General features: G+C 60.7%; 45 protein-coding genes (1 of these 45 cut by a window edge). 15 read left to right on the top strand and 30 right to left on the bottom strand.

Going from position 1 to position 57,671, the window contains the following annotated elements:
* Window positions 1-216 precede the first annotated feature (216 nt).
* The 4 genes from JV551A3_RS18925 to JV551A3_RS18910 form a co-directional block, all read right to left on the bottom strand.
* Window positions 217-951: a hypothetical protein gene (locus JV551A3_RS18925; protein ID WP_133971364.1), complete on the bottom strand. Its 735-nt coding sequence runs from the start codon at window positions 949-951 to the stop codon at window positions 217-219.
* Window positions 944-1,765, bottom strand: a complete 822-nt coding sequence (locus JV551A3_RS18920) for a hypothetical protein (RefSeq protein ID WP_061302523.1) — start codon at window positions 1,763-1,765, stop codon at window positions 944-946. The genes JV551A3_RS18925 and JV551A3_RS18920 overlap by 8 nt, the downstream gene beginning before the upstream one ends.
* A 1,120-nt stretch (window positions 1,766-2,885) precedes the next feature.
* On the bottom strand, window positions 2,886-4,796 hold the full coding sequence (locus JV551A3_RS18915) for a DUF2075 domain-containing protein (protein WP_133971366.1): 1,911 nt from the start codon (window positions 4,794-4,796) through the stop codon (window positions 2,886-2,888).
* A gap of 29 nt (window positions 4,797-4,825) precedes the next feature.
* A complete protein-coding gene (locus tag JV551A3_RS18910; protein ID WP_133971419.1) occupies window positions 4,826-5,206 on the bottom strand; it encodes a nucleotide pyrophosphohydrolase in 381 nt (126 codons plus the stop codon).
* Between the two features lie 258 nt (window positions 5,207-5,464).
* Here JV551A3_RS18910 and JV551A3_RS18905 point away from each other — a divergent pair, with 258 nt between their 5' ends.
* Together JV551A3_RS18905 and JV551A3_RS18900 are read left to right on the top strand one after the other, a co-directional pair.
* Window positions 5,465-6,607, top strand: a complete 1,143-nt coding sequence (locus tag JV551A3_RS18905) for a protein NO VEIN domain-containing protein (protein WP_166674242.1) — start codon at window positions 5,465-5,467, stop codon at window positions 6,605-6,607.
* Window positions 6,608-6,660: 53 nt separating this feature from the next.
* The gene (locus tag JV551A3_RS18900; protein WP_133971368.1) at window positions 6,661-7,356 is read left to right on the top strand and encodes a hypothetical protein; all 696 of its coding nucleotides are present in this window, start codon (window positions 6,661-6,663) and stop codon (window positions 7,354-7,356) included.
* A 185-nt stretch (window positions 7,357-7,541) separates the two neighbouring features.
* Here the strand turns inward: JV551A3_RS18900 and JV551A3_RS18895 are convergent, their stop codons facing one another.
* The gene (locus tag JV551A3_RS18895) at window positions 7,542-7,811 is read right to left on the bottom strand and encodes a DUF3077 domain-containing protein (protein ID WP_133971369.1); all 270 of its coding nucleotides are present in this window, start codon (window positions 7,809-7,811) and stop codon (window positions 7,542-7,544) included.
* Window positions 7,812-7,976: 165 nt separating this feature from the next.
* On the bottom strand, window positions 7,977-8,219 hold the full coding sequence (locus tag JV551A3_RS31050) for a hypothetical protein (RefSeq protein WP_133971371.1): 243 nt from the start codon (window positions 8,217-8,219) through the stop codon (window positions 7,977-7,979).
* Window positions 8,220-8,750: 531 nt separating this feature from the next.
* Here JV551A3_RS31050 and JV551A3_RS18885 point away from each other — a divergent pair.
* The 3 genes from JV551A3_RS18885 (at window position 8,751) to JV551A3_RS18875 (ending at window position 11,244) form a co-directional block, all read left to right on the top strand.
* Window positions 8,751-9,422: an HD domain-containing protein gene (locus tag JV551A3_RS18885; protein WP_133971373.1), complete on the top strand. Its 672-nt coding sequence runs from the start codon at window positions 8,751-8,753 to the stop codon at window positions 9,420-9,422.
* Window positions 9,423-10,051: 629 nt separating this feature from the next.
* Window positions 10,052-10,534 (top strand): Hcp family type VI secretion system effector, encoded by a 483-nt coding sequence (locus JV551A3_RS18880; protein WP_133971375.1) that lies wholly within the window; start codon window positions 10,052-10,054, stop codon window positions 10,532-10,534.
* Window positions 10,531-11,244: a DUF4225 domain-containing protein gene (locus tag JV551A3_RS18875; protein ID WP_133971377.1), complete on the top strand. Its 714-nt coding sequence runs from the start codon at window positions 10,531-10,533 to the stop codon at window positions 11,242-11,244. The genes JV551A3_RS18880 and JV551A3_RS18875 overlap by 4 nt, the downstream gene beginning before the upstream one ends.
* A 392-nt stretch (window positions 11,245-11,636) precedes the next feature.
* On the opposite strand, the gene JV551A3_RS18870 is transcribed toward JV551A3_RS18875, so the two are convergent.
* Window positions 11,637-12,674 (bottom strand): sensor domain-containing diguanylate cyclase, encoded by a 1,038-nt coding sequence (locus JV551A3_RS18870; RefSeq protein WP_133971379.1) that lies wholly within the window; start codon window positions 12,672-12,674, stop codon window positions 11,637-11,639.
* A 203-nt stretch (window positions 12,675-12,877) separates the two neighbouring features.
* Between JV551A3_RS18870 and glsB the strand changes: the two genes are divergently transcribed.
* Window positions 12,878-13,786, top strand: coding sequence for a glutaminase B (gene glsB, locus JV551A3_RS18865; protein WP_015269909.1), 909 nt, complete (start codon window positions 12,878-12,880; stop codon window positions 13,784-13,786).
* 48 nt (window positions 13,787-13,834) lie between these two features.
* On the opposite strand, the gene JV551A3_RS18860 is transcribed toward glsB, so the two are convergent.
* Both JV551A3_RS18860 and JV551A3_RS18850 read right to left on the bottom strand, forming a co-directional pair.
* Window positions 13,835-14,557 carry a FadR/GntR family transcriptional regulator gene (locus JV551A3_RS18860; protein WP_133971381.1) on the bottom strand — a complete coding sequence of 241 codons (723 nt, stop codon included), beginning with the start codon at window positions 14,555-14,557 and terminating at the stop codon, window positions 13,835-13,837.
* 904 nt (window positions 14,558-15,461) lie between these two features.
* A complete protein-coding gene (locus JV551A3_RS18850) occupies window positions 15,462-17,195 on the bottom strand; it encodes an IlvD/Edd family dehydratase (protein ID WP_133971385.1) in 1,734 nt (577 codons plus the stop codon).
* 185 nt (window positions 17,196-17,380) lie between these two features.
* Here JV551A3_RS18850 and JV551A3_RS18845 point away from each other — a divergent pair, with 185 nt between their 5' ends.
* The 3 genes from JV551A3_RS18845 (at window position 17,381) to JV551A3_RS18835 (ending at window position 21,485) form a co-directional block, all read left to right on the top strand.
* Entirely contained in the window at window positions 17,381-18,688 is a 1,308-nt protein-coding gene (locus tag JV551A3_RS18845) for an MFS transporter (RefSeq protein WP_133971387.1), read from the top strand.
* 28 nt (window positions 18,689-18,716) lie between these two features.
* A complete protein-coding gene (gene araD1, locus JV551A3_RS18840; RefSeq protein ID WP_133971389.1) occupies window positions 18,717-19,706 on the top strand; it encodes an AraD1 family protein in 990 nt (329 codons plus the stop codon).
* Between the two features lie 204 nt (window positions 19,707-19,910).
* Window positions 19,911-21,485: an aldehyde dehydrogenase (NADP(+)) gene (locus JV551A3_RS18835; RefSeq protein WP_133971391.1), complete on the top strand. Its 1,575-nt coding sequence runs from the start codon at window positions 19,911-19,913 to the stop codon at window positions 21,483-21,485.
* 450 nt (window positions 21,486-21,935) lie between these two features.
* Here JV551A3_RS18835 and JV551A3_RS18825 read toward each other — a convergent pair whose 3' ends face one another.
* Window positions 21,936-22,844, bottom strand: coding sequence for a LysR family transcriptional regulator (locus tag JV551A3_RS18825; protein ID WP_133971395.1), 909 nt, complete (start codon window positions 22,842-22,844; stop codon window positions 21,936-21,938).
* 137 nt (window positions 22,845-22,981) lie between these two features.
* Between JV551A3_RS18825 and JV551A3_RS18820 the strand changes: the two genes are divergently transcribed.
* Together JV551A3_RS18820 and JV551A3_RS18815 are read left to right on the top strand one after the other, a co-directional pair.
* The gene (locus JV551A3_RS18820; RefSeq protein ID WP_133971397.1) at window positions 22,982-23,806 is read left to right on the top strand and encodes a phytanoyl-CoA dioxygenase family protein; all 825 of its coding nucleotides are present in this window, start codon (window positions 22,982-22,984) and stop codon (window positions 23,804-23,806) included.
* A gap of 80 nt (window positions 23,807-23,886) precedes the next feature.
* On the top strand, window positions 23,887-25,278 hold the full coding sequence (locus JV551A3_RS18815) for an amino acid permease (protein ID WP_133971398.1): 1,392 nt from the start codon (window positions 23,887-23,889) through the stop codon (window positions 25,276-25,278).
* A gap of 166 nt (window positions 25,279-25,444) precedes the next feature.
* Here the strand turns inward: JV551A3_RS18815 and JV551A3_RS18805 are convergent, their stop codons facing one another.
* From JV551A3_RS18805 to JV551A3_RS18760, 10 genes are all read right to left on the bottom strand, one after another.
* Complete coding sequence (locus tag JV551A3_RS18805; RefSeq protein ID WP_328592111.1) at window positions 25,445-25,936, bottom strand: DUF6708 domain-containing protein; 492 nt, start codon at window positions 25,934-25,936, stop codon at window positions 25,445-25,447.
* Between the two features lie 541 nt (window positions 25,937-26,477).
* Window positions 26,478-27,302: a DUF6708 domain-containing protein gene (locus JV551A3_RS18800; RefSeq protein WP_235874608.1), complete on the bottom strand. Its 825-nt coding sequence runs from the start codon at window positions 27,300-27,302 to the stop codon at window positions 26,478-26,480.
* Window positions 27,303-27,480: 178 nt separating this feature from the next.
* On the bottom strand, window positions 27,481-28,281 hold the full coding sequence (locus JV551A3_RS31045) for a DUF6708 domain-containing protein (protein ID WP_235874607.1): 801 nt from the start codon (window positions 28,279-28,281) through the stop codon (window positions 27,481-27,483).
* Window positions 28,278-31,496, bottom strand: a complete 3,219-nt coding sequence (locus JV551A3_RS18790; RefSeq protein WP_133979041.1) for a T6SS effector BTH_I2691 family protein — start codon at window positions 31,494-31,496, stop codon at window positions 28,278-28,280. The genes JV551A3_RS31045 and JV551A3_RS18790 overlap by 4 nt, the downstream gene beginning before the upstream one ends.
* Window positions 31,493-32,416, bottom strand: a complete 924-nt coding sequence (locus JV551A3_RS18785; protein ID WP_133971685.1) for a hypothetical protein — start codon at window positions 32,414-32,416, stop codon at window positions 31,493-31,495. Before JV551A3_RS18785 ends, JV551A3_RS18790 begins: the two co-directional genes overlap by 4 nt.
* Window positions 32,416-34,494, bottom strand: a complete 2,079-nt coding sequence (locus tag JV551A3_RS18780; RefSeq protein ID WP_133971683.1) for a type VI secretion system Vgr family protein — start codon at window positions 34,492-34,494, stop codon at window positions 32,416-32,418. The genes JV551A3_RS18785 and JV551A3_RS18780 overlap by 1 nt, the downstream gene beginning before the upstream one ends.
* Window positions 34,495-34,508: 14 nt before the next feature.
* The gene (gene icmH, locus JV551A3_RS18775; RefSeq protein WP_133971681.1) at window positions 34,509-35,381 is read right to left on the bottom strand and encodes a type IVB secretion system protein IcmH/DotU; all 873 of its coding nucleotides are present in this window, start codon (window positions 35,379-35,381) and stop codon (window positions 34,509-34,511) included.
* Window positions 35,382-35,613: 232 nt separating this feature from the next.
* Complete coding sequence (locus JV551A3_RS18770) at window positions 35,614-36,585, bottom strand: 5-oxoprolinase subunit C family protein (RefSeq protein ID WP_133971679.1); 972 nt, start codon at window positions 36,583-36,585, stop codon at window positions 35,614-35,616.
* The gene (locus tag JV551A3_RS18765) at window positions 36,582-37,466 is read right to left on the bottom strand and encodes a 5-oxoprolinase subunit B family protein (protein ID WP_133971677.1); all 885 of its coding nucleotides are present in this window, start codon (window positions 37,464-37,466) and stop codon (window positions 36,582-36,584) included. The genes JV551A3_RS18770 and JV551A3_RS18765 overlap by 4 nt, the downstream gene beginning before the upstream one ends.
* Window positions 37,467-37,556: 90 nt before the next feature.
* Window positions 37,557-38,315, bottom strand: a complete 759-nt coding sequence (locus JV551A3_RS18760; protein ID WP_112254263.1) for a 5-oxoprolinase subunit PxpA — start codon at window positions 38,313-38,315, stop codon at window positions 37,557-37,559.
* A 120-nt stretch (window positions 38,316-38,435) separates the two neighbouring features.
* On the opposite strand from JV551A3_RS18760, the gene JV551A3_RS18755 reads away from it, so the two are divergent.
* On the top strand, window positions 38,436-39,353 hold the full coding sequence (locus JV551A3_RS18755; RefSeq protein ID WP_112254264.1) for a LysR family transcriptional regulator: 918 nt from the start codon (window positions 38,436-38,438) through the stop codon (window positions 39,351-39,353).
* Between the two features lie 61 nt (window positions 39,354-39,414).
* Here the strand turns inward: JV551A3_RS18755 and bcsC are convergent, their stop codons facing one another.
* The 9 genes from bcsC to JV551A3_RS18710 are packed head-to-tail and all read right to left on the bottom strand — an operon-like array spanning window position 39,415 to window position 53,097.
* Window positions 39,415-42,909: a cellulose synthase complex outer membrane protein BcsC gene (gene bcsC, locus JV551A3_RS18750; RefSeq protein WP_133971675.1), complete on the bottom strand. Its 3,495-nt coding sequence runs from the start codon at window positions 42,907-42,909 to the stop codon at window positions 39,415-39,417.
* A complete protein-coding gene (bcsZ, locus tag JV551A3_RS18745) occupies window positions 42,897-44,012 on the bottom strand; it encodes a cellulose synthase complex periplasmic endoglucanase BcsZ (RefSeq protein WP_133971673.1) in 1,116 nt (371 codons plus the stop codon). Before bcsZ ends, bcsC begins: the two co-directional genes overlap by 13 nt.
* Entirely contained in the window at window positions 44,012-46,294 is a 2,283-nt protein-coding gene (gene bcsB / locus JV551A3_RS18740) for a cellulose biosynthesis cyclic di-GMP-binding regulatory protein BcsB (protein ID WP_133971671.1), read from the bottom strand. Before bcsB ends, bcsZ begins: the two co-directional genes overlap by 1 nt.
* A complete protein-coding gene (gene bcsA, locus JV551A3_RS18735; RefSeq protein ID WP_133971669.1) occupies window positions 46,291-48,900 on the bottom strand; it encodes a UDP-forming cellulose synthase catalytic subunit in 2,610 nt (869 codons plus the stop codon). Before bcsA ends, bcsB begins: the two co-directional genes overlap by 4 nt.
* Window positions 48,897-49,604 (bottom strand): cellulose biosynthesis protein BcsQ, encoded by a 708-nt coding sequence (gene bcsQ, locus JV551A3_RS18730; RefSeq protein ID WP_133971667.1) that lies wholly within the window; start codon window positions 49,602-49,604, stop codon window positions 48,897-48,899. Before bcsQ ends, bcsA begins: the two co-directional genes overlap by 4 nt.
* Window positions 49,601-49,819, bottom strand: coding sequence for a cellulose biosynthesis protein BcsR (bcsR, locus tag JV551A3_RS18725; protein WP_133971665.1), 219 nt, complete (start codon window positions 49,817-49,819; stop codon window positions 49,601-49,603). The genes bcsQ and bcsR overlap by 4 nt, the downstream gene beginning before the upstream one ends.
* Window positions 49,816-51,432: a cellulose biosynthesis protein BcsG gene (gene bcsG, locus JV551A3_RS18720; RefSeq protein ID WP_133971663.1), complete on the bottom strand. Its 1,617-nt coding sequence runs from the start codon at window positions 51,430-51,432 to the stop codon at window positions 49,816-49,818. Before bcsG ends, bcsR begins: the two co-directional genes overlap by 4 nt.
* Window positions 51,425-51,610 (bottom strand): cellulose biosynthesis protein BcsF, encoded by a 186-nt coding sequence (bcsF, locus tag JV551A3_RS18715; RefSeq protein ID WP_133971661.1) that lies wholly within the window; start codon window positions 51,608-51,610, stop codon window positions 51,425-51,427. Before bcsF ends, bcsG begins: the two co-directional genes overlap by 8 nt.
* A complete protein-coding gene (locus JV551A3_RS18710) occupies window positions 51,607-53,097 on the bottom strand; it encodes a BcsE family c-di-GMP-binding protein (RefSeq protein WP_133971659.1) in 1,491 nt (496 codons plus the stop codon). The genes bcsF and JV551A3_RS18710 overlap by 4 nt, the downstream gene beginning before the upstream one ends.
* A 346-nt stretch (window positions 53,098-53,443) precedes the next feature.
* On the opposite strand from JV551A3_RS18710, the gene JV551A3_RS18705 reads away from it, so the two are divergent.
* Window positions 53,444-55,297 carry an ABC transporter ATP-binding protein gene (locus JV551A3_RS18705; protein ID WP_133971657.1) on the top strand — a complete coding sequence of 618 codons (1,854 nt, stop codon included), beginning with the start codon at window positions 53,444-53,446 and terminating at the stop codon, window positions 55,295-55,297.
* 232 nt (window positions 55,298-55,529) lie between these two features.
* Here JV551A3_RS18705 and JV551A3_RS18700 read toward each other — a convergent pair whose 3' ends face one another.
* Window positions 55,530-56,357 (bottom strand): IclR family transcriptional regulator, encoded by an 828-nt coding sequence (locus JV551A3_RS18700; protein WP_133971655.1) that lies wholly within the window; start codon window positions 56,355-56,357, stop codon window positions 55,530-55,532.
* A gap of 248 nt (window positions 56,358-56,605) precedes the next feature.
* Between JV551A3_RS18700 and JV551A3_RS18695 the strand changes: the two genes are divergently transcribed.
* Together JV551A3_RS18695 and JV551A3_RS18690 are read left to right on the top strand one after the other, a co-directional pair.
* Window positions 56,606-57,625 carry an ABC transporter ATP-binding protein gene (locus JV551A3_RS18695; protein ID WP_133971653.1) on the top strand — a complete coding sequence of 340 codons (1,020 nt, stop codon included), beginning with the start codon at window positions 56,606-56,608 and terminating at the stop codon, window positions 57,623-57,625.
* Window positions 57,622-57,671, top strand: partial view of an ABC transporter permease gene (locus JV551A3_RS18690; RefSeq protein ID WP_013972117.1) — the beginning only. Its footprint extends 820 nt past the window's final position; only the first 50 of its 870 coding nucleotides appear in the window; its start codon is at window positions 57,622-57,624; the stop codon falls past the right edge of the window. The genes JV551A3_RS18695 and JV551A3_RS18690 overlap by 4 nt, the downstream gene beginning before the upstream one ends.

The raw sequence follows: 57,671 nt of genomic DNA, 5'->3' as shown, positions 1-57,671 counted from the left end.
GGTAAGGGAGATAAAATTCATCTATGCGAACGCTAGGAGCAAGGCTATATGTCCCTTTGCACACTTGGCAACTGAAAGGACAGTTATCGGGTGATGCTATATCAAATTGGTGCTGACTGCTGATAGAGTATATCTATACCCCCGGATTAATGAGTTGCGTTAGCATTGGAATGGGATGGCGGAGAGATTTCTCCGCTACGATTTTAGCTGACTTTGTTAGTACATATCGTATGACATCCCCATTTCAGAGATTGCTTCATAGAATTCGCTATTATTTCTAATATATTTGCATGATTCATAATCCTGGAACTGGATTGTCATCATTATCAACCGCAAAAGAGCGAAGTCGGTAAAGTTAATTATGGTGAGGTAATGACTGTTCCTGTCTTCTCTGGAAAAGCCATTCGAGTCACTTAATTTTTCCGATACTAGCTTCACCATATGGTAAAACATTCGACACAGCCCAAAAACTTGATCACTAGAATCGGTTTCATTTAAAAATTCGACAATTTCGGTGTTTTCCCTAGACGTTTCTCTCATGTTTTCGATTTTTGTTTCTATCCAGATCACCGCACCTGAAGCATGTTCATCTATTATATTTTCAGGATCTTCGCTTTTTATTCTGAATTTATCAAATGATTCTCTTAGTGAGTTTACCATGTGAAAAAGTTGTGATTCAAAGGATCGAAGTTTTTCTGTCTTACGAGTGTTTTCAATCTCGCGTCTGATATCACTATTGGCCTGATTCTGAATTGTTAGTGATTTTATGAGCAAGACAATAGATATAAAGCTTAAAGAAGGGTTTAATAATCCTCCTATGTAGTCCCCGAGCTGGCCCCACTGTTCAGGATTGTCCGATATAGAATAATGCTCGGCGAGTCCAAATTTGAAAATGTAAGATCCACATACTACTGCGGCTAAAAAGCTCGCAACCCATAAGTATCTATTCATAAATGCCTTTTACAATGTACTTAATGATGCGGTCTCCATGTATGCGGACTGGAAGTACTTCAAGGGTAAGGTAGGTCCAATCCTCTTCCGGTATGCCGTTGTTGTGATGCAAATTGGTTGAAAACTTTCTTTTTGTTGGGAGTTGGACGTATTGGTAGATCATAGAGAACCCAAAAGGAATCGTATTGTCTCCATCCCTTAATTGAAGTCTTCCATTGCCAGTGTTGGCATTAAGTCGTCTAATGCTGGCTTCAATAAAGATCGGCTTTTTATCGGTTTCTGCTTCTAGTGCGGATGATGTGTCTTCGTTAAATTTTGCGATTTCTATTTTTTCGGTGGAGTTTTTTCTGAAGTTAAGTTGGATGTTGTGGCCGAATTTTCTTGCGATGTCGTGGATGTTTATCATAATTGATTGGCGTAGCTGTGCAGTTAGATGCTCTGCGGTATCGCCCAGCGAATCCAACTGCTGTTGAGCCTTCTCCGAAAGGTCATCGGGCTCAAGATAAAGAGACTCCATTAAGAAATAATTCATCAGCTCGGAAAATGCAGGGCCACCGATTTTTCTAAACTTCTTTTTTGCTTCTTCATCATGCATTTCTAAGCTGAAGATCTGTCCATATGATCCTTTGAAATTTTTCTTTAATAGAGTTCTTACGTTGCTTTTAGATGTTAGGCGTTCGGGCACTTTCTCAGTAAGTAGGGTTTCTGCAATAGTGCGGGTCGCATCTGAAATGCCTTGTAGTGTAGTTAGGCCGGACTTCATGTCGACTTCGAAGGCAGGTGTGTCAATAATTAATTCAAAATTTACGGACATTCTTGTCTCACTGGTATTTTAATTCGTAAGGTGGTCATACAGCAGAGCTATGCTATTCTGTCGGCCGATTTTGCAGGTACTGTGTATGTTTGGGGTTACACGATAGTGTCTCATTGCCATTATCTGGCTTCCAGCGAGGAAGAACAAGTGCTCGAGTGAAATCGCAGCCATCCATATGGAGTGCTACTGTAGGTTTTCTATTCAAACGGTGGCTTTTCGGTCGCAGGGTTTTGGTGGATTTTGATTGCTTTGTGACGGATTTGGTTTGCCTTGCCTTGTTAATTCACGCCTAGGAGCCGTAGGAAAACTTTTGAAGTATGCCGCCTCTGGAAGGCCTGATTTACCGTAGAGTTATCTTTTTAGATAAAGGATTTTGTCATTGTCTAAGCGATACGAGATTTCTGGTGCGGCAGCTGGCGATTCCGCTGCGCGACAGGAAGCATGAACCAAAATTCGGTTTGCGGCTTGGTTGACCGACCAAGTATTGGAAGTTGACCCCGTCGAACGGCTATTTGGTTGACTAATGGAGCATTGCTGTCACGGTGCGTGCTATTCAAACTGGCGGAAATCTTCGTTGCAATAGTTACGCTGACTTGCTGAAGGCGGTGTCTATGATGTTACTTTTCGTACAGTGCCTATGTCGAGCCATTCCGACGCGAAAACCCGTTCGATTTTGTATTTGGCGGCCAGAGTAGGGCGGGGCTAGTACAAGAGGATTTCATGTGTGGCGCTCGTACAAGTCCTACCGACTCTAACCTCAATTAAAAATGTTCAGTACTTTATTTTTTGATGCGAAGTCATGAATGTCCATGCTCATGCCAATTTTCCCGACCGCTCAACCTGCCAGCATTTGCAGCAGCTTCTAGGCATGACGAGACAATTCTGGATACAGGCTAACAAGCCGTTCACTAAGCAATTTCCGGTACCTCATTAGCTTTTCAGATGGGCATTGGGAATGCTGGCACGTAATCTGCGTGGTCAGCGGGAACCGCTGCTTTGTTGAAATTGGGTTTGACTTAAGAGTGAGGAGGCAGCCGCTCGTATATTAAGCGGCCGTTTCTCACGATTCTGGCTCTTGATGCTGGCTTGAGAGGCACCTCAAACCAGCCCCCCTATTCACTCAAAATGCGGACGCTACCAGTTCAGATGTTGTGGCAGGTGTACTCAGATCGACCAAACTCGCCCGTTTGCGGAAATACTGCGCAGTCTCTTCGTCACTGCAGTAGATGTAGCAACCCTTCATCCCGCGTGTCATCAAGGTCCGGTAGGTGTTTTTGATGATCAGATCCACCAACTCACTAGTCTTTTCCGGTGCTGTTTTCATCCGAGTTTTGTACCCTCGAATTGAACGGTCCTGCTTATCCCGCATCTTGGGGGAAGTCTGCACTTGACCATTGCGTATCACCAGGTCCGGACCAATGATCACGCCGATGTAGTCAACCTCCAGCCCTTGGCAGGTATGAATGCAGCCGACCTGTTCGATGGATTTCTCCGCAATGATCCATAGGCTCCCGTCTTGGTCGAGGTTCCATTTACGACGGTAGTTTTCTCCAATGACGATGTCGTAGGCAGAAGGCTGTTTCTTGCTGGTCCAAGGCCAGCAATAGCCTGCCACGACTCGGGCCTTGTTATGGTCATTCTTCTTTTCGATCGCTGCGTGCAGTGCTTCGGGGGTATCGAAAACTTTAAACTCGTAAAGGTTACTGTCCAGGTGCCGGTTGGCAGTCGGGCGCACTTGCAGAACGTCGTCCAGCCAGGCCAGGTAGCCATCCGAGCCATTGCAACGGAACTGGGAGGCGAGGGTGTACTCCTCAACCTGTGCTCCTTTAGCCTCAGCGAAAGCTCGGATCGCATCTCGGCTGCCGATATCACTCAGGGTGACGCGCTGATCTTCGTCGATGAAGAAGATGGTGCAGGCCGAGGCGTTGATCAGTTCTTTGATCTGGTTTTCGCCGAGGTTTCCGTAAAGACCGCTCTTTTCGTTGAGGCGGTGGGCCTCATCGACCACCAAAAAGTCATTGGTATTCGCGTTGGTATCTACAAACGCCCCTGAACCCACGAACAGATGGGAAAAGCGGCTTCGAGTAATAGAACCAGCCAATTTGCTTTCATACACTTTTCGCGGTGCGGCATTTTTTGATACGTACCGGCCGTTCAGGCCTTGTCCGGTGAGCTTAACTAGAAGGTTCAGCGCTACCACCGTCTTGCCTGTGCCCGGTCCGCCTTGAATGATTACCACCCTTGGTTTTTCGGCGGACGCAGCTGTACCGGCGGCTATGGCTGCTTCGAAGATCTCTTTCTGATCGTCGATCAGAATGAATTCCGGATGGGCCTTCAGTAAGCCCTTCAGCGAATCCGCCAATGCCTTGGATGGGCGGATAGGACTATCCATAAGCTCATGCAGCACAGTTCTATTATCACCACTGGCGATGTGCTGTTTGATGAACGAGCGCAGTTGTTCCAGCTGATCCTTACCCTTCATGAATAGCGGGGCGCGGGTGGTGTAGTCCTCATACTGCTTAGCATCGAGCACGCCGTCGGGGACGTAGTTGTGTAAATAGGCGCAGGCTTGAACCTGAATACCACCCGAGTGAACGGCCTCGTTGAAGCCCTCTAGCAAGCAGGCGTAAGACCAAGCCTGGTACGACGGGTGTACGGTCTCCCGAACGTTGCCGCCAAGTGCTGTGCGCACAATCGCATCTTTGTTGGTGACCTTCGCTTGACTCCACTGTTTGAGTTCAACCAACAGAACGCTGCGCTGGCCCTGGGCATTGAAGCCGGTCAGGGTTACATCGACTCGCTTTGAGGTCTGTGGTATGTGCAATTCGATCGCTACGCACATATCCTCGGCCAAATCAGATGCCCGCAGCACCTTGGCCATGGCGCCAAGGGAGTTCTTCCAGGCATTCATTTCTGCTGCGGCCACCAGCTTGCCGGTCGCAGTTTTGAAACTCTGCAGAATTACATCTTCGATGTCGTCGTTATCGCTGTCGTGCAGGAACTGCGATTTGGTCGCTTCGTAAACGATCAAGGTCCTTCTTCCTTACTGAAGCTGGGTAATCAGAGTTGGTCGTACTTCTTCGCGGTATTGCGGGCTTTTTCGACTGGGTACTTTTCGCCGTTAAGGCGCAGCTTGCGCTGGGCTGCGGCGTCAAGGTCCACGCCCAGTACCGAGGCAAGGCGCACCAGATACATCAGCACGTCGGCGAGCTCATCCTCGACGGCTTGCGCTGTTTCCGGGTTGCGGGCTGCGGACTTGGAGGCGTCTTCGCTGAGCCATTGGAAGACCTCAGTTAACTCACCGACTTCACCGCTCAGAGCCATGACTAGGTTCTTTGGTGAATGGAACTGAGCCCAGTTGCGGTCGCTGGCGAACTGCTCAAGGGCCTGGGCCAGACGGGTGATATCGACGAGTTGGGTTGAAGTGGTGAGGGTTGTCACGAGCGCATCCTGTGGCGGCGGGCGAACTGTGCTGTTTTGAGGCACCGTTTCGCCTTCGTTGCAGATGCTGGACACCATACTTCCTACAGACGAAATGAGAAAGAGCGTAGGAATATTCTGGTGCGTCTGACGGCATGGGACTAGCGCGTGATAGGTAAACACGCCGTTGTTAGCCGGTTGTGCGGCCTTGTGCGGCTTGATTTTGCGTAGGAAAAAGCTGAGAGTGGCGACGAAAATCACCGCAAGGATGCTTAGCCAGTGCCCCAGCTTTCCCTCCTGAAAAGCCCCGCCGCCGTACAGGCTGCAATGGATGAGTTTTCGCATCTGGGACGGGTGGCGTTCCTCAAACGCTATGGTTTCGGTAAGTCCAGAGACTACATGGTTCGCAACCCTCGAACCGGGGAGCCATGCGACTCGAAGGCGATCGTGGGTGTTGCCTTTGGTAAGCAGTTTCCTAATCAAGGCGTGCTTACGGCCGAGGATTTCTCTGGCGGTGAAATGACCGTGGTTCCGCTGCTCCAGGCTTTGGGTTTTGAAGTTATACGGATCGGGGAGGACTGGACGGAAAATGAGGTCCAGGCCACTGTCGCTGACTATTTCGAAATGCTCCGTTTGGAAGCTGATGGCGTGGCGTTCAACAAGTCCGGGCACAACGAACTCTTGCGCAAGCAGTTGAGAGGGCGAAGCAAAGCGTCCGTAGAGCTTAAGCACCAGAACATCAGTGCTGTACTCGCAGGCATGGGCTTGCCTTTTATCCAAGGCTACAAACCGCGCGGCAACAGCCAATTATTATTGCGGAAGGCTGTTCAGGATTACGTGCGTCGACATTCGGCAGAGGTGGGCAAGATTGTCGATGGGTTGGAGGAGGTCAAGACTCCGGCACAGAAGTCTTACTCGGCAGCGCTGGTCGATGCTCCGGTTATAGAAGAGCGGCGCAAACTGGTCGCACCGACACGTAATCGACAACGTCTACCGCGCAAGCTTGACTACGCCGCTCGGGACGAAGCGAATCGAAAACTTGGACGATTGGGCGAGGATTGGGTGATTGGTTATGAGCAGCATCGCCTGACTGAGATGGGGTATCCTGAGTTGTTCCAAAAGCTGGAGTGGATCTCGGATACGCAAGGTGATGGTGCTGGCTACGACATCCTCTCGTTTGAGAGCGATGTTCTCCATCGCTATATCGAGGTAAAGGCGACAAATGGAGGGATCTCGTCTCCATTTATTGTGAGTCATAATGAATTGGAGTTCTCTGCAGAAGCAGGGAGTCAGTTTTACCTTTATCGAGTTTTCCAGCTTGGCGGCGAGCCGAAGCTATTTATCTTGCAAGGCGATCTATCGAGTCAGCTTTACCTAAAACCATTGGATTTTAGGGCAAGCTTCCGTGAGTATTTTCAATAATGTCCTCATTCTGATTCTCGGCTCTGAATTCTAAGAGGGAATATTGCGGGCTTATGGAAAAGATATCAGAGTTTTTGTTCCTTAGGGTGTGGCCATTGATTTGCGCCACTGCCTCAGATGTTCGAATACTTTTAAGTTCAAACAAAACATTTATGTATCGAATGAAAGCCAGGGCTGACATCTGCCCTCGTGCTTGGCTTTTCGGGCTATTTGCCGCCGCACTACTTGGTCTACTAGGTTTGCCCTCATTGCGGTTAGCTGGAGTCAGACTGAGCCTGGAGATGGCGGTAGTGATGACCACGATAAATTGGATTTTAATAGTAATTTATGGTGCATGCTTCGGGATCGGAGCTGCTATGTTCAGGACGCGACAGCATGTGATGGTGAGCATAAACACCTTTTTTTATCTCTCGATTTGGATCGTGATATTGAAGGTGTTTGAGCTCCCTGCACTCGGCGCGCGCTTCGGTGCCTTGGCGCAAAACTGCGCGTCGCTGGATTACAGTAGTGCTGTCACGGAGGCCATTCAGAAGAGCCACCTGACACGCGTATCAGATGCGGTGGTAGGTGTAGGATATCTCTTCTTCACGCTTCATATGGTCCGGGTTACAAAAGAGTTGCATGATTTCGGATGGATGCGGGCTGTAGCGAATACGCTCTTAGCGATGGTTCTTCTGAGCGCGGTAGTCGCCTTTGTACAAGGGCCGATCATAGCGCAGCTAGTTTGTAGCTACTCCGGAAAATACTAGTAATTCAATTCGTATTTGATTTTTGATGGTGGGTGCGTTTCGAACGCCTCTAAAAACCTGATGTCTGCTGTAGTGACTATTTACCGAGTTACGCTGTGGTATTAGGTGCTGGGGCCGCTTTGCGGCCCTTTCGCAATACAAGCCTGCTACCAGAGGGCTTTTTTAGACCTATAACCGTGCGTGCTTCAATGATTATTCATCATGCCTAGCTCGGCATCATCCATCAGCGCCTTGGCCAAAGCGCAGAGGTAATGCGAAGCCCAGATCAGCTGGGGTTTGTCTTCCATCAAGCCGTCCAGGGTCATATCCCGTGCGTAGCCCATTAGCTCCGACGCCTGTTCGCGGGCGCTCTGGCAGGGGATGCCTGCTTCGATGCGGAACAGCGGATGGGTCTGGTTTTCACCTTGGTAGAAGGTGGTTTTGCCGACGGTGAATTTGGTTTCTTCTGTGGACATTGTTCTATCTCCCCGAAATCTCTAGTGCCTGGTCTGGCCTCATCGCCGGCAAGCCAGCTCCCACAGGTACTGCACAGGTCTCGAGATCTGTGGTGCAGCTCAGATCTATGTGGGAGCCCGGCTTGCCGGCGATAGGGGCAGCCCAGGCGACACATCAATGAAGCCTTAGTGCAAGGTCCTAGGCTCGGTGGGCATCTGTACCTGGACTATTGCGGACTCAAGCAAAGCCCGCAGGGTCTCCAGCTCATGCATCGAGGCCATCATCAGAATCGACGCGGGCGATTTGGGCTGCAGCAGTATTGCCTGATGCACAACGGTCGCCGCGCATAGCGCGTAATCCGTGGCTTGGATCAGGGTGTCTTCGAGGGTTTGGAGTGTATGGGGTGGATCAGGGACTATTTTTAGCATCGTACTGTGTTCTCGGTGGGGCCACCGCCAGCCCGCTGTCAAACGGAAAGGTGGCAGCTGTGCATGGGTTGACAGACCGGCGAACACAGAAACCGGCGCACGCGAGCGTGCCCCATGCACAACCGCCATAAACGGGTATGCACTGTGTATCGTCGCGGCCTGTCAAAGCCGGTCGTTGATATGCAACGACGGACCGAGACTAGAACGGTGAAAAAACGACCGCAACGAAAAACACGGTTGGGGAGTATCTTTGGGAAATGGCCTACAAGGAAGGGGTTAATTCTGACTTTTTTCGCCCATCCACCTTCACAGCATGCAACGCCGGCTGCTCTGTTAACGGTTTGTGACCTCAAATAGCTTTCCACTCACGTGTCCCTGTTTCCAGTTATGTCGCAATGACAACAAACGGTCCAGCATGGACTTTCACCACTCAAGCCTTGAAACTGACCCGCTCGCATCTGGACCTAGGCAGGTCATGGGCCTGCCCCCTGACAACGGACGCCAAGTGACAGCCAATGGAATGCACCAACGATGACTATCGAAGCTTTTGCCCCTTTCCCGCGCTTTGCCGCTGACCTACTGAAGTACTTGCCAGCCGACCAGCAGGACGGCTCTCACGACCTGTCCCACATCCATCGCGTCTGGGTCAACGCACAACGAATACAGCGCGTAGAAGGCGGCGACCTGGAAGTGCTGCTTGCATCGACTGTGCTGCACGATTGTGTCGCAGTAGAAAAGAACTCGCCCTTGCGTGGGCAGGCGTCAACGCTGTCCGCACAAAGGGCGGCGTCAATCCTGGCTGATATGGGCTGGCCCTTGCAGCGCATCGAGCAGGTGGCGCATGCAGTCAAAACCCACAGCTACTCGGCTGGCTTCGAACCACTCACCCTTGAGGCCAGGATTCTTCAGGACAGTGATCGCCTGGACGCCATAGGTGCAGTAGGTATCGCCCGGTGTTTTTACGTTTCCGGGCGAATGGGGTCGGCGCTGTACGATTTCGAGAACCCTGCTGCTCTGGGGAGGGAATATCAGGACAAGGCGTATACGGTCGAGCATTTTCATACCAAGCTGCTCAAGCTTGCGTCAGGGTTTAAAACTGCTGAAGGGGCTCGGCTGGCTGCTGAGCGTCATGCTCGGCTTGAGGTGTTTCTTGCGGGTTTCATGGATGAGATCGGGGCGGGTGGGGCAGGGGCAAATGAGTAGGTTCCGAGATCTTCGGCAGTTTGTACGCGTTAAACCGGTCTCATGGAATAGCATATGACTAATTGGTGTAGCAGGGTCTCTGTGGGAGCGGGCGTGCCCGCGAACACCGGCGCAGCCGGTGCCAGCCACCGCATTGATTCTTCGCGGGCATGCCCGCTCCCACAGGCGCCGCGTCGCGCTTGCGAGTTGAGCTCTATGCGCCATAGCGCAAACCTAAGGGCCGGGCAATCTCTTACAGGTCGTGGACTTGCCTCGAAAACGAAGCTGGCCAAGTGGTCGATATCTTGGGCGCAACCAGTCGATTTACTAGAGGGATGCGGCCGGGGCGCAAAGTTGTCACATGCTTTAAGTGCGATGCCTAGGGATAGATAATGGCTTGGCTGTTTGTCGTGTGTTTATGTGGCCAGGTGCTTGTCCAGACTGTCGTCTAGTTTTTCGCCACTAGGATCCAGCAGTAGGCCTGAATGGTTTGGTGGTGCGTTAGAGTAGGCACACTGCGGGTGGTTCAGAAACTGGCGCTAATGCAATATTCTCTAACAAAGTGAGGCATGGGTTTCGGAACGGTCCTACATACTGAACGAGAATTTTTTTATAGCCTCCAAGCCTTTCCCCTACAAGGAGTTGGAGAAATGGCTTACCACGGTTATATGTCAATAAAAGGCCGTAGTCGCGGGCTGATTTCCGCAGGTTGCTCCACCATTGACTCGATTGGCAATCGTTGCCAGTCTGCTCATGTCGACGAAATTATGGTGCTCTCGTTTAGCCATAACCTGTCCAATATGGGTAATGTGGAGCGAGCTACGCATCGTCCAGTGTTGATAACCAAATATATTGATAAGGCAACTCCGTTACTGGCTGAGGCATTGACCAGTCGGGAGATTCTTGATTGTCGAATAAACCTGTATCGCATCAACGCTGGTAAGCATGAATGCTTCCTCCGAATAGACTTGCAAGATGCCATATTAGTGGATCAGCGTATGGAGGTGCCTCACTCGGTCTTGCTGAATGCGCAAGATCCCCAAGAATACCTCGCCATTCGCTATGGTTTTATCGGCTGGCATCATTTGATTGCTAATACTAGTGGCTACGCAACCTGGAGTGACATTCCATGAGCCGAAGCGATGCAGGCGGCGGTATGGATGACGATTTCTGGGAGGTAAGTAGCCAGGCGGCTCGGCTGACTCAATATGCATGCGAGGTAGGTGCGCATTACTTAGGGGATGACATCCTTAGAGCCCGGTTTGTCCAGGAGATTGCCTACGTAGGCAAAGCAATTGTTGATGATGTAAGCGCGGGTAGGGTCTCAGCCAAAGAAGGGCAAGAGGCACTTGAACAAGAATACCTTGAACTGCTCACCCAGGTATGGGAGTACTCAAAATTGGTGGCGGGTGTAACCGCGGGAGTCTTGCAAGTAAGCACAGGTGCCGCGGTGTGCGGTTTTACTCTTGGTGTCGGTTGCTTTATTGGCGGGGTTCCAATGATGCTGCATGGCGCGAACAATATTTACGAAAATGGGTTAAATATCTTCTTGGGGTATGGAGGTACTGTTGGGCCTATACGAAAGGCCTACCAAAGAGCGGCTGTGGCGGCAGGCGGTACAGTGTCCGACGGAAGCGTGGCTTATGGAACTTTAGATCTCGGATTGTCTGCCTATAATCTGGGGCGGTTGGTTTTGAGGCCGGGGGCCTGGAGGCTGTTTCGCTACGTAAGGGCAGATAAAACCCAGGCATTGAAAACAATGAGCACTCATTCTATTGTCTTCGAGGTTGGTATAGACATGTTGACAGGTGAACAGGTAAGAGTCGAACTGAGGGATAGGTGATGGCATGGTTATTCATTTTGTGCACCGTGTTCAGTGTGTGCGGTGCATTCATTTTGCGTGCCAAGTGTTCGGGGCCTCATCTCGGTTATGGGCTATTCTGTCTGTGCTTGCTATACAATATCTTCTTTGTTGTTACATACATGAGGATATTGGAGTTTCAGCACTTTTTGTTTTTGGGGTATCAGCCTGAATTCCTCAAGAAAAATATAATGGTGGGTTGGGTTGCTCTGGTAGGTGTGTTCTTACACTGTGGGGCAATGCCTACTAGGGGAACTACGTAGAGCTACTGGGTTGCGAATGACCAGTAGGCTCAGTCCAGGTTGAACGCTTCGCGGCACACCTGCTCTCACAGGGTGCCGGATAATAGGTTTAAAGCTCGGACCATGCCCGTCTCAGAATGGCGGCGCTACATAGACAACCCGGTCACGCCCGTTCTGTTTGGCGGTATAGAGCCCCTTGTCGGCGCGCTCCAGTGCGTCATCCAGCGTTTCACCTTTGGCGAACAGGGTGCACCCTATGCTCAAGGTTACGTTCAACTGCCCACAGGGCAACTGCATCGGGCTGGCACCCACCTGTTCGCGAATCCGCTCAGCAATCCGTGTCAGCTCTTCGCTGTCTTTAACATGCAAAACAGCGACAAACTCCTCACCCCCATGGCGCACCAGCAGGTCATCGGGGCGCAGTGCAGCGCGCAGGCGACGGGCAGATTCGCAAAGCACTTTGTCACCGCCGCCATGGCCGTACTTGTCGTTGATGGCTTTGAAGTGATCCAGGTCGGCATACACCGCACCCAGTTGTAAGCCGTTCACCTCCGCCAACCGCCGTTCATGGTCTTCAAACGCCGACAACGCGCCGCGGTTCCACAGTTGCGTCAAAGGGTCGAGCAGGGCTTTGCGCTGCTCGCGATCCATTTCAAGCCGCAGATCGCGGTTTACCTGCGCCAGGGTGCGCAGCTGCAAGTATCCCTCGGCGAGCGTGGCAAGGTCGCGGAAGTTCGCTTGCTGAGCCTCGCTGAGCACGCGTGGGCGCGGGTCGAACATGCACAGCGTACCGATGGCTTTGCCGTTGCCTGCACGCAGGGGGTGGCCTGCGTAAAAGCGGATGTAGGGCGGGTTGAGCACCAGCGGGTTATCGACGAATCGCCCGTCGCACTTGGCGTCGGGCACCATCAGGGTACCCTCGCCGAGAATGGCGTAGCCGCAGAAGGAAACACTGCGCGTCGTTTCGCTTGCCTCAATCCCTATGCGGGCCTTGAACCACTGTCGGTCCTGGTCGATCAGGCTGATAAGCACGGTATCCACGTGGGCCAGGTCCTGGGTCAGCCGCACCAGGGTATCGAGGTAATGCTCGGCGGGCGTGTCTACCAGGTTCATGTCATCGAGCGTGCGCTGGCGCAGCGCTTCGTCAGCGGGTAAGGGGCAAGCTGGCATCGTTGGTCCTCTATTCCTTGGTTGGCGGCTTCTGCACCTGGCGGGGGCACGTTTGCTGTGTCGTCGAAACAAGCACAGCATAGGATATGGCGTGGTACACGGTCGGCCGGTCATTTCTTGCCAAGAGTGTGATTTCTTTCGCTCGATCTTCGTCAAGAATGCTACCCCTTAGCCGTCGTCTGGGGACTGATACAGGGCCTTCCATGCAAACGCTGTTGAACGAGATTCTCGAAGAAGTACGTCCCTTGATCGGCAAGGGCAAAGTGGCTGACTACATTCCCGCGCTGGCCGATGTGCCAGCGAACCAGCTGGGCATCGCCGTCTATGGCAACGATGGCAGCTATTACTGCGCAGGCGATGCCCTGGTGCCGTTCTCGGTGCAGAGTATTTCCAAGGTGTTCAGCCTGGTGCAGGCGATTGGCCATTCGGGGGAAGCCATTTGGCAGCGGCTTGGCCATGAGCCTTCCGGCCAACCGTTCAACTCGCTGGTGCAGCTGGAGTTCGAGCGCGGGCGGCCGCGTAATCCTTTTATCAATGCGGGTGCGTTGGTGATTTGCGATATCAACCAGTCGCGCTTTGCTGCGCCCACGTTGTCGATGCGGGATTTCGTTCGGCGGCTTTCGGGCAACCCCCACATCGCGATCGATGCCCGTGTTGCGGATTCGGAGTATCAATTCCGTGCGCGTAACGCGGCCATGGCTTACCTGATGCAGTCGTTCGGCAACTTCCATAACGAGGTGGAGACGGTGCTGCGCAGCTATTTCAGCTATTGCGCGCTGCAAATGAACTGCCTGGACTTGGCTCGGGCGTTCTGTTTCCTGGCTAATGATGGGTTCTGCAAGCACAGTGGTGAGCAGATTCTGACCCGACGGCAGACCCAGCAGGTGAACTCGATCATGGCCACCAGTGGGCTGTATGACGAGGCAGGGAACTTCGCTTATCGGGTGGGGTTGCCGGGGAAGAGTGGTGTGGGGGGCGGGATTGTGGCCATCGTGCCGGGGCAGTTCACGGTGTGTGTGTGGTCGCCGGAGTTGAATGCGGCGGGTAACTCCCTGGCGGGGATGGCGGCGCTTGAGTTGCTGAGTTCGCGGATTGGCTGGTCGGTGTTCTGATCGGAAGGCTCACGGGGCGCAGTGGCTGAGGTGGGCCCGGATGAGTCCTCAGCTTGTTGGGTCCTGGCCCAGCACCTTGGCCAGGGCAACCCGGGCATCTTCCAGCTGTACCAGTGAGGCATGCCGCGCGCCCAGTGCGTCACCGTTCTGGATGGCGGTCAGAATCGCCTTGTGCCGGGGCAGGGCGAGTTCGTCGAAATTGGCGCGCTGGTTGGAATAGCGCACCGACTCGCGCAGTGCCATCGACAACATGTTGCACAGGTAGGCCAGCAGGTCGTTGTGGGTGGCGTCGGCGATGCGGGCGTGGAAGTCCAGGTCCGGTTGCAGGCGTTCTTCATGGTTGCGTGCGGCTTCCATGCGCTGGTAGGCCTCGGCGATCGAATCGACATCCTCGGCGCTGGCGTTGGTGGCGGCCAGCGCGGCGGCAGCGGGCTCGATGACCCAGCGTACGCTGCTCAGCATGTTGAAGAATTCCTGCTGTGGTGTGGCCTGCATCAGCCAATGCAGTACGTCGGGGTCGAGCATGTGCCAGTCGTGGCGCGGCCGGACCAGGGTACCTACCCGTGGGCGGGCCTCGATCAGGCCCTTGGCGGTAAGGGCGCGCATGGCCTCGCGGAACACCGGCCGGCTGATCGCGTAGGCTTCGCACAGGCTGGCCTCGGAAGGCAGCTTCTGCCCGGGTGCGAGTTGGCCGGAGACGATCTGGACGCCAAGGTCTTGGACCAGGGTGGCGTGCATGCTCTTGCGCGTGGTGGGCTGGCGGTAGTTCATGTGGGGCGGGGCGGATCCTTCTGGCGGGGGCAGCATCATAGCATTAGCGCGTCAACGCGGGGCATGGCACCGGCTGCGCCGGTGTGCGCGGCCGCGGCCGCTCCCACAGGTGTAGTGTCAACGCGAAGCCAGCGCAGTACCTGTGGGAGCGGGTTTACCCGCGAAGCAGGCGACGCGGAGGATGGCACCGGCTTTGCCGGTGTTCGCGGCTAAAGCCGCTCCCACAGGTGTAGTGTCAACGCGAAGCCAGCGCAGTACCTGTGGGAGCGGGTTTACCCGCGAAGCAGGCTACGCGGAGGATGGCACCGGCTTTGCCGGTGTTCGCGGCCGCGGCCGCTCCCACAGGTGTAGCGTCAACGCCAAGCCAGCGCAGTACCTGTGGGAGCGGGCGTGCCCGCGAAGCAGGCTACGCGGAGGATGGCACCGGCTTTGCCGGTGTTCGCGGCCGCGGCCGCTCCCACAGGTGTAGTGTCAACGCGAAGCCAGCGCAGTACCTGTGGGAGCGGGCGTGCCGCGAAGCAGGCGACGCGGTGGATGGCACCGGCTGCGCCGGTGTTCGCGGCCGCGGCCGCTCCCACAGGTGTAATGTCAACGCGAAGCCAGCGTAGTACCTGTGGGAGCGGGTTTACCCGCGAAGCAGGCGACGCGGAGGATGGCACCGGCTACGCCGGTGTTCGCGGCCGCGGCCGCTCCCACAGGTGTAGCGTCAACTTGAAGCCAGCGCAGTACCTGTGGGAGCGGGTTTACCCGCGAAGCAGGCGACGCGGTGGATGGCACCGGCTGCGCCGGTGTTCGCGGCCGCGGCCGCTCCCACAGGTGTAGCGTCAACTTGAAGCCAGCGCAGTACCTGTGGGAGCCCGGCTTGCCGGCGATGGGCTGCGCAGCAGCCCCATGACATCAGGCCTCAGTGCGAGTGCTTGGGCACCGCCGCGCCGCGGCATCCGACCAGGAAGTCGAAGTCGCAACCTTCATCGGCCTGCATCACGTGGTCCAGGTACAGCCTGGCGTAACCACCGCTGATCAACTGCGGTGGGGCTTGCAGGTCGGCCAGGCGGCCAGCCAGCTCCTCGGCGGAAATGTCCAGGTGCAGGCGGCCTTCCTTGCAATCCAGTTCGATCCAGTCACCCTCACGCACGGCGGCCAATGGCCCACCTGCGGCCGCTTCCGGCGCCACGTGCAGCACCACGGTGCCGTAGGCGGTGCCGCTCATGCGGGCATCGGAAATGCGCACCATGTCGGTCACCCCTTGGGCCAGCAGCTTGGCCGGCAGGCCCATGTTGCCGACCTCGGCCATGCCCGGATAGCCCTTGGGCCCACAGTGCTTCATCACCAGCACGGAACTTGCGTCCACATCCAGCTCGGGGTCGTTGATGCGTGCCTTGTAGTCGTCGAAGTTTTCGAACACCACGGCGCGGCCACGGTGCTGCATCAGCGCCGGGGTGGCGGCCGATGGCTTGAGCACCGCACCCTTGGGCGCCAGGTTGCCGCGCAGGATGCAGATGCCGCCATCGGCCACCAGCGGCTTGTCGATCGGGCGGATCACCTCTTCGTCATACAGCGGCGCGGCCTGGCAGTTGTCCCACAGGCTCTTGCCGTTGGCAGTCAGCGCGGCAGGGTTGGGCAGCAGGCCGTTTTCGCCCAGGCGGCGGATGACCGCAGGCAGGCCGCCGGCGTAGTAGAACTCTTCCATCAGAAAGCGGCCCGAGGGCTGCAGGTCGACCAGGGTCGGCGTGCCGCGGCCGATGCGGGTCCAGTCCTCCAGTTGCAAGTCCACGCCGATGCGCCCGGCAATGGCCTTAAGGTGGATCACCGCGTTGGTCGAGCCGCCGATGGCGGCGTTGACGCGGATGGCGTTCTCGAAGGCTTCGCGGGTGAGGATTTTCGACAGGCGCAGGTCTTCGCGCACCATGTCGACAATGCGCATGCCCGACAGGTGGGCAAGCACGTAGCGGCGCGCATCCACCGCCGGGATGGCAGCGTTGTGCGGCAGCGAGGTGCCCAGCGCTTCGGCCATGCAGGCCATGGTAGAGGCGGTGCCCATGGTGTTGCAGGTACCCGCCGAGCGCGACATGCCGGCCTCGGCCGAGAGGAACTCGTTGAGGTCGATCTGGCCGGCCTTATAGGCCTCGTGCATCTGCCAGACGATGGTGCCGGCGCCAATGTCCTTGCCTTTGTGCTTGCCGTTGAGCATCGGCCCACCGGTAACCACGATCGCCGGTACGTCACAGCTGGCCGCGCCCATCAGCAGCGCCGGTGTGGTCTTGTCACAGCCGGTCAGCAGCACCACGGCGTCCACCGGGTTGCCACGGATCGCTTCCTCCACATCCATACTGGCCAGGTTGCGGGTGAGCATGGCGGTGGGGCGCAGGTTGGACTCGCCGCTGGAAAACACCGGGAACTCCACCGGGAAGCCGCCAGCCTCCAGCACACCCTTCTTGACGTGCTCGGCAATCTTGCGGAAGTGCGCGTTGCACGGGGTCAGTTCCGACCAGGTGTTGCAGATGCCGATGATCGGCTTGCCCTGGAATTCATGGTCCGGGATGCCCTGGTTCTTCATCCAGCTGCGGTACATGAAACCGTTCTTGTCAGCGGTTCCGAACCATTGGGCGGAGCGCAGCGGGCGTTTGGGATCAGACATGGGAGACACCTAATTAGTATTACTATTTGTCGTTGTGTTGATGAATGTACTGATAAAAATGGTGTCTGTGAAGGCTTGTTGATGCAATTAGTAATACTATAAGATCGTTCACCCAGGTCAGAGGTCTGCCAAAAAGTCCCCGGCCAGGTGTTGTACCCATTACAAGAACAATTGGAGACATCGCCATGATTCAGGAGCAGCGGCTCGTCCGCCTGATCACACTGAAACTCATCCCTTTTCTGGTCTTGCTGTACCTGGTGGCCTATGTCGACCGTTCCGCGGTGGGCTTCGCCAAGCTGCACATGGGCGCCGACATCGGCCTGGGTGACGCGGCTTATGGCCTTGGTGCCGGGCTCTTCTTCATCGGTTATTTCCTGTTCGAGGTGCCGAGCAACCTGCTGCTCGACCGCTTTGGCGCCCGCCGCTGGTTCGCCCGCATCCTGGTCACCTGGGGCGCGATCACCATCGGCATGGCCTTCGTCAGCGGGCCCAACGGTTTCTACGTGATGCGCTTTTTGCTGGGGGCGGCCGAAGCGGGCTTCTTCCCGGGCGTGCTGTACTACATCACCCAGTGGTACCCGGTGCGCCATCGCGGCAAGATCCTCGGCTTCTTCATCCTTTCCCAGCCGCTGGCAATGCTGATTACCGGGCCGCTTTCCGGCGCGCTGCTTGGGCTTGATGGCATCTACGGCCTGCATGGCTGGCAATGGCTGTTCATCTGCATCGGTACACCGGCGGTGCTGCTGGCCTGGCCTACCTTGCGCCTGCTGCCGGACAGCCCGGCCAAGGTGCGCTGGCTCAGCGACGAGCAACGCAGCTGGCTGCAGGAACAACTGGCCAACGACCTGCGCGAGTTCGGCCAGACCCGCCACGGCAACCCCCTGCATGCGTTGAAGGACGGGCGGGTGCTGCTGCTGGCGCTGTTCTACCTGCCGGTCACGCTGAGCATCTACGGCTTGGGCCTGTGGCTGCCGACGCTGATCCACCAGTTTGGCGGCAGTGACCTGGTGACCGGTTTCGTATCGGCCGTGCCTTACCTGTTCGGCATCATCGGCCTGCTGATCGTGCCGCGCAGCTCCGACCGCCTGAACGACCGCTACGGCCACCTCGGCCTGTTGTACGCCCTCGGGGCGATCGGCCTGTTCCTCAGTGCCTGGCTGAGCGTGCCCGGCCTGCAGCTGGCGGCGCTGTGCCTGGTGGCCTTCGCGCTGTTCTCCTGCACTGCCATCTTCTGGACCTTGCCAGGCCGGTTCTTCTCGGGTGCCAGTGCCGCTGCGGGCATCGCACTCATCAACTCCATCGGCAACCTCGGCGGCTACCTCGGCCCGTTCGGCATCGGCGCGCTCAAGGAGCACACCGGGCAGCTGTCGTCGGGCCTGTATTTCCTGGCAGCGGTGATGCTGTTCGGGTTGCTGCTCACTGGTGTGGTCTACAACCGCCTCGAGCGCCGTCAGCGCCTGGCTTCTACGCTGGTAGCCCCGGCCTCCCGCTAATTTTCGCAACCGAAAAGCGAGCACAAGCATGCGATTGATTCAATTCGAAACCGCCACCGGCGAGCGCCGGGTGGGCGTGGTGGAAGGCGAGTACGCCCTTGAAGTACATGGCGCCGGCAGCACCCGCGAGCTGGCCTTGCAAGGCATTGCTGCCGGCCGTGACCTGGCTGGCGTAGTGCAGGCTGCTGGCCTGGGCGAGCGTCACGACTACCTTGCTCTGCTGGCCGAAGGCCGTGTATTGCCACCGCTGGACCATCCGGACCCGGCGCATTGCCTGGTCACCGGCACCGGGCTGACCCACCTGGGCAGCGCCGCCACCCGCGACAAGATGCACCAGCAGCAGGCCGAAGGCGCCGTGACCGACAGCATGCGCATGTTCCAGTGGGGGCTTGATGGCGGTCGCCCGCCGGCAGGCGAGGAGGGCGCGCAGCCGGAGTGGTTCTACAAGGGCGACGGCGGCATCGTCGTGCGCCCTGGCGCCGACCTGCCGCTGCCGGCGTTCGCCGAGGATGCCGGTGAGGAGCCGGAGCTGGTCGGGCTGTACCTGATCGGTGCCGACGGCACGCCGTATCGCCTCGGTTACGCGCTGGGCAACGAGTTTTCCGACCATGTGATGGAGCGGCGCAACTACCTGTACCTGGCCCACTCCAAGCTGCGCGCCTGCAGCTTCGGCCCCGAGCTGCGCCTGGGCGAGCTGCCGACCCACCTCGAAGGTACCAGCCGCATCCTGCGCGACGGCCAGGAGCTGTGGCGCAAGCCGTTCCTGTCGGGCGAGCAGAACATGTGCCACAGCTTCGAGAACCTGGAATTCCACCACTTCAAGTACCCGCAATTCCTGCGCGCTGGCGATATCCACGTGCATTACTTCGGTACCGCCACGCTGTCGTTCGCCGACGGCATCCAGGCGCGCCCGGGCGATACCTTCGAGGTCAGCCTCGACGCCTTTGGCCAGCCGCTGCGCAATGGCATTGCAGCAGCACCCGCGCAGGTACGCCCAGGGGTGGTGAAAAGCCTTTGAGCCAGTCAGACGAGTCAGGTTCGCCCGCGTACATGTGGGAGCGGCTTTAGCCGCGAAGGGCCCGGCGCGGTGCATGGCACCGGCTGCGCCGGTGTTCGCGGCTGAAGCCGCTCCCACAGGGGCCCTGCTGACACGGCGGGGTATGTGCACTCCACTGGCTGACATGAACCTTTGAATCTTTTTTCCTCATTACAGGAGCCAACCATGTCTGGAAGCAACTTCATTGGCGGCCAGCGCAGCGCCACCGGCAGCGTGCGCCTGCAAAGCCTCGACGCGCGCACCGGCGAAGCCTTGCCGCAGGCCTTTGCCCAGGCCACCCCGGAAGAAGTGGACGCCGCCGCGCAGGCAGCCGAAGCGGCCTTTGCCGAATACAACGCCATGGCACCCCAGCGCCGTGCGCAGTTCCTCGATGCCATTGCCGATCAGCTGGATGCGCTGGACGACACCTTCATCGCCACCGTGTGCCGCGAAACCGCGCTGCCGGCCGGGCGCATCCAGGGCGAACGGGCGCGTACCAGTAATCAGATGCGCCTGTTCGCCACAGTGCTGCGCCGCGGCGACTTCCTCGGCGCGCGCATCGACCGTGCCCAGCCACAGCGCCAACCGCTGCCACGCCCCGACCTGCGCCAGTACCGCACCGGTGTCGGCCCGGTAGCCGTGTTCGGCGCCAGCAATTTCCCCCTGGCCTTCTCTACCGCCGGCGGTGACACCGCCGCAGCGCTGGCCGCCGGCTGCCCGGTGGTGGTCAAGGCGCACAGCGGCCACATGGCTACGGCCGAGCAGGTAGCCGAGGCGATCGAGCGCGCAGTGGTCGCCACCGGCATGCCCGCCGGCGTGTTCAACATGATCTACGGCGCCGGTGTCGGTGAAGCGCTGGTCCGGCACCCGGCGATTCAGGCAGTGGGCTTTACCGGCTCGCTCAAAGGCGGCCGTGCCCTGTGCGAGCTGGCTGCGGCGCGCCCGCAGCCGATCCCGGTGTTCGCCGAAATGAGCAGCATCAACCCGGTGCTGGTATTGCCTGCGGCCTTGCAGGCCCGTGGCGAGCCGGTGGCCAGGGAACTGGCCGGCTCGGTGGTGCTGGGCTGCGGGCAGTTCTGCACCAACCCCGGGCTGGTACTGGGCATCGCTGGCGAAGCGTTCAGCACCTTCCTCACGGCGCTTGGCGCGCAACTGGCCGACCAGCCTGGGCAGACCATGCTCAATGCCGGCACCTTGCGCAGCTATACCCAGGGCGTGCAACGCCTGCACCAGCACCCGGGCGTGCGCCATCTGGCGGGTGCCGAGCAGACGGGTGACCAGGCCCAGGCACAGCTGTTCCAGGCCGACGTGAGCTTGCTGCTGAACGGTGATGCATTGCTCCAGGAAGAAGTCTTCGGGCCTGCCACGGTGGCCGTCGCAGTGGCCGACGAAGCCGAACTGCGCCGCGCCGTGCAAGCCCTGCATGGGCAACTGACCGCAACCCTGATTGGCGAACCGGAAGACTTCCAGCGCTTCGCCGCGCTGGTGCCGGTGCTGCAGCGCAAGGCCGGGCGACTGTTGGTCAACGGCTACCCGACCGGCGTTGAAGTGTGCGATGCGATGGTGCATGGCGGGCCGTACCCGGCCACGTCCGATGCTCGTGGCACCTCGGTCGGCACCTTGGCCATCGACCGCTTCTTGCGCCCGGTGTGCTACCAGGACTACCCGGACGCGCTGCTGCCTGATGCCCTGAAAAACGCCAACCCGCTGGGCCTGCAGCGACTGGTCGATGGCCAGCACAACTGCGAGGCGCTGGCCTGACGCCAGCCTGTCAGGTAACTCCCGCCAGGCTAGGCCTGGCGGTTTTCCCGAGTCATTGGATTTGCCCGGAAACGAATGCGGTTCACAGATAGGCCAACGCCTCTGTGGGAGCGGGTTTACCCGCGAAGAATCCAACACGGTGGCTGGCACCGGCTGCGCCGGTGTTCGCGGGTGAACCCGCTCCCACAGGTACTGTGGCTGCGTTGAAGGCTGTGGTGATCCTGTGGGAGCGGGCGTGCCCGCGAAGAATGCGACGCGGTGTATGGCACCGGCTGCGCCGGTGTTCGCGGGTGAACCCGCTCCCACAGGTACTGCGGTTGCGTTGAAGGCTGTGGTGAGCCTGTGGGAGCGGGTTTACCCGCGAAGAATCCAGCGCGGTGGCTGGCACCGGCCACGCCGGTGTTCGCGGGCATGCCCGGTCCCACAGGTTGGCCTTCTTGAGTGAAGGAATCAGGCGCCCCCAGCCGCTATCTCCCGAGCAACCCAGCCCTTGAACGCCTCCGCCACCGGCGATGGGTGCATCGCGCCTGATTGGGCCAGCACCACTTTTTGTGGTGATACCTCTTCCAGTAATGGCCGGCATAACAGCGCTGTACCGTCATAGCAATGGTCCCCGGCGGGCCGGGTACATGACAGTGCAACCCCGTAGCCATGGGCGACGAGCCCCCGTTGCATCTCGAAGGTCTGGGTATATTGCTGAGTACGCGGTTGCAGGTTATGCGCCCAAAACAGTGACAGAAAATACTCACGCGTTTGTGCGATGTCCTCAAGAATCAAACACTCTTGCGCCAGCTCATGCAGCGGTATCTCGGCCAGGTGAGCCAGGCGGTGGTCAGTGGCGATGAGCGCGTAGGGCTTCAACTCAGCCAGTACCTGGCGCGGCAGCGAAGGATCAAGGCCTATGTCATAGGTCAGCGCGAGCTCGGCTTTACCGGCGCTCAGGTGGCGGTGTACGCCTGCCAGGTCAGTCTCGAAAAGCGTTACCTCGACATCGGGATACTGCTTGCGAAAACTCGATAGCAACCGCGGCGCGTAATAGGGGCCCAGGTCTTGAAAGCAGATGAGCGACAGGTTGCCGCGAAGCGAGCCGCGCGTGGTATCCGCGTTTTGGTTCATGGCAATGGCCATGCCGATGATATCGCGTGCCTGGGCCAGTAAACGCGTGCCCGCCGACGTCAGCTCCAGCCCGCGGCTGACCTGGCGCCGGAACAGCCGTTCGTTCAGCGCCTCTTCAAGCTGGGCGATCGCAACCGAAACCGATGGCTGTGAAACGTGCCGGGCTCTCGCCGCAGCGCTGATGCTGCCGTGTTCGGCCACGGCGACGAAGTACTCGAGCTGTCTGAACGAGAACCCTATCATCTTTTCCTATACTCAGGATTAGGAAATATATTCTTTTCCTATTGCGGCTTAAAAGCAATACTCGCCGTGCACCTTGCTTATTGCGCTTGAAAACTGGCAGTGGTGCTGTTGCCCAATAAAAAGACGAAGGGTGCTTCATGAAACAGTCCGCCGAATTTCAACTCAGTGACGAAACCATCAAGGCTTTTCAGCGTGATGGTGCCGTCTGCGTCCGTAATTTGTTCACGCCGCAAGAAGTTGCATTGCTGGAAACCGGCATCGAACAGAACCTGAAAGCCCCAAGTGAGCGCGCCAAAGTGGCGAGCCGCCCTGACGACCCAGGTTGGTTCTTCGAAGACTTCTGCAACTGGGGCGATATTTCAGCCTATCGCCAGTTCATCTTCGAAAGCAGGGTAGGTAGTGTTGCTGCGCAACTCATGAACAGCGAGACAGCCCGGCTTTATCACGATCACCTGCTGGTCAAGGAGCCAAACACGCGCCAGCGAACACCCTGGCATCAGGACCAGCCGTATTACAACATCGACGGGCGCCAGAACTGCAGCATGTGGATGCCAGTCGACCCGGTCTCGAGAGAATCCACCCTTGAATTCGTAGGGGGCTCGCACCTTGGGCCGTGGCTGATGCCACGCAGCTTCCTCGACAGCCAGGCGCAATGGTTCCCGGAAGGCAGCCTTGCGGACTTGCCGGATATCGAGGCCGATCGCAGTGCCTGGAACATCCTCGGCTGGGAGCTCTCCCCAGGCGACGCCGTGTTCTTCCACATGCTCACCTTGCACGCCTCTGGCGGTGTCGGGGGCAATCGTCGGCGTCGTGCGTTCTCGGTACGTTTCCTGGGCGACGACATTACTCACGCACCGCGCCAGTGGAAAACCTCGCCACAGTTTCCCGGCCTCGAAACGCAACTCGCCAGCGGTGCCCAAATGAACCACGAACTGTTTCCGCTGCTGTGGCCCAGGGCTTGATGATTGGAATACTGCGTGCCTGATAAAACCGCACGGCATTAGCGTTGTGCGGACCTGATAATAAAACCAAGAAGGTATCTATGAGCGCTCAATCTTCACACCAGTTGAAGCGGGGTCTCTCTACCCGGCATATTCGTTTCATGGCGTTAGGTTCTGCTATCGGTACGGGGCTGTTCTATGGCTCGGCATCGGCAATAAAGTTGGCAGGGCCTTCAGTGTTGCTGGCCTATCTGATAGGTGGCGCGGCCATTTACATGATGATGCGCGCCCTTGGCGAAATGGCGGTTCATAACCCGGTGTCAGGCTCGTTCGGGCACTATGCCAGCCAGTATCTGGGGCGCTACCTTGGCTTTCTGACAGGTTGGAGTTACGCGTTCTCGATGCTGGTGGTTTGCCTGGCAGACGTGACGGCCTTTGGCGTTTACATGGGGCTGTGGTTCCCTGAAACACCGGCCTGGATCTGGGTGCTCGGGATAGTGTTCTTTATCGGCGCGCTGAACCTGTGCAGCGTGAAAGTGTTCGGGGAGATGGAGTTCTGGCTGTCGTTGCTGAAGGTGACCGCGATCGTTGCCATGATTGTGGCAGGCGCGGCTGTGCTGCTGCTGGGTATCCAGTTGAATGACGATGCAGGCACGGTTGCCGGAGTCTCGAACCTGTGGAGCCACGGCGGGTTCTTCCCTAATGGCGTCAGTGGGATGATCGCTTCCTTCACTGTGGTGATGTTCGCCTTTGGCGGGGTCGAAATGATCGGCATCACCGCCGGCGAGGCAAGGGACCCGAAGCGGGTGCTGCCGAAGGCTATCAACTCAGTGCCTTTGCGCATCCTGCTGTTCTACATCCTTACCCTGTTCGTACTCATGGCCATTTACCCTTGGACCAGCATTGGCAGCCACGGTAGCCCGTTCGTGCAGATCTTCAGTGGTCTTGGCATCAGTTCAGCGGCAACTGTGTTGAACATCGTGGTGATTTCAGCTGCTGTTTCAGCGATCAACAGCGATATCTTCAGTGCTGGGCGCATGATGTACGGCATGGCTCAGGACGGCCAGGCGCCTGCAGGTTTTGCATCGCTGTCGCGTTTCGGTGTGCCGTGGATGACGGTCGCGGTGATGGGCGTCGCGCTGCTTCTGGGCGTGGTGTTGAACTACCTGGTGCCGGAAGACTTGTTCCTGGTTCTTGCGGCGGTGGTCACGTTCTCCATTGTCTGGGTCTGGTTGATGATCCTGCTTTCTCAAGTGGCCATGCGGCGCGGCATGAGCAAGGAGGAGGCGGCTGCACTGGATTATCGTGTGCCGCTGTGGCCGGTAGGGCCGGCTTGCGCGATTGCTTTCATGGTGTTCATTTTTGGTGTGCTCGGTTGGTTCCCTGCCAGCCGCACAGCCATGTATGTCGGGGTTGGCTGGTTGGTGCTGCTAACCCTGGGTTACTGGTTGTGGGGTGTGCGTGCGCCACGTCCAGTGTCGGCTAACGCTTGAGGCATTGAACCAAACTGTGGGAGCTGGCGTGCCCGCGAAGAATCCAACGCGGTGGCTGGCACCGGCTACGCCGGTGTTCGCGGGCATGCCCGCTCCCACAGGTACTGCGGCTGCCTTGAAAGGTATGGTGATCCTTACCGTCTAGGCCTCCGGGGCATCGGCCCTCTTATTCAGTTGGGGCAGTACGGGACTCACGGTCAATATCCTCCGGCCAATGAACCTTGGGTGCCAGGCAATGCATGTGGCTCAGGCCATCGTCATCGTTCCAGTCACGGGGTGGGTGCACGAACTTCGGCAGGGCTTCGGGGCCTTGCTGCATGAATAGCCGGGCGATGGCCCAGTAGGCTTCGCCTTGGTAGAGGTTGTGGGTGAAGAACACGCGGTCGATGACTTCGTTGGTTTCCGGGTTGCGTACCGACAGCATGACGTTCTCGATCAGGCCCCCGTGGCCGGGGGCGTAGACTCGGTAGACTTCGGCGGTTACGTCGTCCCAGTTGTAGGCGATCGGTTTGACGCCCCAGTGTTTGCGGCTGAACAGATAGATGTAGTGGAATCTGAATTGATAGAGATAGATTTTGCGTCGTAGGCGATTGAAGCGGATTGGTTCGTCTCGTGGGAGCAGCAGGTCCATCTTTACATATGTCGCAGTAGCCCACATGCCGATCAAAATCGCTAACGATGAGAGGATGTCAGTGCCCCAATTATTCGACCAGTAGATACCAAAAAACCTCCAGTGCATGTAGATTAATGCACCCACAGAAAAAACCAAGATAGGTCCCCCTATCAGCACTGTGATACCACGTAAACTGACAGTGGATCGAGGAAGTTCGAGGTACACCGAATCACAAAAATTTGGTGAGGGGTCTATATCCTCAAAACTTAATCGCGGGACTGCATCCGAGTTGACGTCCGGCAGATCGTGACTCCAGTACAAAGCCCGCTCGCAAATAACTCTGGACTTGGCTTTCATTCGTTAGTTTCCCTAATCCTAATTTCGATATGCATCTGGTAGTCGCCTCTGGCCAACACCTAACAGAAGTTTCGCGGCTTCGCCGGTGTTCGCGGGCGTAGCCGCTCGCACAAGTACTGCAGCTACGGCGAAGGGTGCGGTGTTCCCGTGAGGGCGGTTTGATCGCAAACAATCCAACGCATTGTCTGGTTTGCAGCCAGGGTGCTTGCTGAGCCTTCAACATCCCGCGCTAGCGGTTTAGAAGACTTCCCGTTGTCGGTGCACTGCGAGACTCAAGGTCGATTTCCGCTGGCCATCGGACCTTGGGGGCGAGGTATTGCATCGGGTTCAGACCATTGCCAACCTTCTGACCCTGCAAAGGGCGTATACAGTCAGGAAGAGCGTCATAGCCACTTTGCATATACAAACGTGCCAGTGCCCAATACTGCTTGCCTTGCTCTATGTCATCACACAGGAACAGGCGGTCGATGACTTCCTCGGTGCCTGTTTTACGAACCGATATCATCACATTTTCAATAGGGCCGCCGTAGCCCATTGGGGCGTATACCTTGTAGACCTCGGCAGTTAGGTCGGCCCAGTCATAGACCACGGGTTTTACCCCCCAACCCTTGCTGCCGAAGGGGTATAGGCGATCAAACCTGTACTCGTAAAAATAGACTTTTTGGCGTGCTCTATTGAAGCGTATGGGTTCATCTCGAGGAAGTCGTAGGTCCATACGAAAGAGTGGAAGTAAGGCCCAGGTTGAAAGAGTTACAATCATGATGCCTATGGCCGTAATTTCAATTCCAGATTGCCAGTCGTCAAGGAGAGAAGTGATGATGTCTGGCACGATAAATACCATGGTGTAGGTTAAAATAATCAAGCCTCCGAAAAAAGATATCCCCCGCATGCTGATCGACGACCGTGGAAACTCGATAAATATACGTCCAGCCCGATTGATCTTTAAATTAGATGCCAAACACGCCTCGCGCTGCGCGGGTGCAATATCATGCGGAGGAAGATCATACTTCCAGCCCACCCCTCGGGAAGGTAGCATCTTTCTCTTTCCTTTCATGCATTCAGTTCCGTGGAAACAGTGATTGGTAGGGCGATGGCGGCCTGGCTGATGATGGCAAGCAGAGCGGGGAACAACCTGCCGTAGGGCCTGACTGGGCAGTGGCCATGCGGGAAGAGTGAGGCTGCCGCAACCCAGGGCAGCCTATACCTTCTAGGCTTGGGGTTCAGCGGCCCTCTCACTCAGGTGGGGCAGTACGAGACTCACGGTCAATGTCCTCCGGCCAATTAACCTTGGGTGCCAGGCAATGCATGTGGCTCAGGCCATCGTCATCGTTCCAGTCACGGGGTGGGTGCACGAACTTCGGCAGGGCTTCGGGGCCTTGCTGCATGAATAGCCGGGCGATGGCCCAGTAGGCTTCGCCTTGGTAGAGGTCATAGGTGAAGAACACGCGGTCGATGACTTCGTTGGTTTCCGGATTGCGGACCGACAGCATGACGTTTTCGATCAGGCCACCGTGGCCGGGGGCGTAGACTCGGTAGACTTCGGCGGTTACGTCGTCCCAGTTGTAGGCGACCGGTTTGACGCCCCAGCGTTTGCGGCTGAAGATGAATATGCGGTCATATCGAAACTCATAAATATATATCTTTTGGCGAAGTCGATTGAAGCGAATTGGCTCATCTCTAGGCGTAACCAGATCAAGTCTGACATAGGGAATCAAAGCCCATAATGCTACCGGAAGAAGAGCTATTGATATATTTGTAAGCCAGTCGCGCGGCCAACTGCCATGCAAAAGGATCCAGTATAAGTAAAGCGTCATTCCTAGAACAAATAGTAAGCCCGGAACTCCAATCAAAAATATAACACCTCGAAGGATGGTGCTGCTCCGTGGTAATTCTAGATATACATCATCGAAATAATTGGGTGCCGGCTTGACACTCGCCCACACGTTCCGCCATTTTGGTACTTCATTTACTTTGGGAAGATCATGACTCCAGCCTAAGGCGCGCTCCCACAAAACTTTACCATCACGTTTCACTCGTTAACCTCCCTGGCACAAACCTCAACGTACCCACTTGGCAGGCTCCGATCCGGCCAGTACATGACCAACAGCGTAGCTGCCTCAATTGTGTGTTTTCCTATAGTCGCCATAAGCGCTATCGAGCCCGAAATCTCTAACTGGCTGAGTTCAGTAGAATAAGGTTTTCGCTTCTCGCTAATTGAATAATTGCAGTCGTGGTCGGGTATTTGTGAAGGCGCGAAGCTCGAAAATGAAGAGGACGGCGAGAGGAATTTTTCAGAGCTCGCAAAAAAATTGCCCGAAGCAATAGTTTCCCCGCCAACGTAGTCAGGGTGATTACCGTCACCGTGACGATGCGCAATCAACTTCCAGCGATATCCCGAAGAACGCTCGTCGTACATAGGCAAAGCGATCAAGAATTTCAGTTCCTTAATTATTTCCGTGCTAGTCAAGCCACCGATTTTCGGAAGCCCGGGATTAGTTGCCAAGCGCGACTCAAAATTCAACTTCGCCTGAACGCCTAGCGTGGCAGCATTGAGTTCGGCAAAAGCGATATCCGCTTGTTCTGGAACATTCCAATGAATGGTCGGCTTTTCGTCTGCTTTTCCAAAGCAGCACCGCCTTACCCAGCGCTCCAGATCAGTTGATTCATTTTCCTGAGCGCGCTTGCTTAGTTGATAAGCAGCAAGCGTGAGGGCGATCGCCAATCCCAGCGGGCCGATAACCAAGGGATTGAGTACTGCGAATCCGAAAGCGACAGTGCCAAGAACATACAAACCGGCCGAAATTAGATGTCGCTGGTATGCGGCATCATCACCCGCAGCGGCAGTTCGCCTGGCCGCATTGATTGCTTGAGCCGTATCAAAGACTCCTGCAACCGCACTCACCAAAGCACCAAGCCTTATCAAGACTCCCCCAGTGGCTGCTACACTCTTTGCCCACCCCACATTCAATGGACCAGCACTTGATCTCAAAATGAGCCCAACCAGTTCGATATGCCCTCCCAACACTCCCAAGTACGATCCTTGCAACGCCAACTTGGCCTCATACGCCTTGGGCCCAATCTCCGTTTCCGCCTTTTCCTGATTCCTGCCCAGGCTGTCCTGTTGCAAATACAACCCGCCTATCGCCAGCAGAACCTCCCAGCTGCCAGCAATCCCGCGCAACCCGGAAAAACCGGTTTTTACCAATCGGGCCGCCTGCTGCGACGTGATCTTCATCCCCTGCAATAATTTGCGCGCATCGGCTTCCAACGTCCCCGCCGCCACCGAGATATCCACCAAGGCAAGCTGCGCCGCACTGCTCGCCTGGGTTACGCCAATGTTGGCTTCCTGGAACAATCGCCCATGCACCTCTTCAGCCTTGCCCTCGACCCACACCGTCACACTGATCATGGTGTTGGTGAGCCGTGGATCGAGCACGGCCAGGCTCATCAAGCCGTGCTGGATAATCGGTCTCACCTTGCGCATGGCCTTCATCGAGCCAAACTCGAAGTCATCGATATTGCGGCGCATCCGGTCCCGCGCCTCGGCGATCGACGCATTGGCCTTGTGCTGCAACTCCCGAAGGTGCGCGCTCTGCAAGGCGTAGTACTCGCCCAGCTTCATCTTCACTTCCAGTTCGATCAGGTGCACGCCGTTGTAGAGAAACTGCGTGGCGCTGTTCAGATGGCGCACGGCCTTCTGAATGCCAGGTGACAGACAGGGCGCCAGCCGCTGACTGGCCGCATTGAGCGCGCTCTGCGTTTCAGCAATGGCCTGCTTGAGGGTATTGCGCATGCGCAGGCCGGCGTCATCGCTGGCGATGATCTTGCTCAGCATGCCGTAGAGCTTGTCGCTGTCGTTCCAGTTGATCGCTTCTGCGGCGGAGAAACTGGGCAGCAGCCCGGCCAGCAGAGAGCGATCCCGCATCAGCAAGGCGCGGTAGGGCGGGCTGTCCGGGTCCTGCAGCCATTTCAACCAGAGCAGTTCGCTGGTGCCGGAAGCGGGAACATGCGGCTCAAGGCGGGGGACGACCGCTTCGGTAACGCCACCACCCAGGCACAAGGCCATGGTCTTGGCGTAGGCCACCCCGGACTCACGATCGTTACCGTCATAGTCGTACGCTTCGGCCACCTTGAACATGGGCGTATCGAACAAGGCAACGTACGCCTGCGCATCCTTGTCGATGTAGCGCTGAAACTCGCGCTCCTGCTGGTCGTATTCAGCCTGGAACGCCGCCCGCTGCGGCTCGTGGTAGCGTTGTTCAAGCCGCTCGTCACTCTCCTGCTGCGCACGCTCGACCAACCGCTGCCGCTCGACTGTCGGCTCAACAAACGCTGGTGGCCCATCACCCGTCATCGGTTCCAGCGACGGCACCTCCTGCGCCGCCCACTCCCTGTGCGTGGCACGAATGATCTGCAGGATCTGCGAGGTCTGCAGCTGATAGGCGCGCATGGGGTCTTCACGCCACACCTGGCGTTTCACCACCCAGTTCAGCCGCTGATGGTTGTATTCCTGAATCAGCCCGATGGTGTCGTCGAGCACCACTGCCAGCACGCCGTTTTCCAGCTGGTGCCGGTTGATCGCATTGACCAGATAGCCACGCAGGGCGAACCGGCGCAGCCAGCGGCTGTGGAAACCATGCGCACTGTCGAAGGGGGCGCAGCCATGCTGGGCGTACTCGAATACCTGCTGGTCGACCCCAAGCTTCTCGGGCGTCATGGCAATGCCCAGCAACTCGGGATTGCTGCGCGCCTGAGTCAGGTCCAGGCCCTCGAAGCGATGCGCCGGCGACGCGCCGCTCTTGTACGCATTCAGCACACTGACCGGCCAGGGATCGCTGGAGAAGGCCAGCCAGGCGCTGGTGTACCTGCTGGTATCGATGTTGAGAAAGGCCGAAGGAATGTCGTGGTCTGCGTTCACGCATTTTTCCGGCAGTGGCGATGGCGGGCCGTCTGGCGGCTCGTAAGGGTTGAAGCGGCGCAGGTGACCCTGTTCGCTGACGGCATAGGCATGCCAGACCTGCTGGTCGAGCAGCACATACAGGTAGCCCATGCGCAAGGTGCGCAACCCCATCTTCGTCGAGATATGCCGGTTATCCGCGACGGTGGAGACACACTCGGGGCGGGTATCCGGCACCAGGGCGCAACGCAGCGGCAGGATCGGCAGGCCCTGGCGCTCGCAGGACATGCACTGGTCGTGCGGCAGCGCGGCTTCGGCGACTGCAATGGCGATTCGTTGGCTGATGGTCATAAGCGACTCTCGGACTTCGGCAGGCATTCGATCAGTTGGCGCCATTGCGCCTCGGAGTAGCGCGCAAGCAACGCGGCAAGCGGTGCCCTGCCTCTGGCTGCTGCGTCGACCATTTCGCTTACCGCAGGTACGGTATGCAGCCTGGGGTGAATACACAGGTGATGGAGAGCGAAAGCCACGATGTCCTCCCTCTCGCTCAGGCCCAACCTGCGTGCATCATCGACATGGTTCGAAGCACGCACCGCAGCAAACGCTGGAATCTGACACTGATGGGCATGGTGCGAACCCGCCCGCAACACTCTCCAGGTAGCCAGCACACGTTCGATCAGCCCCACGTCATCCTGAATTCGCCGCGCAGGTGCCGGCAAAGGGTGTCGCCGCCCGCTCTGCCCTTTCAGGCTTGCCAACCGTCCACCGCTACTGAGGAACAACCAGTCACTGATCGGCCACCATGGGCCTTGTTCGAGCCGCTCGAACATCGCTGCAAGCAATTCCAGGCGCACGGGTTCGTAGACCGGGTAGCTGCCGAACTCCCGATTGGAATCGGGTAGCCGACACAAGGCTGTGAGATGGGATGCGACAGTGGCCGAAGACGCCTCGCTGAACAGCCAGCCACACAGGTAACGCCGTTGCTGAAACAGCGCCCTCTGCGCTGCCCGAGCAGTCAGTTCCAGCAGACAGCGACTGGGGGCAGTTCCGGGCGAAGCCAGGCAGACCAGTACGGGATGCAGTTGAGGGGCATGGGCCAGGTCGGCCCGGTGCACACGGGTCAATGCCTGCTCACCCAGGGCATTGCGCAGCGGGGCAAGTACGGCGTGGTCGCCATTGTGAACAGTGGCAAGCGGATCTATCAGCACATGGCAGTACAAGTGCTCCCCATGGTGGCTTTCGATGAGCCTGGTCAGGTTATCAGTGCGCATCAGGCCTTGGCCTCGCACTTGTTGCTGGCGTCAGGCGCAAGCGTGAGTGGCTGGCTGCCTCCAGCCCCTGACGCAGCCGCGCTGGTTTGCCCCAGCAGGTCGAGTTTCAGCCCATTGATGGTGATGCCCTGCCCATCCAGTACAATGCTGCCGCCCGCGGTCATGAACTCGATGCGCTCACTGGCGCGCACCTGATAGATCGTCGTATGTTGCTCCATGCCCTGCCCGACCGTGACCTTTTGTGCACCTTTGACGACAAGTTCGGCGTTCTTTCCGACAAAGGCCTGGTGATTGGCCCCTGTTGACTCGCTGCGGTCGTTGCCTATCTTCTCGATCAGATCATGCTTGATGTCCACGCGGCAGGTTTGCCCGATGAGCTGGGTATGGTCACGCCCGGTTTCCTGGCGGAAGTCATGGCCGATATTCAAGTGCTCATCATTGCCGACCTGCTCGACACGATTACGCCCCACACGCGTGGTCTCATCGTTACCGACTACATTGTTCTGGTCCCGCTGGGCATGGATGAACACTTCTTCCTTGCCCAGTTCGTCCTCGAAGCGCAGCTCGTTGAAGCCATCGCCCTTGTGGGTCTGGCTCTTGATGGTCATGCGGGTCTTGTGTTCGGGCAGGTCGTACGGCGGTAGCTGGTTGCCGCAATAGGTACGCCCGGTGATCATCGGCTGGTCGGGGTCGGCGTTGACGTACTGGATGATCACGTCCTGGCCGATGCGTGGGATAGCCATCGAGCCCCAGCTGCCGCCGGCCCAGCCCTGCGACACGCGTACCCAGCAGGAGCTGAACTCGTTGTTCTCGCTCTCCCGGTCCCAGGGGAAGCTCACCTTGACCCGGCCCCACTCGTCGCAGTAGATCTCTTCCCCGGGCGGCCCGACGACGGTGGCCATGTGCGGCCCATCGATGCGCGGTTTGTCCAGCGGCGCAGGTCGCCATTCGATCCGACCGGGCACCAGCACGGCTTCCTGCGAGTAGCGCGTTCCTTGTTCGGCTCCAGCCGCTTCTTCTTGCAGGCTGGTGAACTGGCTACCCTCGTGATGCACGCGCATTACACGCCAATGGGCGTTGAGGTCTTTGCGCGGATGCTCGATGAGGGTAAAGCTCAGCCCCGGTTGCAGGCGTACATCGTCACCCTCGACTTCGGCAATACGGGCGTCATGGCGCAGGGCCGTCAGGCGGGTAGCGGTAAAGGGTACACCGACCGCATCGCGCTTGTAGCGGCCGGGGTAGTCGAAGCGCTCATAGTCCCGGGACTGATGGGTGATGCCACTGTCACTTGCGCGGTGTTCCTGCCGGTATTGCGGGTTGGTGAAGGTGTAGTCCCGCTGTACCTGTCGAGCAGTGCGTACCTGCTCGCTGTAACGCAGGCGGCGCAGGCAAGGCCTGGCCTGGTCACCACCGCTGTTGGCGCGGTACAGCACCTGGTCGGGACCGATGTCGCCTTCATCGAAGAAGCCTTCATCCTCGTCGTCGGCCTTGATCGCGCCTCGGCTGATCTGCCCCAGCGCCAGCAGCCGGTCGGTGATGACCAGCAGGTGGTGTTTCGGTGTGTGCTCGAAGCGATAGACGAAACCCTCTTCACCCGCCAGGCGGGCGATGAAGTCGAGGTCCGTTTCACCGGCCTGTACGCAGAACTCGCGCACCTGGTGCTCGCCCATACTCTTGATTTCGAAACGGGCAATACCCTGGCGCTTGAGCATCAGTTCGAGAATCTGCGGTACGGTTTTCTGCTGGAAGATGCGCCAGTTCGAACGCAAGCCGGCACGGGACAGCACGGGCTCGACCAGGGCGCGGTAACGGGTGCGATAGAACCCCGTCTCACCCTGGCTGAAGCTGCTGACCAGGCCATGCACATAGCGCAGGGGGCGCTCACCGCGCCAGATCGTGAACAGCACCGGTTTGTCGAGCAACTGGCCGAAGTCGACCTGGTCTTCAAAACTGATCAATTCCAGCTTCAGCTGGAACGGTGAGCTGATCATTTCGTCGAGTTCGAACGAAACCACTTCGAAGTCACTCTGGCCAGCCAGCGGCTGGAAGGTGAAGCGCAAGTCGGATTGGCTAGGCATGCGGATCCCCCCTGCTACTGCTGCAAGATGCCGTTGAGCGACTCCAGCACTTCGGCGGTAATCAAGCTCAGGCGGTAGCTGTAGTAGCAGTAGGCGCAGACCATGGCGATGGCGGAGATCACCAACGGGCTCCACCAGGGCCATTCCCAGCGCCGCATGCGGTGGGGACGATGGACCACGTTGGTATACGGATCGCCCGCAAATTGCGGCGTGGGGCCGCGCAGTTCACGAATGACCTTGTGCATTCGCGAAATCAGGGCATTGATGATTTCATCGCACTTCGGGTCCAGGGCGTACTTGCCCTTCAGGCCCAGGCAAAAGCAGAAGTACAGGAACTCCAGCACATCCTGGAACTCCTTGGGCGACTGCATCAAGCGCTCCAGCAACACGAAGATCTTCTCGCCGCCCTGGGTTTCGTCATGGAAGATGCTGAGCAGCGGTTCGTGGCTCCAGCACGAATTGTTCCCCCAGGGGCGGCTCATCACGGTCTCGTCCAGATAGAGACACAAGGCGTAGGAATAGGCTTCGAGGTGCACAGTGGAATAACCGTGCTGCTGTATTTCGTCGCGGATGGCGCTGACCTGGATCTGCAGGGTCTTGTGCACCTGTTCGATGTTGGGTAGGTCATCCAGCGTTTGCAGGCGAATGGCCAGGCCGAACAGCGGATTGGCCGCGTCGAGCATCAGGTTGGCGAAGCCGCCGCGAAGCTGGAAGTCCGGGTCGGCTGGATAACCCTCATGATCTGCGCGCCTGCCCTGACCGGGCGGATAGGGTGAATCGGTGCCCTCCTGGACATCGAGGATGGCATGCAGGCTGCTTTCGGTTACGTCATGGGCAGCGTTGGCGGTCTGGAATTTTCCAGGACGAACAGCAGATGGGGCGGGCATGAAGAGGTCCTTGTCTTCCAGTAGGCTGAAGACATGAACACTATCGGGGAATCAATTCTTCGAGGAGCGTGGTGCGTCCCAAAGCGCTGTAGGATTTTTCTCCTTTTGGCTTGTCTGGACGCTGTGATGCCGGAATTCCGGGGCCGCTCTGCGGCCCTTTCGCGACACAAGGCCGCTCCTACAAAGACTGCGCCAGCCCATGTGTGGGCGGCGCAGCGCCGCAACCGATCAATCAGCCAAACAACCTGGCCAGGCAACTCAGCTTCTTCTTGTACGAGCGCCGAGCCTCCAGTGCGTCCTCCAGGCTGACCTCCAGGAACCGCGCCTGCTGGTTGGGCTGCATCTGCCCGATCAGGTCCAGGTCGGCGCTGATCACCGTGCCGATCATGGCGTAGCCACCACCCGACACCGCATCACGGTGCAGGATGATCGGCTCCAGCCCCGCGGGTACCTGGATCGAACCGATCGGGTAGCAGCTGTCAACGATGTTCGACGGGTCCGAGCCGGCCCCGAACGGCTGCTCCCGTGGCTGGAAGCTCAAGGCACTGCCGCCCTTGTAGCGATAGCCGATACGGTCTGCCTCGGAACCGACCGTCCAGGCTTCGGTGAAAAAGCTTTGCGCTGCAGCCTTGGTCAGGCGATGAAAATACAACCCCGGCACCACCCGCAGCACCACCTCGCCGCCCAAGGCCTGGCGCAGGGCCATTGGCAGGCTCGCGCCGGCGCGGGTCTTGCCGCTGGGCATGCCGACCGGCAACAGGTCACCCGCCATCAGCTTGCGCCCATGGAAGCCACCCAATACACCCAACGCATAGGTGGAGCGGCTACCGAGCACCTCGGGTACATCGATACCGCCGGCCACCGCCAGATAGGCCCGGGCACCTGCAGTAGGGAAGCCGAAACGCAACACCTGCCCGGCACGTACGTCAAATGCCGTGTCCGGACGTTGCTCGCGGCCATCGAGCAAGGCCGGCATCTGCGCACCGCAAACAGCCACCAGTGCATCCTGCTGGAACTCCAGCTCCGGCCCTACCAGCGCACACTCAAGGCCGGCGCTGCCGGCCGGGTTGCCCACCAGGTGGTTGGCCGCCCTCAGCGCGTACTGGTCGAGGGCGCCGGACGGCGGGATGCCTAGGTGGTAGTAGCCTTCGCGGCCCAGGTCCTGCACCGAGGTAGCCAGCCCGGGTTTGAGTACCTTGATCATGCCAGCACCTGCAAAGTCCGTGGATAACCGACCGGGTCGGCGAGAAACGCATCCAGGGAAAATTCCACCGGGCGAATGCGCAGGTCGAAACGGCCGTCTTCGACATCCGCCACCGCCTGGTCGTAGGTGCGGCGGTCGATGGGCTTGAACTGCACGATGTCTCCCGGGCGGAAGAACACCATGTGCTCCTTCAGGTAGTTCAATGTCTGCTGCGGGTCGTAGATCGGCGCCGGGGTGACGCCGAACATCTGGTAGCCGCCTGCCCCGCGCACCGAATAGATGCAGCCGAAGCAGCCGCCATGGCCAAGGGTGAGCTTTGGCGTGTCGGTACGCGGGCGCAGGTACTTGGGCACCTGCAGTTGCCGCTCGCGCTCGACCATCTGGAACATGAACGGCAAGCCGGCAACGAACCCGACCATCGACACGAACCACGGCGCGCCGCTGTGCGCGGCAATGAACCCCTCGACATCGGTCAGGCCGTTGACCCGCGCGGCATACTCCAGGTCGGTGCTGCCGGGGTCCTGGTGGCGGTCACGAAAACGCATCAGCGTTTCATGGGTCCAGGGGTCGTTGTACAGCACTGGAATCTCGATGATCCGCGTCTGCAACGAGCGCTCGGCCACCGCCTGCGCTTCGGCACCGCGCACCGCCGCCAGCAGCACCTGCGGCGCGATACGGTCCGGGTCGAAGCGAATCTGGAACGAGGCGTTGGCCAGGCATACATCCAGCACGCCATCCAGGGCCAGCCGCTCCACCGCGCGGGTGACGGCCATGCCTTTGAAAAAGGCCTCCAGCGACATGCTCTCGCTGACTTCGGCAAACAGGTGCTCGTCGGCGCCAAAGCTGTAGCGGATAGGGGTTGAAGCGAGCGGTTCGGCCATGACTGTTCCTTTTTTTGGAGTCTTTACAGAAAGGCAGGCGAAAGCAAATTGCACGGGCTCCGGCTGATACCTGCCAGAGGCCCCACGGATTCAGCGTGGTGCTCGCACCACGATGCCGGCAGCGTCCAGCGCCATGCGCGTGGCCTCGACCAGGTCGAGCGCCCCTGGGGTATCGCTGTGCAGGCAGATGGAGTCGAATTCGATGGCCAGGTCCTGCCCCTCGACCGTGCGCACCACGCCTTGCTGGCAAGCCCGCAACACCCGTTCAGCGACCGCCTTGGGCTCATGGCCCCGCACATTTCGGGTGAACACGATCGAACCGCTCAGGTCGTATTCGCGGTCGGCGTAGAACTCACGAATTACCGGCTGGCCAAGGTCCTGGGCAATGCGGCAGATCACCGAACCCGGCATGCAGTACAACAGCAGCTCAGGCTCGATCACCCGCAGGTTTTCCACTAGCAGCCGTGCAGCTTCTTCGTCACGTGCCAGATGCATGTACAGGGCACCGTGCGGTTTGATGTGCTGCAGGCGCACGCCCTGGGCGCGGGCAATTTCACGCAGCGCGCCGAGCTGGTAGAGCATGTCGTCGACCAGTTCCTGGGCCGGGGCATTGATGTGCCGGCGGCCGAAACCGACCAGGTCGCGAAACCCAGGGTGCGCCCCCACTGCGACGCCCAGGGCCTTGGCCCGCTCAACGGTGCGGCGCATGGTGCCGGGGTCACCAGCGTGAAAGCCGGTGGCGATGTTGGCCGTGCTGATGTAGCCCATCAGCTCGTTGTCGACGCCGTCGCCAATGGTCCACGGGCCGAACCCCTCACCCATGTCCGAATTGAAATCCACCACCTGCATGACTGTCTCTCCTGGCGCTTGTGACCACATGCAAGCCACGTTAGATTCTGCGCACCCCCTTGGGAAGATCTATAAACAGATAGGGTGTCTTCTGAAAATCAGATACCCCGGGAGCCTACCGTGTCACTGACCCTGCGCCAGGTCCGCTATTTCGTCGCCACCGCCGAGATCGGCCAGATTTCCCAGGCGGCGATCCACCTGAACATTTCCCAATCTGCGGTCACCACGGCGATCAAGGAGCTGGAGGCGATGCTCGGCATGCTGCTGTTCCAGCGCTCGGCCCAGGGCATGAGCCTGACCGAGGCCGGCCGACACTTCCTGAACCGCGCCTACGTGATCCTGCGCAGCGTGGACGACGCACTGAACAGCCCGCTGCCGGATGTGCGTGCCAGTGGCCTGTTGCGCCTGGCAGCAAGCTACACGGTGATCGGCTACTTCCTGCCCCATCACCTGCAGCGGCTGGAGCACTGGCACCCGGACGTGACTCTGGAGCTGTTCGAGCAGGAGCGCAGCGCCATCGAACAAGGCTTGCTGGAGGGGCGTTTCGACATGGCAGTGGTGCTCACCGCCAACCTCACCCACCCGGACATTGTCTCGGAAACCCTGTTCAACTCTGAACGGCGCCTATGGCTGCCCGGCCACCATCCGTTGTGCGAGCGCTCGGCGGTAAGCCTGGCTGACGTAGCCTGCGAGCCGTTCATCCTGCTGACCGTGGATGAGGCGGAGCAAAGCGCCATGCGCTATTGGGAACAGGCCGGGCAGCGGCCGAAAGTGCGGGTGCGGACCAGTTCGGTGGAGGCCGTGCGCAGCATGGTCGCCAATGGCAGCGGTGTGGCGATCCTGTCGGACCTGGTGCATCGGCCTTGGTCGCTGGAGGGCAAGCGCATCGAGACGGTGACTATCAGCGACCCGGTGACGCCGATGAGCGTTGGCTTGGCCTGGCACCGGGAACGGGCGTTCAGCCCGGCAATGCAGGCTGTGCGCAATTACTTCCATGATGCGTTCCTGGCGCCACAGCAGTTGTCGGCACGGCGCTGACCGTCCGCCTGCAGGCGCGACTCTTCGCGGGTGAATCCGCACACAGCGCCTGCATTCGGAATCAACGCCACTCGCTATAGGGCTCCAGCGGTGTCACCGGCAGCGCCAGGTTGCCCCGCCACGGCTCGAACAGATAGCGCAGGTAGAGCATGCCATGGCTAGGCGCATAGTCATCGCTGTGCTGCCAGTCGAAGCCGCCGCCCAACACCCACTGGTCGCTCAGGCGCCGCTCGAACAGGCCGCGCAGGCGGTAGCCCAGCCCGCTGCTGTCGCTGGCTTCGCCCATCGCATCGATGTTCGAATCGTCGATATCGAATCGATCCATCAACTTGCGGTTGAGGTGCGTGTCCGGATACAGCCGGCTGCGGCCGCTGTGGGCCTGTGACCAACTGACAGAGCCTTCCAGCAGCACCGACCAGTCGTAGTTGCGCCAGGCATAACTGACAGGTACGCCAACCGATGTGTAGCGCTGCGGGCTGTAGTAGCCGCCCTGCCCCAGGCTGTAGCCGCCCAGGTCCTTGTCGTGACGCCAGTGCATCAGCGTAAGGCCAACGCGCACACGCTCATCGGCTTTTTCCACCACGCGGTGGTACCAGCCGGCCATGGCCCGGGTGCGCTGGTTGTCGGCGACGTTCTCGCCATACAGCCAATGGTGCCCGAGGCTGGCCCAGACGCCATTGTCACCGCCCTGATCCCAGCTCAGGCCGAGCGTGGCGCCATTGGCAGTGACCCCGCCCCAGCGCACGCCGGTCCACGGATCACGTGCCCCGGCAAAGGACAACAGCGAGTTGCTCATCGGTCGCCGCGAAGCGGTCAGCGACCAGCCAACCTGGCCAAGGTCACCGTTGAACGTGGCGCCACCCAACCAGTTGTCGATCGTATAGCCCTGAGTGGTGCCCAGGTCGAAGGCCCAGCGGCCGCCCTGCCAGCCAAGCGCCAGCACGCTGCCGTCAGCGGTTTGCGAACCACCCTTGCACTCGCCAACAAACTGGCAGCTGCCGAAATCCCCGGTATAGCGCCCATTGTCGTCTTGCTCGAACGACCCGGCATCCATGCCGATGCGCTCCACCCGCGCAAAGGCGGTACCGTCCTGCCAAGGGGTGTCGACATGCAGCAAGGTCGAGTGGGTACTCAGTTCGGATGTGCCCGGCGTACCGTCGTCCTCGCGCCAACCGTAGTCGTGCATCAGCGTCACATGGGTATTGCGCTGGCGATACAGTGCATCGACATCGCTGCGCAGGCTGCGTGCCAGCCAGTCGTCATCATCCTGCTCACGGCTGGCCAGCGTCAGTGCACGATCGTCCCGTGGCGACACGGCAGCACGCTCGAGCAACTGCGCATCGGCCATGGCTGCGGCGTAAAGGTCCAGCGCCCGTTGCGGGTCATCCTGCGCCACCAGGCGGGCAGCGTCGCGCCGCAATAATGGATCGGGGCGAGGCTGCTGCGCGGCGATCTGGTCGAGCATTGCGGCCGCCTGGTCGTGTTCACCCAAGGCGACCCAGACAGCCGCCAGGCGCCGCTGGGCGTTGCTGTCATCAGCGGCCAGTTGCGGTACCTGCACAGCCAGCATATGCCGGGCCTGGGCCAGGTTGCCTTCGGCCACCGCGCTTTCGATCACGCCAAGGCGCGCCTGGGGTTGCCCAGGTTGCACGGCAAGCACGCGCTGGTAATAACCGCGCGCCTTGCCAGGCTCACCATTGGCCGCCGCCCAGTCAGCCAGCAGCATCAGGTCGTCGGTACTGCCTTCGCCACGCGCCAGGCTGGCCTCGAGCAGGCGGGTCGCTTCAGCCGTGCGGCCTTGCGCCTGCAACTGCTGCGCCGAGGCCAGCGTCATGCGACGGCGGATACGTTGCTCCAATGCATGCATGTCCGCGCTCCAGGTGCCCTGCGGCACCGCACCCAGGCTGTCCAGGGCCAGTGCATCGCGGTCGCTGGACTCCAGGAACAGGCCATGGGCATAGCGGGTAGACGGATCGCCCGGCTGGCGCTGCACGATCCTGGCGAATGCCGCGTCAGCCTCGGCGGTGTGCCCCAGGTGGCGCAGGCTGTTGGCCAACTGGTAGACCAGCCAGGGCTCATCGGGGGCCAAGGCCGTGGCCTGGCTCAGCGCCTGGCTGGCCGCCGCCCAGTCCTCACGCTGCACGGCCTGGTCACCTTGCTGGCGCAGGCGTGCGAGCTCCAGGCTACGGCGCAGGCTGGCGAACTGCGCTTGCTGCCGAGGCGACAGGCTGTCCAGGTACGCCCGCGCCTTGTCGGGCGATTGCGCCTGGTACACACGCACCAGGCCGCGCACGGCACTTTCGTTTTCCGGTGCCATGCGCCGAACCTGCAGGAATTGCCGCTCGGCGGCCGCTGTATCACCCTCGGCCAGCGAAACATCCGCCAGGCCCAGCAAAGCGTATTCCTCCTTCGGGCGCTGCTGGCGTGCCTGCTGGTAGTAGGCACGGGCAGCGCGCATGTCTTTGGCCTGCAGTGCCCGTTCCCCTTTGCTGAGCAGGGCCCAATACTGGCTGGACGACTCCAGGTCCTTCCACTGGCTGATCCAGTAGGTGTCCTGCTCCGTGGCGCTCGCCGCCCGGAACGCCGCATTGGCGTCTTCGTAGCGGCTCTGGCGCATCAGCGCGTAGCCCAGTGCCCCCTGCAGGCTGGCATCATCCGGATACTGGCGCAGCGCCCGGCGCAGTTGTGCTTCGGCTTCAGCGTTGCGGCCCTTGTCGAGCAATGCCAAGCCCCGCTGGCCAGCCTGCCAGGACGGGTCGGCCAGCAATTTGCGCTGTTGTTGCAGGGTCTCGCTGGCCTGTGCCAGCAACGGTGAGGCCGGATAACGCTGGAGAAACGCTTGCCAGGCCGCCGCGCTGGCGGCGCTCACCGCTTGCCCGGACAGGTAGTCGAACTCACGCTGGGCAGCGGCATCCCGTGCGCCAGGGTCGCGCGACAACTGGTCGAGCAAGGCCAAGGCTTCGCGGTCGCGATTTTCGGCGAACAGCCAACCGGCCAAGGTCTGGCGCAGCCCGGCACTGCCCGGGTACTGCTGGTCCAGTTGCTGCAACTGCCTGATTGCCTCGGGGCGCTGGCCTGGAAGGTTGCCGCGCACGCGCCAGTAATCCAGAGCCAATTCCAGGCTTGGCGGTTCGCCAGCGAACAACCGTTCATAGGCCGCCAGCGCCTCTTCATTGCGCCCGGTTACCGCCAGCAGGCGGGCCTGCTGCAACTGCCGAGCGCGCTCCGGCTGCTGCAGCTCGAGCAAGCGCCTGGCCTGGCGGGCCTGCAAGCTGCCAGGCGCGACGGCACTGATCCGCGCACTCAACTGCTCGGCCTCGATACTGTTCTTTTCGCGCAATGCCAGGCTCAGGGCCGCCAGCAACACATCCGGGTTGCGCGGCTCGAGCAATTGCAGCCGCCCCAGTGCATCGCGCACCAGGTCGTCACGATGCAGCGCCTCGCCGCGACGCACCTGGTCCAGCAGCCATTGGCGCTGTTCGCCGGCATCCTTGGGTTGCGCCGTGGCCTGGCAGGTCACGGCCGCCAGCATCAGCATGCCGATCATTCGCTGCATGGCGCGCTCCAGGCCGGCAACAGGCGGCCGTGCAGGTCAAAACGGTAACGGCCCTGGTCCCAGCCTTGGCCGAACAGTGCCAGCACCTGGCTGTAATAGGCCTTGGCTTCGACGGGCTGCTCGCGCAAGCGCTGACGCTGGGCCGCCAGGCCGGCGACGTGCTCCGGCGACGCCGCCAGCAACGGCAGCAATGCCGCAGAAAAACCTGCAGGGCCATGGCCGCTGGCGACACCACTGTGGGCATCCACCTGTTCTGGCGGCAGCCCCTGGCGAGCGGTCAATGTCGCCATCGGGGCATAGTGGGCCACCAGCTCGGCACGCCCCGCCGCGTCCTTGGCCAGCATGCCGACCCACAGGTAGACACGGATGGCGTCGTAGTCACCTTCACTGCCATGTTGCGGATCCGCTGCCAGCTCACCGGCTGGCGTCCACAGCAGCCAGTCCGGGGCAAAGCCCTTTGGCGACGAAGCCAGCCACAAACGCCGCGTGTTGGCCGCCAGTTCGCCCCAGAGCGGGTCGACCAGGCTGAAGCGATCGAACAACTGCAGCGGCAGATAGCTGGGGTTCAAGCGGGCGCCGCGGGCATCCTCGAAGCCGTAGTCCCCAGGCAGCAGCATCACCCCCAGGCCCGGCAGCTTGCGCACGGTCTGCGCGGCGATACGCCACAGCAGGCGCTGGCCCAGCTGCGTGTAGGCCGGCTCGTTCCACAGCCGCCCGGCTTCGAGCAGGCTGTAGGCGATCCACAGGTCGGCATCGCTGGCGTTGTTGGCATCCAGCACCTGCCACTGCTGCTGGCTGTTACGGCCCCACAGCCAGGCGGGCAGATGCCGGGCCAGGTCGCCCTGTGCCAGGTTGTTGCCGGTCCAGCGCAGCAACTGCGCAAAGGCTTGCCGGTCATTGCCCACCAGGGCGAAGAACAGCGCATAACTCTGCCCTTCCGAGGTGGTGATCAGGCGCTCGTCGCTCGGGTCGATGACCCGACCGTCGACACTCACCAGTTCGGCCTTGAAGCTGTCCCAGGCCGGCCATTTGCAAGCCGGTGCGGCACTCGTGATAACGGGCAGGCCCAAGGCGACCAGCCCTGCCAGCAACTGACGCATCATCACCCCGCCTCACCTAGACGGCGCTTGCCTGCCCAGCGCAATGCCCGCCACAACAGGAAGGCGAACAGCACCACGCAAATGGCCGCGATCGCCGCCAGCAGCACCGGGTGCTCGGACAGGTGGAACCACAGCAGCAGCCACCACGGCAGCGCGCCAACAAAATAGTGCTCGCCCACGAACTGGCTGGTGACACCGCTGCTGCGCACCAGCGTCACCGAACCGGCCACCGCATCGAGCTTGCCCACATCGCCGAGCACATCACGCAGCAACGCGTAGTCATTGTCGCTGTTGGCCACCAGGGCGACGACACTGCGCTGCTCGTGGAATGGCGACTTCAGCCCGGTGATGGCGGCAATCGGTGCCTGCGCGCTGACTGCCACACGGTTGCTGGCGGCCACCGGCTCGGTATCGAAACGCTGGCTGCCCGGCAGCCCGGTACTACGGCCCTGCAGCAGCCAGTCCCGCTGGGCACTGAGCAGCAGGCCAAGGTCGGGGGCATCCCCCAGGGCCTCGGGCAGGTTGCCGAGCAGCAGCAAGTCGGCATCGGCCGCTGCGGCCTGCTTCCAGTCATCGATCAGCCGCAGGCCAAGCGCTGGGTAGCCGATCTGCCCGGCCAGCCCACCTACCGCATCGAGCAAGGTGCCCACCTGCATCGCCGTGGGCTTGGCCGGCATGACCACCAGCGTTTCGGAAAGGTCGGCCATGCGGCTGAACGGGAAGCCGCTGCGGGCGAATGCGCGCAGGTCGGGCATGGCGATGTAGTGGTGGTAACCGGACAGGTCGATGGTCGAGTTGTCGTCGATCGCCGCGCGCACATCCACCGGCAACGAGGTCTGGCAACGGTCGCGCTGGCCGCTGCCCAGGGTGCTGGCAAAGCTGAAATCGAAGCGCAAGCGGTTGCGGTCACCGATCTTCAACGCCGGTACCAGCGACTTCTCGGTCAACGCGCTGTTGTCACCGGACAGCACCGCCAGGCGCATTTCCTCGAGCGTACCACCGCGCCGGTCATTGCCCACCAGCGGCATGCTGGTGATGTACTGATCGTTGACGCTGATGCTCAGGCGCGATTCGTCGGTCACTGCCGGGGCCGTGTAGCGGTACAGCGTACGCAGCGGAATGCCCTGGTTGCGCCAGACGAACAGGTCAGGCGGCAGGTTCAGCTCCAGCGTCACCGGCCGCGGTTGCAGGCCACTGACCTGCAGCTGCTCGGGGTAATCGAGCAGCTCGGCGAAACGTACCGGCCGGTCGGTGCGCGTCCAGTTCGGTGCATCGTAGGGCTGGCGCGGTTGCAGTGCCGTCATCTGCTCGACCTTCACCCGGGCACCGCGGAACAGGTTGTTGCCAACCGCCAGCGCCGAGGCGGCCTTGACCAGGTCATCGTCGTTGCGGCCCAGCACCAGCAGCACCTTGCTGAAGCGGTCGTCCGGGTGGTCGATCATCTGCAGTACCGGGCCGTCTACCGGCGGAAATTGCTGCAGGTCGGCAAGGAAGGCCGGGCGACGGTCGTTGCTGGCAAACACGATGCTCGGCGTAGGTTGGTCGCCACGCGCCGGCAGGCTGCCGTACAGCACCGGGAACGTCGCCTTGCGCCAACCGGCCTGGCTGCCGAAGTAGGACGCCAGGATCGCCGCCGCACGCTGCTCGCCCAGGCTCGGCACGCCGCTGAACACTACCGGCAGCGTTACCTTGCCGGTGTCGCGCACATCAAAGAACGGCAGCGGGAAGTACGCCAGGTCGTTGTCCAGGGCCAGGGCCTGTTCGTGCAGCTGCACCTGGCTCTTGCGGTTCAGGTTCAACCACAGGCCGCTGTGCGCAGGGTCTTCGCAGATGTCGGTGTAATGCCCGACGAACTCCAGGCGTACCCGGTTGAAATCGCTGAGCAGCTTCGGGTCCAGCGGCAGCTGGCGGCGCACGCGCTGGCCAAGCTGGTCCTTTTCCACCGGCACCACGCCCATCAGTTCGTCATTGAGGTACACGCGCAGGTGCGACAGGTTCGGCAACAGCGCGGGCGATGGCGTGTAGTCCAGCTGCAGGCTGGCTTCGGTGGCCAGGCGGTCGCGCCGCAGGCCGAATTCGATATGTTCGCTGTTGCGCACGCCCAGCAGCAGGCTGTCGGACGCATGCCCGAGCTGCTCGAAGGTTTTCGCTACCGGCCAGTTCGGTACCGTGGGTACGGCTGGCTCGGCAAGCGGGGCTACAGAGGCGGCAGCGGCGCTCTGCGAAAAGGCAGCAAGCAGCGCCATCGCCAGGCCCCAGGTACGCGCGGGATAACCAGTCATCATGCGTCTCGATCAACAAGGTTCAAGGAAGGGACAGGCCGCGGTGTGCGGGGCCTGTAGCTGGCCAGCCAGTTCGCCAGCGCGTGCAGTGGGCGCAGCCACGCACCCACCCATGGCGGCAAGTGCTCGACCAGCCGCAGGTAACCGACACCGCCCAGCTTCAGCACGTCGACCAGGCTGCGCAGCGGGCGATCGACCTCGTGCTGCTCGTTCCAGCCAAGCCAGGCATCGGCGCGGGCAAAGGTGCAGTGGACCAGGTCGATACGCTGTTGCTGGCTGAGCTCGTGGAACACCAGGCCAACGTGTTGGCCTACAGTGCGGGTGACGCAGGCCTGGAAGGCGAACTCGCGCTGGCCGCGGTCGAGCAGCAGGCGCACCCGCTCCCCCGCTTGCAACTCGAGGCCGCGGTGCAATTGCAAACCGACACCGCCGTCGGAGTAGTCAACCAAGGTACAGGGGAAGGCATGACCGCTGGCCAGCACCAGCCCCGCCGGCAAGCGCATCTGCACCCGGTGGGCCCGGCGCACCTGGCGCACTTCGGCAGCCACGGCGACGGCGGCGCCGATGATCAGCAGGTTGTAGATCACCCACAGCGAGCTGACGATCACCGTGCCGATTTCCGCCGCCGGGCCGGTGAACAGGCGCCACACGGCGAAGCCCAGGCCGGCCACGTTGAGCGCCGCCAGCCACAGGTAGGGTTGGGCGATGCGCCAGTCGAACTGCTCCTGCGCCATCAGGCCACCCTTGGCGGTGACGTTGAACTTGCCCTTCTTCGGCGCGAACAGCGCGACCGTGGTCGGGCGGGCGATGTACCAGGCCAGCACGGTCTCGTAGACCTCGCCCCAGAAGGTCTGCCGGTACTTGCCCTGCATGCGCGAGTTGGTCAGGCTGGCGTGGATCATGTGCGGCAGCACGTACAGCAGGATCATCAGCGCCGGGGCATAGATGATGTAGGCATGCAGCAACAGGAACGCCAGCGGCGCGGTCAGGAACACCAGCCGTGGCAGGCCGGCCAGGAAGTGCAGCATGGCGTTGGCATAGCACACCCGCTGGAACAGGCTCAGCCCCCGGCCGAACAACGGGTTGTCGGTACGGAAGATCTGCACCATGCCCCGGGCCCAGCGAATGCGCTGGCCGATGTGCGCCGACAGGCTCTCGGTGGCCAGGCCGGCCGCCTGCGGAATGCTCAGGTAGGCCGATGACCAACCCTGACGGTGCATGCGCAAGGCGGTATGGGCATCTTCGGTCACGGTTTCGACAGCGAAGCCACCGATGCTCTCCAGCGCGGTACGGCGCAGCACGGCACACGAGCCGCAGAAGAATGCCGCGTTCCACATGTCATTGCCATCCTGGATCAGGCCGTAGAACAGCTCGCCTTCATTGGGGCGACGGCGGAACGAGCCCAGGTTGCGCTCGAACGGGTCGGGCGAGAAGAAATGGTGCGGTGTCTGCACCAGCGCCAGCTTCGGGTCCTTGAGGAACCAGCCCACTGTCATTTGCAGGAAGGAGCGCACCGGCACGTGGTCACAGTCGAAGATGGCGATCAGCTCGCTGTCAGTCACGCCCAGCGCATGGTTGAGGTTGCCGGCCTTGGCGTGCTTGTTGTCTGGCCGCACGATGTAGCCCACCCCCACTTCGTCGGCGAACGCACGGAATGCCTCGCGCCGGCCGTCGTCGAGGATGTAGATGCGCAGGCACTCGCGCGGCCAGTCCAGGCCCAGGGCAGCCAGCACCGTGGTGCGCACCACCGACAAGTCTTCGTTGTAGGTGGGGATCATCAGGTCGACGGTCGGCCAGTGCGCCGGATTTGCCGGCAGGTTCGCCGGCTTGCGCTGCAACGGCCAGCAGGTCTGGATGTAGCCTAGGATCAGCACGAACCACGAATAGGTTTCTGCCGCCAGCAGGACCAACCCGCACACCAGGCCGGTGGTGTCATTCCAGTTCAGGGTCGAGGTGTAGCGCCACCACAGGTAGCGGCAGGAGATGAGGGTCGACAGCACAATCAGCATCAGGGTCGGGAAGCGTCCCGGCATGTGCCGCACCAGCAGGGCGATGCCCAGCAGCAGGCAGATGAACACCAGCTGCGCCAGGTAGCCGAACGGTTCGGTCACGCACAACACGGCCAGGCTGATGGCGCCCAGGGTCAGCACGCTGTAGAAAACCCACCGGGCGAACACGCTCAAGCCGCGCAGGCGTGCCGAAGCTTCCTGCTTGAACGCGCTGGCGCGATAGCGCGCAGGTAACTGCTGCAGGCGGTCGATCAGCACGCTATGGTAGCGGCGCATGACCTGACGCATACCGCGCAGCTGCACACGCACTGCACCCCAGCCACGGCGGGCAAACCCCGGTTCGCGAGGCTGCGGTTGGCGCCGTACCAGCAGCCACAGGCTCTGGATCAGCAAGCGCAGTGGGTCGCCCAGGCTTGGGCGCTTGCCCGCCAGTTGCGGGTACAACCGCTGCCGCTCGGCCAGCAGGGCTTGCCAGGCGGGCGACTCCAGGCGCAGGAACAGGAAGGCCAGCCACACGCCAAGGGTAAACAGCCAGGCGACCGGCTGCCGCGCGCCGCGTGTGCGGAACCAGGCGTAGGCCGACAAAGGGGTCAGGGTCACGACTGGCGCCTCGTCAGGCAGCGCACCGCCAGGCTCTGCACGTCCCGGCAAGCCAGGCTGTGCGGCGCGTAGTGGCCAAGCGGCGCCTTGCACGCCAGGGCCTCGAGGAAGGCCTCGTCGCGGTGCACCACCTGGATCGGCAGGCGATCACGGAACAGGTCGCGCCACACCATCAGCAGGTCGCTCTGCAAGCGGCTGGCGGGGTCGTAGCGGTTGACCAGCAGCAGGTCGTAGCGCTCGACCTGCCGGCGCCCCAGCAGCAGATGGCTGGCCATTTCGGCCTCGGCCACCAACACCCGCACATCGGTCTCGACGCTTTGGCCAGCGGCATCGGCCGGCAGCTGCGGCAGGTCGAACAACAACCAGTCGAAGTGTTCCGCCAGCTCGGCCTGGCGAGCACGCCAGGCTTCAGCGTCGGGCAACGGCGGCCGCGTGCAGGCAGGCAGATTGCCGAACGGTATCAGGCACAGGCCATCGAGCACTTCATACATGGCATCGCTGAAGGGGCGCCCTTCCCGCTCGGCAAGCGCCCAGCCCTCGCGCGTGTCGAGGGGCAGGTTGAAATGCAGGCCGAGCAGGTTGCTTGGGCACAGGTCGACCAGCAGCACCCGCTCACCTACGCCCTGCAACGCATGCCCCAGCGCGGCCAGCAAGGCACTGCGCCCCAGGCCTCCACGAACCCCGTGCAACGACAGGCTGGTCATGGCGACAGCACCTCGCGCCGCGGCGCCGACATGTACAAGGTACCCTGGGCGCTGCTTCGGCAGCTTTCACCCAGCAGCGGCCAACGCTGCAAGGCCTGCTGGACACCCACCAGCAACGAGATGTCCTGGTAGTTCAGGTCCGGCATGTCCAGGTGCTGGCGCAACTGGGCGATATCGTCGCTGCGGTCGGCTGGGTCTGCCTTGCCAGTGATCATGGGTGCTCCTTCGGGACAGGCTGCCAGTCGGGCTGGCCTTGCAGGCGCATGTAGGCGCGCCCCTGGTAGTTCAGTACTTGCGCACCTGCGGTTTCCGCGACCTGTTCGGTGGTCGGCAGATCAATCAGCAGGCTGGGCACATCCAGCACCTGCTGCTGGCCCAGGCCCGCATACACGCGCGAGATCAGCTCGGACAGCGCCAGGTAGCTGGTGGGTGCCGAGACGCGCAGCGGCTCGCTGCGGGCAGGCTGGCCCATGCCGATGAACTTCAGGCCCACCGGCACATGGGTGATCGATGGGGTGGGGATTTCACGCATGCCCGACAACTGCATGCGGTCACCATGCAGCGCAGCGCCATGTTCCGGGACAATGGCCACGACCACGCGACGGCCGCTGCGCTCCAGTTCATCGAGGAAGCTGCCCAGCTCGCCGAACAGCCGGGTGGTGCGGGTGGCGTAGTCGGCCACGCGGGTACCGCCGTCGGCCGTGACGATACGGTTGCCGTCATGCAGGCTGATGCTGTTGTAGAACAGCGACACATGCTCGGCCGGCGCGCCTTTGCGCTGCCCCCACCAGCGGCGCAGCACCTCCAGGTCGCTGGCGATCGGCGAGCCGTCGAAGCCGACCAGTGCCCGCGGGAAGTCGGTGTTGCGCAGGCCGGGTTGAGGCATGTGCTGCTGGGTGATGTCGCCGATGAAGTTGTCGAAGCGGCCGCTGTGGTTGAGCAAGGTGTTGCTCTGAAAGCCCAGCCTGGCCAGGTTCTGGAACAACAGGCACTGCTCCGGGGCGGGCTGGTACAGGCCAGCGTGGGACGACTGCCCGCAGCTGGCACGCAGCACACGGATGGCGGCCGGCCCGCTGTAGGAGGTGGCCGAGTTGAACTGGTCGAAGATCACGTCCAGGCGCGAGAACAACGGGTTGTCACGCAGCCCGACGGCGGACAGGTCATCCCAGGCCAGCGAGCAGATGTTGATCACCAGCAGGTCGAACGGCTGCTCATCGGCCTTCATGGCCGGGAATGCTGTCACCCGTTCACGCTCACTGGCGAAGAACCGCTCGAGCCAGCTGTCGAGCGTGGCATTGTCGGCCACCGCGGTGGCCTGCGCCTGTTCGGTGGTGACAGCCGCGGCGCCAGGCGCCTGGCCCGCATCGCGCCCCAGCGCTGGCAGGCCGCCGACCGCCAGCCACGCCAGCCCCAGCAGGCTCAGAGTACTCAGCCGCAGCCAATGGCGCAGGTACAGGTAACCCACCAGCAACAGCGCCAGCGCGCCCAACAGGTTCCAGTTGATGAAGCGGCCGAGCAGTTCGAGCAGGTAGTCCCACGAGAAATCGAACACCCCCGGCTGCGCCAGCAGGCGGCTGAAGGGAGGCAGCCAGGTGTCCTGGTAGAACAATGCGATACCGACCGGTACGGCCACCAGTTGCCGCGCAACGCGCAGCCACCTGCCTGGCAACGGCACCAGCAGAAACGCGGCGAACAACAGGTTCGGCAGCGCCTGGAAGTCGAGCATGCCAAGGGCGACCAGCATGAACTTGGCCAGGAAATAGAGGTTCCACCCTCCCAGTCCAGGCCAGCGGGCCGGTACCGGGAGGGTGGCGGATGCATTAGTCATTACGGGGTTCCTGGCGTGCAGCGCGGTGGCGTACGCCCAGCGGTTTCAGGTAACGGGGTGGAAGGCGGCGGCGCAACCAGCCGCGCAGCGTGGCGCGCAGGCGCAACAGCAGCAGGGCCAGCGCCAAGGTCACCAGCGCCGTGATGCCGACTATTTGCAGCAGCTGCACGAAGTTCATGCTGTACCCCGCTTGCCCAGGGCGACCCGGCGCGGCGCCAGGGCCGGCCTCGCCTGGGCGGGCAGCTGCGCCGCCGCGTCGAGCCGGGGTGGCTGTGGCACGTTGTCGTCGAGGAAGGCCGGGGTGGCCAGGCTGTCGACACCGGCAAGCACCTCCTGGCTGATGAACAGCTCTTTCCACGACAACTGGAAGATGTGGTCAAGCGCTTGCTCGACGCCTTCGGAGCGGCAGGCGAACAGGAACAGGAACAGCACCTCGCCGACCACGCAGGCGATGTCGCCGTCGCGGCGGAACACCGTGCGCGAGCAGGCTTGCAGCGGGGTCAGCCCAGGGGCCGGGCGCAACACCAGCAACTGGTGGGCGATTTCGCCATTGCGCACCCCGTGCCACATGGTCTGCACGGCTTCGGCGAACGCGCGCGGCGCCACCAGCCCGCAGATGGCCAGCGGCCGCAGGCGTGCGAGCAAGGCATCGAAATCGCTCGGCAGGCGCCGGCGCCACAGGTAACCCTGGATGCTCTCGACCATGGTCAGGAAGCGCGAAAGGCTGGCGCCGAACGGCACGATCTGGCTGGCCCCGCAAGCCAGCAGCAGCTGTTCATCCTGGTAGCGCAGGGTCGGCGCCATCTCGCGCACCACCAGCTTCAGGGCACTGCCACGCAACTGGCGCAAGCGGTGCAACTGGCGCGCCAGGCTATCCAGGCGCTGCCCGCCGTCCATGGCAAAGATGACCGTGGCGGAAACCGCCATGCCAGCTTTGGCACTCAGCTCCTCGAGGCTCTCGCAGACCTGCCAGTGTTCGGAGAAGGCTGGGGCACCTTCCAGTACCGGGCGCTGGGCCAGGTACAACAGCTCGTCGCCACCGGTATCGCTGGGGGCCTGCGGTGCCCCGGCGGCGGCGAAACCCGCTTCAAGCCGCGTCAGTTCAACGTCGCGCGTACCGGTTTTGCCGAGCGGGTTGCTCCAGAAATGCTGCAGGTAGCGCACCCCGCCTTTGCCGCGGTAAACCTGGGCCAGGCCATCGACGCCTTGGTTGAACGCACGCAGGCGCTCCACCAGCCCGGCATTCTGGCCGCTGCTGATGACCAGCAATAGCGCGGCCTCGGCCAACAAGACCGGGCGCAGCGCGTTGCACCAGCTTTCGACGTTGCCGGTACCCCAGACGTCGGCGGGCGCCAGTAGCACCAGCACACGCCCGGCGGCGTCGATACGCGGCAAGTCATCGACCAGGTGCCGGGCGGCTTGCATGCTGGCTTCGTACAGCGCCAGTTCGCCGGGACCCTGCGCGGCATCGAGCGCACCCAGCACCTCGCCGATGGCTTGTGCATCGGCGACCAGGGCTGCCCGAACATGCTCGGGCAGCCCCCCGACCACTTGGCGGCATAGCAGGGTGGCGTCTTCTGCACTGTCACAGGCCAACCAATACAATCCTTGTACATGAAGCTGGCTGCTTTCGGCGCCCAAGCCGGAAATAGCCAACCACGGCATTCCATTCGTCAAAACACTGGCCCTGCAAAAGTAAATTGAAGCGGGTTGAAGGGTAACTTTGACTCATCTGCCGCTGAGCCTTCATGACGCTCGTCAAAAAAACGACGAATCAAGCAAGCAACATAAAAACCCGTCAATTCTACAGCATCAAGGCAAAATGAAATCAAGCGGAAATGTAATAATTTGCAAAGTTTTGTTAACAACAACCGTAGGGGCAGTGTCAGTCAGTTAAGGTTTGCCGGCTTGACCGGGCTGCCTTGCAGCCCAAGCCCGGGCTTAACGACAGCGCGTGCATCGCTGTGGTCATGGCCATCGGCTGGCAAGAATTGATTTTCCGGAGACAAGCATGTTTCGTATCTTTGAGCGCTGGCTCGACCCCTTCCCCCCTGACGAGATACCACCGCCACCGCTTGGCCTGTTGCGCTTCATGTGGGCCTGCACCCGGGGCGCGCGCGGCTACATCCTGGCGCTTGCACTGCTCAGTGCCGGGGTATCGATCTACGAAGCCTGGCTGTTCGCCTTCCTCGGCCAGGTTGTGGACCTGCTTTCGGCGTGGCAGGCCGGCGGTGCCGTCGGCGCCGAAGAAACCCGGGTGCTGTGGGGCATCGGCATCGTCCTGCTGGCCAGCATCGGGTTGGTGGCGCTGCGCACCATGCTTCAGCACCAGGTACTGGCGATCAACTTGCCGCTGCGCCTGCGCTGGGACTTTCACCGGCTGATGCTGCGCCAGAGCCTGTCGTTCTTTTCTGACGAGTTTTCCGGCCGGGTCACCACCAAGGTGATGCAGACGGCGTTGGCAGTACGCGATGTGTTGTTCACCATCATCGAGATCCTGCCCGGGATCGGCGTGTACTTCATCGCGATCATTGCCCTGGCCGGGGGCTTTGCCCTGAAGCTGATGCTGCCATTCATTGCCTGGGTGGTGCTGTTCGGCCTGGCCATGCTGTATTTCGTGCCCCGCCTGAGCAAGGTAGGCCAGGAACAGGCCAACGCCCGGTCATCGATGACCGGGCGGGTTTCCGACGCCTACACCAACATCACCACGGTGAAACTGTTCTCGCACTCCAATCGCGAAGCGCACTTCGCGCGCGCAGCCATGGAGGACTTCAAACAGACCGGTTTTCGCCAGATGCGTCTGGTCAGCCAGTTCGAAATCGTCAACCAGGCGCTGGTGGTGGGCCTGATCATTGCCGCCGGTGGCTATGCGCTGTGGCTGTGGCACCAGGGCCAGGTCGGCACCGGGGCGGTGGCGGCGATCACCGCCATGGCCTTGCGTATCAACGGCATGTCCCACTGGATCATGTGGGAGATAACCTCGCTGTTCGAAAACATCGGCACCGTGCAGGACGGCATGGCTACCCTCACCCGCGGCCCCAAGGTAAAGGATGCACCGGGCGCCACCGAGCTGGTGACCAAGGGGGGCGCGGTGAGCTTCGACAAGGTCGGCTTCAACTACAACGGCGAGCGCCAGGTGCTCGACGACCTGAGCCTGCACATCCGCGCGGGCGAAAAGGTCGGCCTGGTCGGCCGCTCCGGCGCCGGCAAGTCCACCTTGATCAACCTGCTGCTGCGCTTCTACGACGTGGACCGAGGGGAAATCCGCATCGACGGGCAGAACGTGGCCATGGTCACCCAGGACAGCCTGCGCAGCGCCATCGGCATGGTCACCCAGGACACCTCGCTGCTGCACCGCTCGATTCGCGACAACATCGCCTATGGCCGCCCCGATGCGACCGAGGCGCAGATCCGCGCCGCTGCGGCCAATGCCCAGGCCGATGGTTTCATCAGCCAGCTCAGCGACCGCCAGGGCAACAGCGGTTACGACACCTTGGTGGGAGAGCGCGGCATCAAGCTGTCTGGTGGCCAGCGCCAGCGCATCGCCATTGCCCGGGTGATGCTGAAGAACGCGCCGATCCTGCTGCTGGACGAAGCCACCAGTGCGCTGGACTCGGAAGTGGAAGTGGCCATTCAGGAAAGCCTGGATGAAATGATGCAAGGCAAGACCGTCATCGCCATCGCCCACCGGTTGTCGACGATTGCCGCCATGGACCGGCTGATCGTGATGGATGAAGGGCGCATCATCGAGCAAGGCACCCATGCGGAACTGCTGGCGAAGAAAGGTACCTATGCACGCTTGTGGCAGCACCAGAGTGGCGGGTTCCTGGGTGAGGACCAGGGCGTGGTCGAGGCGATGGAATAGCTGTACCGCATCACGCCTCTGGCGTGCGCGGCCCCTTGTGGGAACACCGACTTCCGGGCATGCACAGGATCAGTAGGAGCAGCCTTGTGCTGCGAAGAGGCCGGAACGGCAAAAAATCCTCTTTGCCGGTAATGGCCTCTTCGCAGCACAAGGCTGCTCCTACAGGCAATGAGGCAACCTGAGGGGGCAAGACAGTTGCGTCCATAATAGCCCGCGGACCCATGGGAATGGCTTAACCAAACACATGCGAAGGCCGGCGCAGCACTGGGTCGAACGGGTTGACCCGCTCGCCAATCGCCGCCGCCTCGCGCTTGAGCAGTGCCACCACGGTCGGCATGCGGTTGGGGCCCAGGCGGTCGCTGATGGTCGCCACGCTCAGGGCCGCCACCGCATGGCCGTTACGATCGAGAATCGGCACCGCCAGGCCGGCCATGCCATCGAGCACTCCGGTGTTGCGCCCGGCATAGCCGAGGCTGCGCACATTGTCGATTTCGGCGCGCAGCATGACTTCGTCGTAATGGTGGAAATCCTTCAGCCGCGGCAGGTTGTAGCGGATCACCTCGTCGCGCTCCTCCTCCGGCAGGAAGGCCAGGATCGCCAGGCTGCCCTGCCCCACTCCCAAAGCTACACGGCCGCCAATATCGCCAGTGAAGGTACGGATCGGGTATGGCCCTTCGCTGCGGTCCAGGCACACCGCATCGAACCCCGAGCGCGCCAGCAGGAACAGCGAATCGCCCAGCGACGCCGACAGCCGCAGCAGGCTGGGGCGCACCACATCGCGCAGGTTGCCGGCTTGCCCGGCCTTGGCCGCCAAGGCAAAGAAATCCAGGCTCAACCGGTAACGCTTGCTGGTCACGCACTGGTCGACCATGCCTTCTTCAATCAGGCTGCGCAGCAGGCGGTGAGTGGTGGGCTGCGCCAGGCCAACCCGCTGCGCCAGCTGGCTGACCTTCTCGCCGTCGCCGCCGCATTCTCCCAGCGCACGCAACACGGCGAACAATCGCGACACCGCACTGACACCTACTTCCTTGGCCTGCGCATTTCGTTTATTGGAATCCATCTTTCGTCCAACCCTTAGAAATTCCATTGAGCGGAATAATTTCAAAATAGCTGTCACTCAGTGAAATTACCCTTTGTCGCCATCCTAATCATTGCCCTACTCTCCGGTCCATAGGGCGATATCACAACATCGGCCGCCGCCACAGAAGCGAGCGCCAACGTCCGTAAAAGCTTTGCTTTTGCCGCTGGCGCTCTGCCCACCCTGAAACTGCCGGTTGACCCCGGTTCCGTTTGCGATGGAGCACAGCCATGACCTTTCTGTTGATCGAAAATCTTTGCAAGCGCTATGGCGCCACGGAGGCAGTGGCCAGCTCGTCACTGGCCATCGAGAAAGGCGAGTTCGTCTCCCTGCTTGGCCCTTCGGGCTGCGGCAAGACCACCACCCTGCAAATGATTGCCGGCTTCGTCGAGGTCACCAGCGGTCGCATCGTCCTCGACGGCCGCGACATCACCCACGCCAAGCCGGCCAGCCGAGGCCTGGGCGTGGTGTTCCAGAGCTACGCACTGTTCCCGCACATGACCGTACGCGACAACGTCGCCTTCGGCCTGCGCATGCGCAAGGTGGCCAGCGCCGAGATCGCCCGCCGGGTCGACCAGGCCCTGGCGCTGGTGCGCCTGGACAAGCATGCCGAGCGCTACCCACGCGAGCTCTCCGGCGGCCAGCGCCAGCGTGTGGCCCTGGCCCGCGCACTGGTGATCGAACCTCCGGTGTTGCTGCTGGACGAACCGCTGTCCAACCTGGACGCCCACCTGCGTGAAGAAATGCAGTTCGAGATATGTCGCATCCAGAACGAGGTCGGCATCACCACCTTGATGGTCACCCACGACCAGGCCGAGGCCTTGTCGATCAGCGACCGGGTAGTGGTGATGGAAGCCGGGCGCATCACCCAGGTCGATGACCCCTACCGCCTCTACGAACACCCGGGCACACCCTTCATTTCCGACTTTGTCGGCAAGGCCAACCGCCTGCGCGGCGCAATCGGCCCCGGCGGGCAACCGCAGGCCAATGCCCAGGGCCCGCTGACCCTCAGCCTGCGCCCGGAAAAGATCAGCCTCGGCCCGGCCGGTAGCGGCAAGCTCGCAGGCCGCATCAGCTGCCGCTACTTCCTCGGCAGCCAATGGCTATATCGGGTCGACACCGCCCTGGGCAACCTGGCCGTAGTGCGTGCCAACGACGGCAACAGACCGCTGGATGAAGGCACACAGGTCGGCCTGGACTGGAACGATGCCCTGCTGCGGGTACTGAATGCTGGCGAGGTGGCGGCATGAGCGCGGCAAAGCTGCGCAGCAGCGCCTGGGGCTATGGCCTCAGCAG

This window comes from Pseudomonas inefficax (genome assembly GCF_900277125.1).
In the GTDB taxonomy this organism is placed as follows: Bacteria; Pseudomonadota; Gammaproteobacteria; order Pseudomonadales; family Pseudomonadaceae; genus Aquipseudomonas; species Aquipseudomonas inefficax.
Note: the sequence above shows the minus strand (reverse complement) of the source record. Positions and strands in the feature narration are given on the sequence as shown.

What these genes read in the sequence shown, in the direction of transcription:
- JV551A3_RS18765 (WP_133971677.1), bottom strand. Translation starts at nt 37,466, where the DNA reads ATGGCCGAACCGCTCGCTTCAACCCCTATCCGCTACAGCTTTGGCGCC.
- JV551A3_RS18700 (WP_133971655.1), bottom strand. Translation starts at nt 56,357, where the DNA reads ATGGATTCCAATAAACGAAATGCGCAGGCCAAGGAAGTAGGTGTCAGT.
- bcsZ (WP_133971673.1), bottom strand. Translation starts at nt 44,012, where the DNA reads ATGATGCGTCAGTTGCTGGCAGGGCTGGTCGCCTTGGGCCTGCCCGTT.
- JV551A3_RS18820 (WP_133971397.1), top strand. Translation starts at nt 22,982, where the DNA reads ATGAAACAGTCCGCCGAATTTCAACTCAGTGACGAAACCATCAAGGCT.
- JV551A3_RS18790 (WP_133979041.1), bottom strand. Translation starts at nt 31,496, where the DNA reads ATGACCATCAGCCAACGAATCGCCATTGCAGTCGCCGAAGCCGCGCTG.
- JV551A3_RS18695 (WP_133971653.1), top strand. Translation starts at nt 56,606, where the DNA reads ATGACCTTTCTGTTGATCGAAAATCTTTGCAAGCGCTATGGCGCCACG.
- glsB (WP_015269909.1), top strand. Translation starts at nt 12,878, where the DNA reads ATGCAAACGCTGTTGAACGAGATTCTCGAAGAAGTACGTCCCTTGATC.
- JV551A3_RS18800 (WP_235874608.1), bottom strand. Translation starts at nt 27,302, where the DNA reads ATGAAAGGAAAGAGAAAGATGCTACCTTCCCGAGGGGTGGGCTGGAAG.
- JV551A3_RS18815 (WP_133971398.1), top strand. Translation starts at nt 23,887, where the DNA reads ATGAGCGCTCAATCTTCACACCAGTTGAAGCGGGGTCTCTCTACCCGG.
- araD1 (WP_133971389.1), top strand. Translation starts at nt 18,717, where the DNA reads ATGCGATTGATTCAATTCGAAACCGCCACCGGCGAGCGCCGGGTGGGC.
- JV551A3_RS31050 (WP_133971371.1), bottom strand. Translation starts at nt 8,219, where the DNA reads ATGCTAAAAATAGTCCCTGATCCACCCCATACACTCCAAACCCTCGAA.
- icmH (WP_133971681.1), bottom strand. Translation starts at nt 35,381, where the DNA reads ATGCCCGCCCCATCTGCTGTTCGTCCTGGAAAATTCCAGACCGCCAAC.
- JV551A3_RS18870 (WP_133971379.1), bottom strand. Translation starts at nt 12,674, where the DNA reads ATGCCAGCTTGCCCCTTACCCGCTGACGAAGCGCTGCGCCAGCGCACG.
- bcsR (WP_133971665.1), bottom strand. Translation starts at nt 49,819, where the DNA reads ATGATCACTGGCAAGGCAGACCCAGCCGACCGCAGCGACGATATCGCC.
- JV551A3_RS18780 (WP_133971683.1), bottom strand. Translation starts at nt 34,494, where the DNA reads ATGCCTAGCCAATCCGACTTGCGCTTCACCTTCCAGCCGCTGGCTGGC.
- JV551A3_RS18835 (WP_133971391.1), top strand. Translation starts at nt 19,911, where the DNA reads ATGTCTGGAAGCAACTTCATTGGCGGCCAGCGCAGCGCCACCGGCAGC.
- JV551A3_RS18920 (WP_061302523.1), bottom strand. Translation starts at nt 1,765, where the DNA reads ATGTCCGTAAATTTTGAATTAATTATTGACACACCTGCCTTCGAAGTC.
- JV551A3_RS18770 (WP_133971679.1), bottom strand. Translation starts at nt 36,585, where the DNA reads ATGATCAAGGTACTCAAACCCGGGCTGGCTACCTCGGTGCAGGACCTG.
- JV551A3_RS18880 (WP_133971375.1), top strand. Translation starts at nt 10,052, where the DNA reads ATGGCTTACCACGGTTATATGTCAATAAAAGGCCGTAGTCGCGGGCTG.
- bcsQ (WP_133971667.1), bottom strand. Translation starts at nt 49,604, where the DNA reads ATGACCAGCCTGTCGTTGCACGGGGTTCGTGGAGGCCTGGGGCGCAGT.
- bcsB (WP_133971671.1), bottom strand. Translation starts at nt 46,294, where the DNA reads ATGATGACTGGTTATCCCGCGCGTACCTGGGGCCTGGCGATGGCGCTG.
- JV551A3_RS18925 (WP_133971364.1), bottom strand. Translation starts at nt 951, where the DNA reads ATGAATAGATACTTATGGGTTGCGAGCTTTTTAGCCGCAGTAGTATGT.
- bcsC (WP_133971675.1), bottom strand. Translation starts at nt 42,909, where the DNA reads ATGCAGCGAATGATCGGCATGCTGATGCTGGCGGCCGTGACCTGCCAG.
- JV551A3_RS18785 (WP_133971685.1), bottom strand. Translation starts at nt 32,416, where the DNA reads ATGCGCACTGATAACCTGACCAGGCTCATCGAAAGCCACCATGGGGAG.
- bcsG (WP_133971663.1), bottom strand. Translation starts at nt 51,432, where the DNA reads ATGACTAATGCATCCGCCACCCTCCCGGTACCGGCCCGCTGGCCTGGA.
- JV551A3_RS18885 (WP_133971373.1), top strand. Translation starts at nt 8,751, where the DNA reads ATGACTATCGAAGCTTTTGCCCCTTTCCCGCGCTTTGCCGCTGACCTA.
- JV551A3_RS18900 (WP_133971368.1), top strand. Translation starts at nt 6,661, where the DNA reads ATGGAAAAGATATCAGAGTTTTTGTTCCTTAGGGTGTGGCCATTGATT.
- JV551A3_RS18705 (WP_133971657.1), top strand. Translation starts at nt 53,444, where the DNA reads ATGTTTCGTATCTTTGAGCGCTGGCTCGACCCCTTCCCCCCTGACGAG.
- JV551A3_RS18860 (WP_133971381.1), bottom strand. Translation starts at nt 14,557, where the DNA reads ATGAACTACCGCCAGCCCACCACGCGCAAGAGCATGCACGCCACCCTG.
- JV551A3_RS18805 (WP_328592111.1), bottom strand. Translation starts at nt 25,936, where the DNA reads ATGTGGGCTACTGCGACATATGTAAAGATGGACCTGCTGCTCCCACGA.
- JV551A3_RS18875 (WP_133971377.1), top strand. Translation starts at nt 10,531, where the DNA reads ATGAGCCGAAGCGATGCAGGCGGCGGTATGGATGACGATTTCTGGGAG.
- JV551A3_RS18850 (WP_133971385.1), bottom strand. Translation starts at nt 17,195, where the DNA reads ATGTCTGATCCCAAACGCCCGCTGCGCTCCGCCCAATGGTTCGGAACC.
- JV551A3_RS18895 (WP_133971369.1), bottom strand. Translation starts at nt 7,811, where the DNA reads ATGTCCACAGAAGAAACCAAATTCACCGTCGGCAAAACCACCTTCTAC.
- bcsF (WP_133971661.1), bottom strand. Translation starts at nt 51,610, where the DNA reads ATGAACTTCGTGCAGCTGCTGCAAATAGTCGGCATCACGGCGCTGGTG.
- JV551A3_RS18825 (WP_133971395.1), bottom strand. Translation starts at nt 22,844, where the DNA reads ATGATAGGGTTCTCGTTCAGACAGCTCGAGTACTTCGTCGCCGTGGCC.
- JV551A3_RS18760 (WP_112254263.1), bottom strand. Translation starts at nt 38,315, where the DNA reads ATGCAGGTGGTGGATTTCAATTCGGACATGGGTGAGGGGTTCGGCCCG.
- JV551A3_RS18845 (WP_133971387.1), top strand. Translation starts at nt 17,381, where the DNA reads ATGATTCAGGAGCAGCGGCTCGTCCGCCTGATCACACTGAAACTCATC.
- JV551A3_RS18710 (WP_133971659.1), bottom strand. Translation starts at nt 53,097, where the DNA reads ATGCCGTGGTTGGCTATTTCCGGCTTGGGCGCCGAAAGCAGCCAGCTT.